Here is a 55,640-nt window from a genome sequence, read left to right on the forward strand (position 1 = left end):
TATAGGTCATGCCGGTGCCGCTGGGGCTGATCACCGCGTCGATGAACAACAGCGTGGCCAGCCATTGCAGCCCGAGGATGATCGCCAGATCGGCGAACGGCGAGCTGAAGTCGATGCCGTGCCAGCCCACATTGGCCAGCATCTCGCGCGGCACCGCGCCGATGAACGCCACCTGCAGCAACACGTACACGATGGTGGCCAGCGCGATCGCGCAGACGATCGCGAACGGGATGCTGCGGCCCGGGTTGCGCGCTTCGCCGGCGAGGTTCACCGGGCTCTGGAAACCGTTGAAGCTGAACACGATGCCGGCGATCGCCACCGCGGTGAGGATCGAGGCGAAATCGGTCTTGTGCAGCTCGCCGTGGATGCCGACGCTGAAGTTTTCCGGATGGAAGCCGCTCATCATCAGCAGCACCGCGGTGAGCGCGGGGATCACCAGCTTGAACAGGGTGATGGCGGTGTTGGAGCGCGCGAACAGCTTCACACTCCAGAAGTTGAACAGGAAGTACACGATCACCAGCGCTGCGGCGATCAGCAGGCCGGTGGTGCTCAGCTCGCCATGGCTGCCAGGAACCTGGTGATAGAGATCCTTCGCCCAATCCCACTTCCACGACGACATGTACTGCGCCGACGCTTCCGCTTCGACCGAGATCACCGAGACGATCGCGATCCAGTTCGCCCACGCCGCGATGAAGCCGACCAGCGAGCCGTGCGAGTAATGCCCGTAGCGCACCATGCCGCCGGATTCGGGAAACATCGCGCCCAACTCGGCGTAGGTCAGCGCGATCGCCATGATGACCACCGCGCCGATGACCCACGCCCAGATCGCCCCCGGTCCTGCGATCTGCGCCGCGCGCCAGGCGCCGAACAACCAGCCCGAGCCGATGATCGAGCCCAGGCCGGTAAGCATCAGGGCGAACGGGCCGACATCGCGGCGGATCGCGCGTTCTTGGGTCATGCGAGGTTCCCGTAGCGGCGCGAAGCGCGCCGGAAAGGGGCCGATGGTTGCAGAATTGACCACTCCGTGCCACCCCGCAAAAGTCACGCCGGCCAGCGGGCCCCTGCGAGTGAAGGCTCAGCGCTGTAAGGGCGGGCACTGCCCGTCAACTCCTGACCCGGGAACGGCGGACGGTGCCCGCCCTACCGCCACGCCTGGCCCACGACGCCGAGCCGGGCCTTCATTCCCCGAACGCCAGGCCGCCTTGCGACTGTGCCGTGGGCGCCGTCCGGGCACGCGAGAACGCGAGCAGCTCGCCCAGCCGCGCACCCTTGTCGCGCCAGTCATGGAACAGCGACTCGCCGACCAGCGCGTAGTGCCACACGCGCCCGCCGCGTTGTTCCGGGTCCAGCGCGTTGATCCGCTCGCACCAGGTGGTCGCCGCCTTCAGCTTGCGCTGCACGTTCGGATGGCTGACCTGTTCCTGCCCCTTGGTCTCGACCAGATAGATCGCGTCTGCCGTGCGGACCAGGAAGTCGGGGATATACAGCGCGGCCATGCCGTCATCCTTGACGTAACGTAGCCGCACGAAATCGTGCCGATTCTCGCTGATCTTGCAGAACGCCTCGACGCTTGCATCGCTTTGCGCCCATTCGATGAAGCCGCGTTCCAGCCCGCCGCTGCGGGTGGGGTAGGGCAGACGTTGGTAGATGCATTTGGTCACTTCCAGTGAGGCGCTCTCACGCACCATCAGCCTGGTCACTTCCGACAGCCGGCGGTGACGCACCTCGGTGTGGCCGGTCACGGAGTGTTCCTCGGCGCGCACCAGTGCCAGGCCGAAGACCTTCACGATGTGGTCGATCACCGGTTGCAGCAGCAACAATCGCCAGCCTTCGTCCTCGAACGGTTCGAAAGATTCGTCGAACAGCCGTTCGCGGATGTAGTCGTCCAGCGCGGTCGCCAGGGCCGCCGTGTTCATCTGCAGGTACGGGCGATCCAGATGCGGCGAAATCCTGTTGCCCTTCGGCAGCGGGTAGTTCAGCGCCTGGCTCACCCGCCGGGTCAGCCGCGACAGCAGTTCGTTGTAGCCGCTGACGTTCATCGCCGCGCCGTCGACGCGGTAGTCGCCGAACAGCGTGCTGCTCTGCAGGTCCTGCGAGGTGAAGGTGTCGCCCTTGCCCAGCAGATCGGCCAGCTTCGTGCGACTCATCGCGCTGAAGGTCGGCAGGGCGGCGATGTCGATTGGCAGGTGGTCGACGCTGTCGTCCGCCTCGCGCAGGATGAACGGAATGGCGAAGTCGTATGCCTCGTAACCTTCGCGCAGTTCGGACGGAATCAGGTCGCCGGTGCTGCTGCCCTCGTCGTCGCCGGTCTCGCCGACCAGCCCTTCGCGCATCAGCTCGTCATAGAAGCTCTGGAACGCCGGATGCTCGACGATGGAGAGAATGTCGATCAGCGAACCCGGCTCCTCGCCGTGGTTGATCCGCTCGCGGTTCTCGCGCTTGATGTCGGCGTATTCCGGGTCGCGCCACATCAGCCGCAGGCCGCGGCCGATGGTCTGCTCCAGCAGGATCTGCGCCTGGCTGGAACGCAGCGGCACGATCACGCAGATATTGTTGACGTCGAAACCCTCGCGCAGCATGAGCACACTGACGATTACCCGCGGCTGCGCGTGCCGGTCCACGTTGAACAGGCGCTGGCGCAGCGGCGCCCACTGCTTCTCGCCCAGCTCGGCCTTCCTGCCGGAATCGACGGTAAGCACGTCGTCGTCATGCAGACCTTCGTCGAGCAGGAACTGCGCCACCAGCGGCGACACCGTGGTGTCCTCGCACACCACCAGCATCTTCGGATGGCGCGTGGCGTCGAGGCGGGCGAAGTCCGCCTCAAGCTTGCGCAATTTCTGCAGGCCGGCACGGAGCATCACACGCTGGCCTTCGGACAGCGCCACATTGCCGTCGGCGTCACGCTCGGCCTTGAACTCCAACGGCAGCGCGCCGAGTTCCTTGCGCTTGTCCAGCACCAGCGACTTCACCAGGCCCAGTCGCATCGCGTCCTTCAGGTCGAAGTCCACCACGATGTGCGGGAAATACAGCTTGGCCTTCTTCCTGCCGCTGCCGACGTCGTTGTACGGCGTGGCGGAGAAATCCATCTGCACGAAACGGCGACCCTTGCCCTCGGCGATGATCGACAGGCTCTTCTGCCACTCGACCTCGGTGGTCTCGCCTTCCTTCTTCAACTCGTGGATGTGGTGTGCCTCGTCGTTGAACACCATCAGGTCGGGCAAGTCGGCGAGGTAGGAGAGCACGTTGCCGCGTGCCCAGCGCCGGTCGAGCACGTCGAGGCTGTTGCCGGTGGCGCGGCCGGGTGTCAGGGGCAGCACGTCGTAGGCGACGCGGGAAGCGTCGGCGATCATGCCGGGCGCGATGGCTTGCTCGTCCTCCTCGATCTCCTCTTCGGCCTCGCTGAGCAGATGCCAGTTGGTGATTGCGATCATGCCGTTGCCGGTGGCCTTCAGGCCGATCTCCTGCTTCTGGCAGACGTTGCCGCGCACGAACTGCGCGATACGCTCGCGCCGCGCCGGCGGCGCGAACAGCTCGGCGTAGCTGGCAATGTCGGAGCTGGCGAAGTCGCGGCTCTTGTCCTCGTTCTCCTTGCCGAGGAACGCATCCAGCAGCCGCTCATACACGATCAGCCCCGGCGCCACGATCAGGAAGCGGCGGGTGAAGCGCGGATCGTCGCGCCCCTCGTCCAGCGCCGCGGTCTTGTTCAACAGCTGCCACACCAGAAGCGCCTGCAGCACCCAGGTCTTGCCGGTGCCGGTAGCCATCTTCAGGCAATACTTCGGATGGCCGTGCTTGCCTTGGGTCACGTCCGCGAGCCGCCTGCCTTCCAGCAGCGCCTCGGCGCAGACCTGCTCGTAGAGGTTCTTCAGGTTCGGGCTGTCCAGCACCTCGTGCGCCGCGATCACATTGAGGATCGCCTGGCGCTGGCCCGGATGGAAATTGTACGTGCGCGACTGGCAGGCATCCTCGCCGAACCACCAGCGCAGCAGTTCGGCGGTCACCGGCGTCACCAGCTCGTAGATATCGGCGATGCCCTGTTCGAGGCCGATGCACAGTTGCTCGGTGCGGCGGGTGAGGGCGGTGGCGAGCGCCAGCGGGCGGTTGGCGTCAGACATGCGCACACTCCCCGGCGTTGCATGGCGTAAACATGTTGTTTATGCTTGGCGGGCCGTCATCAGCCATCCCGACAGGAGTCACCGGATGATCAGGAGCTTCGCCGACAAGGAAACGGAACGGTTGTTCGCGACCGGAACGGCCAGGCGGTTGCCGCGGGACATCTTGCGCCGTGCGCTGACCCGCCTGAGGTACCTCGATATCGCCATCAGTCCCGAAGACCTGCGCCAACCGGCCTCCAACCGACTGGAGCTTCTGAGTGGGGATCGGGCCGGCCAATGGAGCGTCCGCATCAACGACCAATGGCGGTTGTGTTTTCGCTTCGAGGGCGGTCACGCATTTGATGTCGAGATCGTTGATTACCACTGAGGATTCGCAATCATGTCCATTCCAGCCACCGTCAACGGTCTTCCGCCCATCCATCCCGGCGAATTGCTGGAGGAAATCCTGGGCGACCTCGGCATGAGTCAGGCGGCGTTCGCACGCGCCATCGGTGTATCCCCCATGCGCATCTCGCACATCGTCCGGGAACAGCGGCCGGTGACCGCTGAACTGGCGCTGCGTTTCGGGCGTGCCTTCGGGCAGAGTCCGCAGTTCTGGATCAACCTGCAGACCTCCTACGACTTGAAAATCGCCGAACGCGAGCTCGGCAGCAGCCTGAAGAAGGTGCGGCGCCTCGCTGCCTGACTTCTCCCCTTCGGCTGTTGAGAGCCGCCGGAATGGCGAGTGGAGGGATTTCGCGAGCGGGCTCACGCCCGCGCCTCCGCCACCACCTGCACCACCTCGGCCTCGAAGCCGAACACGTCGACCACGCGCACGCATACCCGGCGTTCGCCGGCCTTGCGCGGCACGCTGAACTCGGCGCTGGTGATTACCCGCAGCGGGTCGTCGTCGTTGGCGGTGTTGCCGCGGTAGTCCTGCCACACCGAACGGAACACCTGGCCGTCGTAGTCCGGGTCCACCGCCCAGTACTCGATCAGCGCCAATGGTTCGGCATTGGCCACCTTGAGCAGCTTCTTGCGGTTGTCCTCGTCCAGGTTGATCGCCTCGGGCGAGAGCAGCACGTAGTTGTCCAGGGTGACGTGCAACTGCTCCTCGTCGCCACTGCGCTGGCGGCGCACCGGCTTGATCGTCAGGTACTGCAGGCTGGAGAAACGCACCTGGCCACGCAGCTTCTCGATGCCGCCCTTCTTGCGCAGGCGGTCGAGCAGGTCGGGCGGAATCACCAGCACTTCCAGCCGTGGGTCGTTCAACGCGGTGATGCTCTGGCCGATCGACGGCTCGAAGTTCCAGCCCAGCACCACCACGCGGTCCCAGCCGCCGAGCAGGTGGTCGCGCTGGGCAATCGCCTTGCGCAACGTGGCGTCGCCGGTGAGCTTGTTCGGCGAGTCGACCAGTACCAGGGTCTTCTTGCCGGCGAACACCACTGCGCCGAGATTGCGTAGCGGGTTGTCTTCCGGCTGCAGCGGCAGCGCGCCATACAACGACAGCACGATGCCGGACAGGTCGCCGACGCGGAAACTGCGTCCCATCGCGCTCTTCGCCGCCTCGACCTGGTAGTCGCCGATTGCCTGGTACAGGAACGGCTTGGCGCCCTGGTCGATCAGCCGCTTGCGCATGATCATGCAGGCGGGCTTGCCGAGGTCGGTGGTGATCCAGCGGCGACCGAGCTTTTCGGCGACGGCGGCGGTGGTGCCGGAGCCGCCGTTGAAGTCGGCGACGAGGCCATTCTCGGGGCAAGATGCTTTGACGATACGCTCAATCAGAATTTCAGGCTTTTGCGTGCTGTAGCCAATGCGTTCTGACGAAGTGTTGCCTACGCGCGATACGTCTGACCAGATTGATTGTGGGACAGCGCCATCCTTTTCATCGAGATAGACGATCAATCCATCCATGCGGGGCGTGCCATCTTTCTTAAACGCAATGCGCCCTTGCTCCCACCAAGCCTCGAGCTGCTCCAACGTGTATCCCCAACCACGACCAGCACTGGGCATCGTCCCGCGCCAGTTGAACTTGCCGGAATCGCTGCTCTTTCTCTCAGCAGTCATGTCTTGGCAGGTGTAGAGGCGACCTTTGGAGTCTTTTTTGTAGGGCGGTTTCAAGGTCCACGTGCAACATGATCAGTGAATCGTTCCTGCTTCTGCCTCAGCCAGTCTGAGGTGGTCGTTGTAAACCTCCAGCGGGGTGCGGAATTGATGGCGCTTTCGCGGCCGCGTGTTGAGGCTCAGGGCGATCTGGTCCAGCTCGGCCTGGCTGTAGACGGACAGGTCCGTGCCCTTGGGCAGGTACTGCCGCAACAGACCGTTGGTGTTTTCGTTGCTGCCGCGCTGCCACGGGCTGTGCGGGTCGGCGAAGTACACCTGCACGCCGGTGCGCAAGGTCAGTGCCGCGTGATAACTCATCTCCTTGCCCTGGTCGTACGTCAGCGTCTTGCGCAGCGCTTCGGGGATGCCCTTCAAGGCCTTGCCGAAGCTCTCCAGCGCGTCGGCCGCGCTGGCGCTGCTCATCTTGGCCAGCACCACGAAGCCGCTGGTGCGCTCGACCAGCGTGCCCACCGAGGAACGGTTGCCTGCGCCCTTGATGAGATCGCCCTCCCAGTGACCCGGGATCAGGCGATCGGCAACCTCTGGCGGGCGGACGTGGATGCTCTGCATGTCCGGGATCTGGCCGCGCCGGTCGGTGCCGCGCGTGCGTGGCTTGCGTGTGCTGCGGCCTTGCCGCAAGCATCCGATCAGTTCCTTGCGCAGTTCGCCGCGAGGCACCAGGTACACCGCGGTGTAGATCGTTTCGTGGGACACCCGGTAGCTCGCTGTATCAGGAAACCCTCGCGCCAGTATCCCGGCGATCTGCTCCGGCGACCAGCGCGCCCGCAGCAGCGCTTGTACCGTCTCCCACAGGGCGGGGTCACCCAGTTTCCGTGGTACCCGTGGCTTGGCCCGGCACTGCTCGCGGTGATGTTGTGCCGCCTGCGCCTGGTAGCTATCCGGGGAAGCGCTCGCTCGACGGCACTCGCGACTGATCGTGCTTGGTGCGCGCCCCAGCGATCTTCCCATGGCTCGCAAGCTGTCGCCCGACGCCAGGCGCTGCTGGATCTCCACTCGCTCGTTCAGGGTCAATTCGTTGTACGTTCTCATCGCAACAGCCTATGTCAGATGCGGCATGGTGTTGCACGTGGAGTTTGAGTCGGCCTAGCGTTTCAATTGTTCGGGAGAAAATGGAACGCGGTCAGGATTCCAATAGCTATTTTCAGTCTTGGTGTAGAACAGGATCGTGTCGTGAATTCGCCCCCACTGCCCAGCCTCGTTATGGGAATTCGTGCGCTGCCAGGTGATCTCGTTCCGAAATCTATCTTTTCCAAATATCTCGTCAATCACAACTTTGACGTAATGGCCGACATGCCAATCCAAATGTACGTAGATCGACCCGCTATCGCTCAATAGCTCCCGCATCAGGATCAGCCGCGGTGTGATCATCGCCAGATACGACGCCGTGCCGTCCGACCACGTATCGGAATACGCGAACTGCTCGATCACCGTCGGCTTCTGCTCCAGCTCCACGCCCGGCAGGGACACCTTGGTGCGGTAGTCGGCTTTCGAGTCGAACGGTGGATCGATGTAGATCAGGTCGACCTTGCCGCGCAGGCTGGGGGTGTGTTCGTCGCCGGCCAGCAGCGCGGCCATCGCCAGCAGGTTGTCGCCGTAGATCAGCCGGTTGGTCCAGTCGGCCGTGCCTTCGTCGCCCAGGTGTGCCTGCCGGTTCGCCGCGGCGATCCAGTCGCTGTCGCGCGTGTCTTTCGACGGCAGCACCCACTCGCGTGTCTGCAGGCTGACCCGGTGGCGTCCTTCCAGGCTCTCCAGGATCTTCTCGGCCTGCTGGCGTCCGCGGGCGACGATCTCGGGCAGCTGTTCCAACAGCGACTTGGGCATGGCAACGACCGGCGTAAGGTTTGATCGGCCATGAAAGCAAAATTTTCAATTTATATAAAGCATAACTTTCAGTTGCATGGCGGAGCGGCACCTATGGTCGCAAGCCATGAAGATCGACAAGAAAGCTTTCGCCGACCGTCTCCGGGCTGCCTTGAAGCGCGAGAGGATCGAGGCGAGCGCGTCGGAACTCGCTCGGCTGCTGGAACTGCAGGGCGAGGAAGTGTCCTCGCAGGCCGTGTCGGGATGGCTCAACGGCAAGCATCGTCCGCGTCCGGCCCATCTGGAGGCGCTGGCCAAGATCGTTGGCGTCGAGCCGCACGAACTGGAGTATCGAAAGATTCGACCCAAGGGCGTGCAGGACGTGAACATCGCCTGGCCCGACCACGTGCGTGGTCATGACCGGCTGGCGTTCGAAGACTATCTGCTGCTTTCCGAAGACAAGCGAAAGCTCGTCCGCGACCTGATTGCGGAGCTGGCAAAGGGTACGTCGGGCAAGACGCGCTGAAGCCAGGCAAGGTCGCGCTGTAGGGCAGGCACTGCCTGCGCTACGAAACCGGCCTTACGTGTCTGCCTAGTGGGGAGCATCGCCCGCGAGCGGGCTCCTACAGGGGGCGGCTCAGCATTCGATGACGTTGACTGCGAGGCCGCCGCGCGAGGTTTCCTTGTACTTGTCCTTCATGTCGCGCCCCGTATCGCGCATGGTCTTGATCACCTTGTCCAGCGAGACGCGGTGCTTGCCGTCGCTTTTAAGGGCCATGCGGCTGGCGTTGATGGCCTTGACTGAGCCCATGGCGTTGCGTTCGATGCAGGGGATCTGCACCAGGCCGCTGATCGGGTCGCAGGTGAGGCCGAGGTTGTGTTCCATGCCGATTTCGGCGGCGTTCTCGACCTGCATCACGTTGCCGCCGAGCGCGGCGGTGAGGCCGCCGGCGGCCATCGAGCAGGCTACGCCGACTTCGCCCTGGCAGCCGACTTCGGCGCCGGAGATCGAGGCGTTCTCCTTGTACAGGATGCCGATGGCGGCGGCGGTGAGCAGGTATTCGATGATGCCTTCGTCGTCCGCCTTCGGGCAGAAGCGCAGGTAGTAGTGGCCGACCGCGGGCACGATGCCGGCGGCGCCGTTGGTGGGCGCGGTGACCACGCGGCCGCCGGCGGCGTTTTCCTCGTTCACCGCCAGCGCATAGAGGTTCACCCAGTCGAGGATGGTCAGCGGGTCCTTCAGCGCGGCCTCGGGCTGGTTGCGCAGATCCTCGAGCATCGCCGGAGCGCGGCGCGCTACCTTCAGGCCACCGGGCAGGGTGCCGGGCGAGCGCAGGCCGCGGGTGACGCAGTCCTGCATGGCCTTCCAGATGGTCAGCAGGCCGGCGCGGGTTTCCGCCTCGGGGCGCCACACGCTTTCGTTCGCCATCATCAACTGCGCGATGGTCAGCCCGTGCTGCTTGCAGAGCGCCAGCATCTGGTCGCCGGTGGTGAAGGCATAAGGTTGCTCGGTGGTGTCGGCGACGATGCGATCCTCCGCCGCCTCGTCGGTGTTGACCACGAAGCCGCCGCCGACCGAGTAGTAGTCGCGGCTGGCCAGCTCGTTGCCGTCGGCGTCGTACGCGGAGAAACGCATGCCGTTGGTGTGGAACGGCAGCTTCTGGCGCTTGTTGAAGACCAGGTCGGCCTTTTCGTCGAACGCGATCTCGCGCTTGCCGAGCAGAAGGATGCGGCCGGTGCCGCGGATGCGTTCGAGCGTGGCGGGGATCCGGTCGGGATCGACGGTGTCCGGGTGCTGGCCTTCCAGGCCCAGCAGCACCGCCTTGTCGGTGCCGTGGCCGCGGCCGGTCATCGCCAGCGAGCCGTACAGCTCGGCGCGCACGCGGGCGACGCGGTCGAGCACGCCCTTTTCCTCCAGCCAGCGTTCGGCAAAGCGCGCGGCGGCGCGCATCGGGCCGACCGTGTGCGAGGAGGACGGACCGATGCCGATCTTGAACAGGTCGAATACGCTGACGGCCATGGATGCGCTGCGAGGTGAAGGATTGAACCAGCTATTCTACGCGGCGCCCCGATCCATTCGCAGCAGCATGTCCGACCTCATCCTCTACCAGCGCGATTACTGCCACCTGTGCGACAAGGCCCTCGCCGTGATGGCCGAGGCGCGCGCGCCGGATTTCGACAGCGAGTGGGTGGACGATTCGCCTGAGCTCGAGCAGCGCTACGGCACCCGCGTGCCGGTATTGCGCGATGCACGCGACGGGCGCGAGCTGGATTGGCCGTTCGACGCCGCGGCGGTGCGGCAATTTCTCGCAAAGCTCCCGTAGGAGCCCGCTCGCGGGCGATGCCTTTGCTCGGAGTCGGGAATCGGAGGAGCATCGCCCGCGAGCGGGCTCCTGCGGGGGTGGGTACCCGTCCGGCAAAAGCGATCAGGCGCGGCGCGACTTCAACCGCTTGAGGATTTCCTCGCGCGCCTCGCGCAGGATCGAATCGCGATCCAGGCTGGCGACGACATCGGCGACGGCGCGCTTGGCGCCGGCTTCGCCCCAGGACTTGCCGCCGACCAGGTAGCGTTCGGCGGCGCGGCCGATCAGCACGGTGGCATACCAGCCCAGCGCCCCCTGCGCGGCGGCGGTGACCACCACGGAGAGGCCGGCACTGATGCCCTTCAGTGCGGAAGCGACCAGCTGCATGCCCCAGATCGCGCCCATCAGTGCGGCCAGCTGCGCCGAGATCACCGCCACCAGCCGGCCGGACTCGGCGCGGGTCAGCGGCAGGCCGTAGATGCGCGAGAGCTGCACCACCATCGCCGCGTCCAGCCCGGCGGCGGCGAGCAGGTCGGCCACCGGGATCGGGTTGAGCGCCACGGCGACGCCCTTGGCGATGCAGTAGTTGTGGATCAGTTTCGCCGCCACGGCCTTGCGGGTCTGCGCGATGCGCGCGCTGACCTGGTCAGTGAGGCGGCCGGCGTAGAGGCCGGCATTGATCGCCGAGAGCGCCTTGCCTTCGCGTGCGGCGATCGCCAGCAGGCGTTCGCGCAGCACCGCGACATCCGCCACCCGGGGTTGTTCGTGGACGTGCTCCTCGTCGCGCGCGTCGACTTCCACCACACGCTGCGGGGTCGGGTGCGCGGCGACGGCCAGCACGTCCTCGGTGCGGACGAGGCCGGCGGTGCGCTGGCGCAGGTGGTCGAGCAGGCCGTCGCGTTCGTCGGCGCCGTAGCGATCGGCCTTGTTCAGCGCCAGCAGCAGCGGACGCTGGGTGGCGGCCAGCGTCTTCAGCGCGTCGAGTTCCTCGCGGGTGAGGTCGCCGTCGCAGACGAAGATCACCAGGTCGCTGACCTCGGCGACGTCGAACGCCAGCTTCTCGCGCGCCTCGCCGTCGAGCTCGTTGATGCCGGGCGTGTCGATCAGCACCAGGCCGTCGTGCTGCGCCTCGTCGAGCACGGCGTGTTCGGCGTCCGTGGTGGTGCCGTGCAGGACGCCGACGCGGAACGCCTCGCGCCCGAGCAGGGCGTTGCCCAGCGCCGACTTGCCGGCGGAGACGCGACCGAACACCGCCACGTGCAGCTCGCCGCGTTCGAGCCGGGCCAGCATGCTTTCGATGCGGCGGAATTCGCCGGCCAGCTCGCTGCGTACCGAAGGCGGGATCGCCGGGTCGTCGAGCAGGCTGCGCAGGCTGTCGGCGACGCGGCTGGAACCGTCATCGACGCGCGCGGTGGGTGCGGTCCCGCGCGCCGGTTCGTGCCGGAGCCGGCTGCGCAGGCGCCGCCACCAGGACGCGTCGCTCATCGAGGGGTCTACTTCGCGGCCAACTGCAGGTGCGCGGTGATCTTCACCTCGGCACCGATCACCGAGGTGTCGGCGTACTCGCCCGAGCCCACGCCGAAATCAAGCCGCTGCACCGTGCCGCTCACGTCCAGCGTGGCGCCGCTCCCTTGCGGGGCGAAGTTCACCTGCAGGCTCACCGGCTTGCTCACGCCGCGCAGGGTGAGCGTGCCGTCGGCGACTACCTGGTTGCCGCTCTTGCGGAAGCCGGTGGTGACGAAATGGGCATCGGGATACTTCGCCGCGTCGAAAAACGCCTCGCCGGGCAGCGCCGAATCGCGGTCGCTGTCGCCGGTCTGCACGCTGGCCGTGTGCACGGTCACGTCGAATTTCGATGCGGCCAGGTTGGCCGGGTCGTAGCTGATCGCGGCGCTCCACTGGCCGAAATGGCCCTGGAACGTTTCGCCCTGGAAGGTGCTGTTGAAGCCGAGCGTGCTCGACGCCGGCTGCACGGTGTAGTCCGCCGCGGCGGCCAGGCCGGGCAGGGCGAGGGCAAGCAGAAGAGTGGCGAGGCGTTTCATCGGCGGTCTCCTTCGGGCGGGTTCGCGCGCAGTCGGCCGAACGGAAGCATCCGGCGCAGCACGTTGTCCTGGTCGAGCACATGATGCTTCAGCGCGCCGCCGACGTGGGCCAGCAGCAGCAGGACGAGAAACCAGAACAGGTACTCGTGCACACCGTGCGCGAAGTGGCGCAGCGCGTCGTTCTTCTCCGCCAGCGCCGGCAGGTTGAACTGCTTGAACCATTGCAGCGGCTTGCCGGTAACCGAGTTGAACCACCAGCCGCTGAGCGGGATTGCCAGGATCACCACGTACAGCACGGCATGCATCGCGTGCGCCGCCAGCGCCTGCCAGCGTGGCATCGGTGCGTCCGGCGGGCGGCGATCGAACGCGCGCCACACGATGCGCAACAGCGCCAGCGCCAGCACGGTGAGTCCGATCGACTTGTGCAGCGCCAGCCAGTTGAGCTTGCGCATCGGCGAGCCGGCCAGGTCCATCATCAGGCCGAAGATGCCGTTGCCGATGATCGCCAGCGCGATGATCCAGTGGAAGAACTTGCTGACCGCGCCCCATTGGCGATCGTTGTTGCGCAGGCTCATGGCTGATCCTTTGTCGACGGTTGCTCGCGGGTGGCTTCCAGCTCCAGCCAAACGCTTGCGTGGGCGCCGATGGAGTTGGGGTTGGCGCTGATGCCGAAGTCGTTGCGATCCAGGCTGGCCGTGGCCGAGAAACCGGCTACCTCATGCAGTTCGTAGATGGTCCGGGCGGCGCGGTTGAAAGTGAAGGCCAGGTCCACCGGGCGGGTGACACCGCGCAGGGTCAGCTCGCCGTGCAGCACGCCGTGGTGCTCGTCCTTGCCCGTCACGCCGGTGCTGCGGAAGTGCGCGTAGCGATGCGTCGCGCAGTCGAGCAGCGCCGGCTTGCATACGGCCTTGTTCCAGTCGGCGTCGCCCATGTCCAGGCTGGCCAGGTCGATGTCCAGTTCGGTCGCCGCCGTGCTCCAGTCATCGGGGTCGAAGCGCAACCAGCCACGCGCGATGTGCAGCCGCCCGAACGGCCGCGAGTAGCCGTTGTGGCTGATGCTGAAGACGATCTGGCTGTGCACGGTGTCGTAGCGCCAGGTGTTCTCGGCCGCATGCGCCGCTGCCAGCGGCAACAGCATTGCCGCGAGGCTCCACAGCCAGCGGGTTGGACGCAGACGGAACATGCACCGAAGTCTGGCCGATCGACGGCCCGACTGCCAGCGCCGGGGGCTGAACGGTGGGTTTCCGTGGTTGATTCAATGAGGGAGCGGTTGATCTCGACCTCTGCTCCCTTTTGAGCTTGGGCTTTTGCTCGCCCGCTCCTGCACATACGCGCGGACGGTCACGTTCGCACCAAGGGCAAAACGTTCAGAACGTGCGCTGCACCGAGTAATCGGCCAGCGTGGCCAGTGCGTCGCGATGCGCCGAAGGCGGCAGGGTGGCGAGGGCCTCGCGCGCAGCGCGGGCGTGGCGCAGGGCGCGGTCGCGGGTGCGTTCCAGGGCGCCGGAGTCGCGGATCGAGGCGATGATGCGTTCCAGCGAGTCGAGTCCGCCGTGTTCGATCGCGTGGCGCAGCGACTGCGCCTGTTCCGGGCTCGCCTTTTCCAGCGCATAGATCAGCGGCAAAGTCGGCTTGCCCTCGGCGAGGTCGTCGCCGATGTTCTTGCCCAGGGTGCCGGCGTCGCTGGTGTAGTCGAGCAGGTCGTCGGCGATCTGGAACGCGTAGCCCAGCTCCATGCCGTAGTGGCGCAGCGCGGCCACCTGGTCCTCGGGCAGGCCGCCGAGGATGCCGCCCAGTTCGGTGGCGGCGGCGAACAGCACGGCGGTCTTGCGTTCGATCACGGCGAGATAGGCCGCTTCGCTGACGTCGGCGTTGCCGATGTTGAGCAGTTGCAGCACCTCGCCCTCGGCGATGGTGTTGGTGGTGTCGGCCAGTATGCGCATGATGCGCATGTCGTCCAGTTCCACCATCAGCTGGAACGAGCGCGAGTAGAGGAAGTCGCCGACCAGCACGCTGGCGGCGTTGCCCCACAGCGCGTTGGCGGTCTTGCGCCCGCGGCGCAGGTCGGACTCGTCGACCACGTCGTCGTGCAGCAGGGTGGAGGTGTGGATGAACTCGATGATCGCGGCGAGCTTGATGTGGTGCTCGCCGCGGTAGCCGGCGGCACCGGCGGCCAGCACGTGCAGCATCGGGCGCAGCCGCTTGCCGCCGGAGGCGATGATGTGGTCGGCGATCTGGTTGATCAGCACCACGTCGGACGACAGCCGGCGGCGGATCAGTGCGTCGACGCGCTGCATGTCGGCGGCGGCGAGGTCGCGCACCTGGGCGAAGTCGGCGGGGCGGTTGGCGTCGGCAGGCATCGAATTCATGGGTGCATCGCAGCGGCGTAAGGCGCGATTATAGGGTCTGCAGGAACTTGCGCCGCGACATGTCGCCGCAAACGGCGGCGCGGGACTCGCCCCTATAATGCGGGCCATGCCCGTCCCGATACCTCTTTCCCGGTGAGCAAACTCTCCAGCCTCGAACGACGCAGTGCGTTGACGCTGGCCTGCGTGATCAGCCTGCGCCTGTTCGGGCTGTTCCTGATCATGCCGGTGTTTTCGCTGTACGCGAAAGCGATGCCCGACGCGACCGGCTTCATGATCGGGCTGGCGCTGGGCGTCTACGGCATCGGCCAGGTGCTGCTGCAGATTCCGCTGGGGCTGCTGTCGGACCGGATCGGGCGCAAGCCGGCGATCACCATCGGCTTGATCCTGTTCGCCATCGGCGGACTGATCGCGGCCATGTCGCATACGCTGGCCGGCATCGTGGCTGGCCGCGCGGTGCAGGGCATGGGCGCCGTGGCCGGCGCCGGCATCGCGCTGGCGGCGGATCTCACCGCGGAGGAAAACCGCGGCAAGGCGATGGGCATCATCGGCGTGTCGATCGGGCTGGCGTTCCTGCTGGCGTTGATCCTGGGGCCGCCGCTGGAGGCGGTCGCCGGCTTGCCCGGGCTGTTCGCCGCCACCTCGATCCTGGCGCTGGTTTCGCTGGCGCTGTTGTGGCTGATCGTGCCCACGCCGGCGCGCGCCCAGGCGCCGGCGGCGGCGGGTTTCGGGGCCGTGCTGGCCATGCTGCGCGACGGCCGCATGCTGGTGTTGAACGGCTCGGTGTTCTTCCTGCACGCGCTGCTCACCGCCAGCTTCGTCGGCCTGCCGCTGCTGCTGGCGAACACCTTGCACCTGCCGGTGAACCGGCACTGGGAGCTGTACCTGCCGGTGATGACGGTCGCCGCGTTCGTGATGGGCGCGAGCCTGCACCACATGCGCGAGGTGGCGCAGAGCCTGCGCATCGTGACGGTCTGCGTGGTGGCGATCGGGCTGGCGCTGCTCGGCTTTGCGCTGTCCGGCAGCCACCTGGCCGCGTTCGGCGTGGCTGCGGCGGTGTTCTTCTCCGCCTTCAACCTGCTGGAGGCCGCGCTGCCCAGCCTGGTCTCGCGGCTGGCGCCGGGGCATCTGCGCGGCGCGGCGATGGGCGCGTATTCGACCAGCCAGTTCATCGGCGCCTTCGTCGGCGGCGCGCTCGGCGGCATTGCACTGGGGCGACTTGGCCCGGACGGCGTGTTTGCGTGTGCCGCGGCGTTCACCCTGTTGTGGTTGCCGCTGGTGATCGTCGGCTCGCGCCGGATCGGTCGCCAGGCCGCCGGCGAAGCCCAGCCGGCATAGGGCGGGCACTGCCCGCCGTTTGTCGGGACCGCGAAGGGCCGGCGGGCCGTGCCCGCGGTGCGCGATGGGCCTGCGCCAGGGTTTGCATTGGCCGATCGGCGGACCAATGATGGAGTCTCGGCGGCTTCGCTGCATCGAGTACTGCTCCGATGGCTCACGAAATCATCGCGCTGATGGCGCAGTACGGCGTGCTGCTGGTGTTCCTCAACGTGCTGGTGACCCAGTTGGGCGCGCCGCTGCCGGCCGTGCCCACGCTGGTGGTGGCCGGTTCGCTGGCGGCCGCCGGCGGGCCGCTGGCGCTGGCCGGCACGATGGCCGCGGTGGTGGCGGGCTGTCTGCTCGGCGATTCGTTCTGGTACGTCGCCGGCCGGCGCTACGGTGCCGGGGTGATGCGCCTGCTGTGCCGCATCTCGCTATCGCCGGACTCCTGCGTGCAACGCTCGGAACTGCGTTTCCAGCGCTGGCGCGGGCAGGTGTTGCTGGTCGCCAAGTTCGTGCCGGGGCTGTCGACCGTGGGGTCGTCGCTGGTGGGCGCGATGAGGCTGCGCTGGCCTCTGTTCGTGCTGTTCGACGGGCTGGGGTCGCTGCTGTGGGCCGCGCTGTGGACCGGGCTGGGCTACACCTTTGCCGCGAGCGTCGACCGCGTGCTGTCCGCTGTCGCCAGCGCCGGCACGCTGGCGATCCAGCTGCTGCTGGCGCTGCTGGTCCTGTACGTGCTGGCGCGCTGGTGGCAACGGCGCCGGCTGCTGCACACATTGCGGATGGCGCGCATCACGGTCGACGAGTTGCACCAGGCGATGCGTACCGAGCGCGCCCCGGTGGTGGTCGACGTGCGGCCCGAGGCCTCGCGCCAGCTCGACACCCGCGTCGTGCCCGGCGCGCTGCTGGTCGATGCGCAAGGCATCGATCGCACCGTCCACGACATCCCGCTCGACCGCGAGCTGGTGCTCTACTGCAACTGCCCGAACGAGGTATCCGCCGCGCGCGCGGCAAAGGTACTGATCGCCCAGGGTTACCGCCGGGTGCGGCCGCTGCTCGGCGGACTGGAGGCATGGGACGCCGCCGGCTACGGCGTCGAACGGCTGCCGGGCGCCGGTGATCCGGGCGACCCGCAGGTGGCGGGCACGACGCTGGCCTGAGGCGTCGCCCGCTGCGCACGGCGGCCCGGGGATGACCGGACCTTTTGGCATCCGGAGCTTGGCCGACCGGACCCTTGTTGATGGCGATGGCCCCACGTGCGAAAGACTTGATCCTGCTCAAGTGGCACTTGCCCCGTGGTGGCTCAATGGCATTCCCGCCACAGACAACGAGGTGTGCCATGAACGACCTGAGCCTGAGGGACAGCGTGCTTGAAGAACTGGACTTCGAGCCGAGCGTCGATGCGTCGAACATTGCGGTCATGGCCAAGGACGGCGTAGTGACGTTGACCGGGCATGTTTCGAGCTACACCCAGAAGATCGCCGCCGAACGCGCGGCCTGGCGCGTCAACGGAGTCAAGGCGATCGCCCAGAACATCCATGTCGAACTTCCGGGCGACAAGAAACTCAGCGACGACGACATCGCCAAGCGTGCCCTCGACATCCTGGCCTGGGATGACTTGACGCTTTCCGACCGCATCCACATCAAGGTCTCCGCTGGCTGGGTGACCCTGAGCGGCGAGGTGCCCTGGAATTACCAGCGGCAAGCGGCCGAGGCTGACGTGCGCAAGCTTTCCGGCGTGACGGGTGTCTCCAACAACATCATGGTTGTTCCGCGCGTGCAGGCGGGCGACGTGCGCAAGAACATCGTCGACGCGCTCAAGCGACATGCGGAAGTGGAGGCCGGGCGGATCAAGGTGGACGTCAATGCCGACGGTGCCGTGGCCATCGAGGGCCGCGTGGACGACTGGGAGGAACGCCAGGCCGTCGAACGGGCGGCCTGGTCGGCGCCTGGCGTGCGCACGGTGGAGAACCGGGTCCGCATCGTCTAGGCTTCGACCCCACAGGCTTCGACCCCATAAGCTTCGACCCCATAAGCTTCGACCCCAAGGGGGGGGCGCGTCGGCGCCCCCTTTTCTTGCTCAGTTCTTCAGGAATACCGGCAGATGGGCCTGGGTCAGCACGATGCTCGTGGACGTGCCCAGGCTTCGTTGTCCCAGCCGCCGGCATCCGCGCGCGCCCATCACGATCAGGTCCGCCCGGGTAGCGTTGGCATAAGCGAGCAACTGTTCGCCGGCCATCTCGTCGGTGCCGTCGATGGTTTCCACGGTACCCACGCGCACGCCGCGCGCGCACAGGTGCGAGAGCGCGTCGGTGTGCTGCGCCTGCGTCGACCCCGCGGCGGGTTGCGACAAGGACACCACCTGCGCCGATTGCAGCAAGGGCAGCGCGGCGTGCAGTGCGCGGCTGGATGTGGGGGAGCCGTCCCAGGCCACCATGACATGTACCGGGAGGCCCTGGGCGACGTTGGCGTGCGGCACCACGATGCAAGGGGTGCCGGAGAGCAGGACGTCGCAGATCACGCGTTCCTGCGGGTCGCCGGACGAGGCATTGCCCTGCAACACGATCAGGTCGTGCCAGTTGCCGGCCATGGCCAGGGCATCGGATGCCGGTCCCAAGGCAACTTGCCAGCGGGCGTCCGCCACCCCCCACCGTGCCGCCCATGCCGCGAAGTCGCGGCCGGCCAGCACCGCCTGCTGCAGTTCGTCGTGCACGTAGGCGGCCATTTCCGCGGCCAGCCGCGGAGGGGCGGGAATGGGCGTGCCGGGCGGCGTGACAAACAGGCCCGTCAGCGATGCCTGGATCGCAGCCGCCAGCTGCGCGGCATAGCGAACGTTGCCGTGCCAGGAAAAATAATCTGGGCTGTGGGCCAGGATGTCACGCACGGGAGCGCCCTTCTGTCAAACCGGATTCGTACGGGTGCAGCGTGCCGCACCCCGTGGGCGCGGTTTTGACCTGGATCACTCCGGCGCAGGGACGGGCGCACTCGCCGTCCAGTTGACCTGCATCACATGCCGTGTTTGCCGATCGCCTAGTGTCTTGGCGACGCGGCCCCACCGGGGTAGCGCCACGCCCTGGGGGCAGCCATGTACGACATCCTCGTCAACACCATCGACTTCGAGAGCTGGTCACGCGGCGCACAGTACGGCACGCGCCTGGCGGCGCTGATGCAGGCTTCGGTCACCGGTGCGTACGTCTATCCGTCGCCGCTCTACGCGTCGCCCAGTTTCGGCTCGCCGGAACTCGTCGAGGCGGTGCTGGAGACCGCCCGCGCTCTCGAGGCCAGCGCGCTGGCCGCCGAGCTCCCCTTCGTCAGCTGGGCCAATCGCATGGGCATCAAGCATGCTGCCTGGGTGGTGGGGCAGGGCAACCTGGTCGATGCGATGGCGCGGATCGCGTGCTGGCACGACCTGCTCGTGCGGGAGCACCACCCGGACCGCACCTGGGCGACGCCCTCGGATCTGGCTTCGGTGATCATGGCGGTGGGGCTGCCGTGCATCGTGGTGCCGCCGCGCGAACTGATCGGCAGGCTGAAACAGGGCAAGGTCTACGTGCCCGAAACCGCGGCGGCGGCGTTGGACGCGTTCTTCTCGCCGACCAACCTGGCAGCCCTGCGCGAGCTGGCGCTGGAAACCATCGCCAGCCATGTCGAGAACGACTTGCGCGAGTCGATGCTGGCGCGCGGCAGCGCAATGCCGGTGCGTCGCCGTGTGCTGGCGGCGATCGACGGGCAGGCGCAAAGCGAGTACCTGGTGCGGGTGGCGCGGCGCATCGCCGAGCGGCGCGGCGCCCGATGGGCCGCGGCCTTCGTGGATACCGGCAGCGTCGACCCCGCGCGTGCCGAGCGCGTGGAGGCGGCGATGCGGCTGGCGCGGCGACTGGGCGGCGAGGCGGTGCTGCTGCGTGGCCACAACGTAGCCGACGAGTTGCTGGCGCTGGCCGACCGCGACGGCGTGGGCCAGCTCATTCTCGGCCGTACCCGCGAACGATGGGTGGCACGCATTTTCGGCCGTTCCTTGACCCAGCAGCTGTTGCGTCGTGGCGCGCACCTGGAGCTGGCGATCATCGCCACTCCGGCCGAGCGTAGCCGCGCGCGCCGTGGCGTGCGCCTGCGCCGTACGCCGCAGGCGCGCGGCGAATACCTGTTCGCGGCGCTGGCCACGCTTTCGGCGCTGGGTCTGGCGGCGCTGGCCCGGCACTACCTGTCGGTGGCCAACCTGTCGCTGATCTTCCTCACCGCCGTGCTGGTGGTGGCGGCGCGCACGCGCATGGCGGTGGCGGTGTTCGCCGCCACGCTCTGTTTCCTCGGCTACAACTTCTTCTTCGCGCCGCCGCTGTATACGCTGGCAATCGCCAATGCCGACGACGTGCTGGCTGTGTGCCTGTTCTTCCTGGTGGCGCTGGTATGCAGCCGGCTGGCCACGCGGCTTGCCAGTCAGGTGGTCTCGCTGCGCGCGGCGCAGGCGCGCGGCCGGGTGCTGCTGGATCTGGGCCAGCGGCTGGCCACCAGCACCGATGCGGACGGCATCCGCGATGCCGGCGCGCGAGCGCTGGCGCGCGCGTTGGAGGTGCAGGCCGCGATCCTGGCACGCGACCCGGCGGGACAGTTGCAGGTCGCCGCCACAGCGCCGCAGCCGTTCGGGCTTTCCGTGCAGGACCTGGCCGCTGCGGACTGGTGCGAACGGCACGCCGAGTCGGCGGGGCGCTACACCGGCACGCTCAACGGCGCGGCTTGCTGGCTGCTGCCGCTGGGCGCGGAGGATCACCCACTGGGGGTGGCTGCGCTGCGCTTCGGCGAGGGCGAGCGAGAGCCCGATCCGGATCGCCGCAGCCTGGCGCTGGCGATGGCCCAGGACATCGGCCAGGCGCTGGAGCGTGCGCGGCTGTCCGATGAGCTGGAAGGCGCACGCGTGCAAGGCGAGACTGAGCGGTTGCGCAGCGCGCTGCTGTCGTCCGTCTCGCACGACCTGCGTTCGCCGCTGGCCTCGATGATCGGCGCGGCAGGCACCCTGTCCAGCTATGGCGACAAGCTGCCGCCGGCCGAGCGCCGCGACCTGCTGCAGGCGATCCTCGGCGAGGGCCAGCGGCTCGATCGCTACATCCAGAACCTGCTCGACATGACCCGCCTCGGCCACGGCACGCTCAAGCTCAAGCGCGACTGGAACGACAGCGCCGAGATCGTCGCGGCCGCCGTGACCCGGTTGCGCAAGCTGTTCCCCGAGTTGCGCGTGGAGACGCACCTGCCGGCTGAGACAGTGCTGCTGCATGTGCATCCGGCGCTGATCGAGCAGGCGTTGTTCAACGTCCTGGAAAATGCTGCGCGCTTCTCGCCGCCGGGCAAAGCGGTGCGCGTGGACGTGCGCAGCAGCGGCGATCGCCTGCTGATCGATGTCGCCGACCGCGGCCCGGGTATCCCGGAAGACGAGAGGGCGCGCATCTTCGACATGTTCTACTCGGTGTCGCGCGGCGACTGCGCGCCGCAGGGCAGCGGGATGGGCCTGGCCATCTGCCGCGGCATGATCGGGGCCCATGGCGGCAGCGTGGAGGCCTTGCCCGGTGACGGCATCGGCACCACCATCCGCATCAGTCTGCCCCTGCCGCCACCCCCTGCTGGTGACGAATGACGTCCTTCGCATGACTTCAGCTGCTCCACGCATCCTGGTGGTCGACGACGAGGCACAGATCCGCCGCTTCCTCGACATCGGCCTGCGCGCCGAAGGCTACGACGTGCTGCTGGCGGCCACGGGTGCCGAAGGATTGGCGCTGTTCGCGACGCAATCGCCGGATCTGGTCGTCCTGGACATCGGCTTGCCCGATATGGATGGCCACGCCGTGCTGGTGGAGTTGCGCCGCTGGAGCCAGCTTCCGGTGCTGATGTTGTCCGTGCGCGACGCCGAGCGCGAGAAAGTGCGCGCGCTCGACCAGGGCGCCAACGACTACGTGACCAAGCCGTTCGGCATCCAGGAGCTGATGGCGCGCTTGCGCGCCCTGCTGCGCAACCGGCCCGGCGATCCGGGCATGCCGCCGCGCTACGACGACGGCCGCCTCGGCATCGACCTGGCCCGCCGCGAAGTGAGCCTGGATGGCGTGCCGCTGGCACTGACGCGCAAGGAGTACGCCGTGCTCGAACTGCTGCTGCGCCATGTCGGGCGGGTGGTGACCCAGCAGCAACTGCTGCGTGAGCTCTGGGGACCGACCCATGTGCAGGACACCCACTACCTGCGAATTGTGCTCGGCAAGCTGCGGCAGAAGCTGGGCGACGACCCGGCCGCGCCGCGCTGGCTCAAGACCGAGCCGGGCGTGGGCTACCGTTTCCCGGCGGACTGAGCTGCCCGGCGCTTGGCGCCTACGCGGACAGCGGACGGAGCCGACTCGCCGTTAAGCTATTTCGCGGTCTGCGCTCGGCCCTTCCCGCAGTTATGATAGCCAGCCAGGTTCACCACTCCGGCTGCAACCCATCGCAGACTTGCCGCCGGCTCAACGAGGACACTCCTATGGCACGTGGCGTCAACAAAGTCATCCTGATCGGCAACCTGGGCTCGGACCCCGAGGTACGCAGCACCGGCAGCGGCACTACCGTATGCAGCTTCAGCCTGGCCACCTCCGAGTCGTGGACCGACAAGCAGAGCGGCGAAAAGCAGGAACGCACCGAGTGGCACCGCATCAAGATCTTCGGCCGCCTCGGCGAGATCGCCGGCGAGTACCTGAAAAAGGGCCGCCAAGTCTATATTGAAGGCTCCATCCGCACCGACAAGTTCACCGGCAAGGATGGCGTGGAAAAGTATTTCACCGACATCATCGCCAACGAGATGCAGATGCTCGGCAGCAATGAGGGCGGCGGCGGTGGCGGCGGCTACCAGCGCGAACGTCCGCAGGGCGGCCAGCGCCAGGGCGGCGGCAACTACGGCGGCCAGTCCCGCGGCAACGACGATCGCGGCTCCTCGCGCCCGTCCTCGCCGGCCCCGGCCGACAACGGCTTCACGGACGACGAGATTCCGTTCTAGCGAACGCCCGCCGAGGCGGTTGCCCCCGACAGCCCGCCCTCCGGCGGGCTGTTCTCGTCAGGGCCCGCCTTTTTCCTCGCTGCGCAGGCGCGCGACGGCCGACGCGGCATTCACCTGCAGCGTGCCGTCGGAAACCCGGCTGCTCTGCAGCAGCAGGTCATGCACCGAACGCGCGTCCAGTCCGGGCGCCATCGACAGCAGCAAGGCGGCGATGCCGCTCACGTGCGCGGCGGCCATGGACGACCCGGAGGTGAAGTCGTAGCCGCCGTCCGGCTGGGTGGTGAGGATGTCGTTGCCCGGGGCGCTCAGCACGCCGGGTGGCGCCCGCGACGCATTGCTGGTGCGCACGACGATGACGCCCGGCGCGCTGTCGGGAAAGCCGCCGACGTTTCCGTCCGGCGGCATCGCCGCGATCACGATGCGGCCCTGCTCCAGCAGCCGTGCAAGCAGTTCATTGAGCAGCGGGTCGGCCGGGCCACCCAGGCTCAGGTTGATGATGCGCGTATCGGTGTCGATGATCGCGGCCAGTGCCTTGGCCAGGGTGAAGGTGTTGCAGCGTGCGCCGGCGTGGGACGCCGGCGGATACCAGCACGCCTTGTAGACACTGAGGAAGGCCTTGGGTGCGATCCCCACGATGCCCTGCCGGTTGTTGGCGTCGGCGGCGATGATGCCGGCCACTTCGGTACCGTGGTTGTCGCGGTCGAACGCCGTGCGGTTCGCGTCGACCAGGTTGCGCGTGTCGCGGATGCGTCCGTGCAGGTCGGGATGCGCCAGGTCGGCACCCGTGTCGACGATCGCGACCTCGACCCCGGCGCCCTGGCTGAGGTTGTGCGCGAGCGCGGCATCGGTTTCGACAAAGCCGCGCTGCAGGCCGGCATAGGGATCGTTGTAGCGCGGCGCATCCCGCGGCGGCGGGTTGGCGTAGACGGAATAGTCCTGCAGCGGCTCGACAAGCCGCACCCGGGCGTCGGCGGCCAGGGCCTTGAGCAGGGCGTCGCGGGGCATGCCGGCCGGCGGCGTCAGCACGATGCAGTACAGGTCCAGCGCCTTGACCGGCCAGCCGGCCACCTCCTGCCATCCGTAGGTTTTCTTCAGCGCGGCGAGTGTCGACGCCGCCCGCTGGCCGATGCCGTAATTTCCCGACGAGACATAACCGAGCACACTGGAACCGGCATGCGTGGCGGGGGGCACCAGCGGGTTGGCGACGGCCAGCACGATATCGCGCCGGCTGTCCATGGAAGACACGCCGGCGACGGCTGGGCGCCCGGCGCGAACCGGGTCGTCGCCGGCTGGCGCGGGCCGCAAGTGTGCGCAGGCACTCAGCGCCATCGCGGCGGCGAGGGCGAGGATGCCGACCTTCATGGCGTGCTGGTGACGGGCTCGGCCAGGCGGATGCCGTGGGCGGCGCGCAGTTGCTGCAGCACGTGTTGCTCGGTCGAGGTGGAGTCCTGCGGCACGACCGTGTAGGCACCGACGTCGTTGGGGCCACCCACCACTTGCAAGCCGATGGCGTGCAGCAGTGCGTCCCAGTCGGCCAGTTTCATGCTGGCGTCGGGCACGACGCGGATCGAACCCGTGGGGGCGGGTTGGGCCGTTTCGCTGAGGGTGCGATAGCGTGGGAGGCTGCCTTCCGACCACAGCTTCATGCCCAGCACGCCGATGCCGAGCGCCTGGACCAGCACCGCGGCGACCAGGGCGCGAGTCAGCCAGCCGGCCGTCCGCGAACGGCCGGGGGCTTCCTGCGGCGCCGGCGCATCGAGGCGGCCCAGCAAGTGTTTCAGCCCCACGTTGGCGTCGAGAGGCACATCGGAGGGCAGCGACATCGCCAGCTGCAGCCGGCTCTGCCGCGCAAACTCGGCGCGACACTCCTCGCAGTGCACGAGGTGGCTCATCAGCGCCTGGCCCTGCTCGCGCGGGGCACTGCCCTGCAGCACCCAGGGCATGGCTTCCCAGGCCTGGGCGCAGTCCCGATCGGGATTCGTCTGGAATGTCATGGCACGTTCTCCTCGCGCATCGGCGAGTCTCCAGCCAGAGAGGGAAGGACGTTGCGCAGCTTCACGCGCGCATGGAACAGCCGCGCCTTCACCGTGCCGACCGGACATTGCATGATCGCGGCAACGTCATCCAGCGAGTGTCCCACGCCGTAGACCAGCTCGATCACCACTCGCTGATCCACCGAGAGGTGGACGAGGCCCTTGCCCAGCCAGTCGCGCAATTCGCGGTCCTCATCCGGGTTGTGGGCCGGAACGCGGCTTTCCGGCACGGCATCCTCGGCGACGGGTTCGTCGCCATGCTGGCGCAGTGCCTTCAACCCGCAGCGGTAGGCGATGCCCATGATCCAGGTCGAAACGCGCGAATCGCCGTGGAAGTTGCCTGCTTTCTGCCAGGCGATCCAGAAGCAGTCGTTGATGACCTCTTCGATGATGTCGGGACGCCGGGTCAGGCGGGACAGGAAGCGGCACAACCTGCCGTGGTAGCCGCGATACAGCACCGCCAGTGCGGCGCGGTCGCCCGTCGACATGCGCTGGAGCAGCATGCGGTCGGTGGCATCAGCGTCGGTATCAGCATCGTTCATGGCTTCGCCGGAGGTGGTCGGAACGCGGTCGGTCGGTGCATGCGTGCCGTTTCGGCCGCAAAAGGTTGCCGGTGCATCAGAACGATCGCGAGATCGTGGCCATCCAGGGCTGCGCTTTCACGTATCCGGTCGATTGCCACGATCCCAGGTCGGTCACGACACGATCGAGCTCCAGCCGCCATGGCCCGTTGACCCACATCAGGCCGATCTGGCCATAGCGGTAGAAGCCGTCGCGATCGTAGCTCCGGTAATGCCCATGACGGCGGTAGCGCGCCGGCGGGACGTGGGCGACACCGGCGCCCGCGGAGAGGAAGGCATGCTCCGTCAACGGCCAATGGAAATCGAGGTCGGCGGCAACACGCGTCCGCCGGTCGCCGGGGCCGATGAAGCGGCTGGCCGACAGGCCAAACGCCAGGGTGTCCCGGTACAGCCAGTGGACCCCGACTTCGCCGCGGTCATGGACGGACGAGCGGGTGCTCCCGGCGTAGCGGTAGTAGAGCAGACCGGCCTGCACCTGCCAGTCGGCGGAGAGCGACCAGTGGCGCGCTCCCTGGAGCAGGGTCTGGGCGATGCGCCCCGGCGAACGGGCTTCGGCACTCCCGGACAGGCCCACCGACCAGCCGGTCGACGAGGTCCACGAGGCGGCCGCCTGGACGACGGGCGTGGCCGGCGTGATCGCCAGCCCACGGTCGACCAGCTGCGAGCTGAGCGCGACCGTGCCGGTGGCCCCTGGCGCCGACTGGGCGTGCAGCAGCGCGGGATGGCAGGCGGCCACCGCCAGCGCAAGCCAGGCCAGCCCGGTGCGGGCGAGGTGCCCGCCGCGGCGGCCGAACCCGGTGCGGCATCGGTGCAACGCGATGCTTGCGTGTCGTGGGCAACCTGCGGCCATGGGATCTATCTGGTGTCCAGGTGCATCGCTGCCGTGCGGTGGACGTGCGCAGCGACGATGCGCAGCGTCGGAAAACCTGGCCGGGAGGCCATCGGGCCACATCGCTTCATTGTTCGACTGACCGGGCATGGCTGCCTTGCATGGCCTGCTCGCGCCACGAAAGGCGCGCGCCCGTTATAGCCGATCCGCACGGTGAAGAGAGGGCCCGTCGGCGGAGTCGGTCCTGAAGGCCCGCCCGCCCGGCAGCGCGGGCCCCGCGTGCCGGCGTCCGTGCACGTCTTCAGAATGCCGCGCTCGCGGAAATCGTGAACGCGCCGAGGTCCGCCGCACCGGTCTTCGGTGCCCCGGGCGGCGCGCCGAAGACGTTCGTGCGGGCCCCGTTGAACCGGCTGAAACGGAACCAGGTGGCGTAGATCCTGAAGTTGGCCAGCGAGCTGAAGGACTCCTTGCCGAATGGCACCCAGAACACGCTGACCAGGTTGCTGGTGCTGTCGGGGCTGCCGTAGGGCACATAGCGGGCGGGGTCGCGCGAGCCGGTGCTCACCATGTGGGACACGGCGATGCCGTAGCTTTGCCTGAAGGTGTAGATGGCGGTTGCGATCTGGTCGCGGGCGGAGCCCTGCGGCAAGGCGAGCAGACCCGGCACGACGGGACTGGGCGGCGTACTGCCGTAATCGCGCTTCTCGAAGATGTTCACGTAGCTGAGCTGCAGGATGTTCTGCCGGTTGCCCAGGTACTGGTAGCTCAGGTCGTAACCCAGGTCGGTCACGTCGTCGGCCAGCCCTTGCCGCGGCCGCTGGCGTCTGGTCGACAGACCCACTACGCCGGCCGAGACGAACTGGGTCTTGAACTCCTTCATGTAGGCGAAGCGGAAGTATCCCGTGTCGCTCAACTTGCCCGGATCGCCGCCGGTCGAATAGCCCAGGCGATCCTGCACCGAGGGCTGCATCGAGTTGTACGTGCCGACCTCGCCGTACCAGTTCGAGTCGAACAGTGCGTAGACCGTGGCGCCGATGACGCGGTTGGCCGGTGCCGCGGGGCTGGAAAGGTTGAGCAAGGTGCCGGTGACGCCCGGCGGGCCCAGGTTCGATGCCGCAGGAAGGACGGCCAGCGGGTCGTTGAAGCCGGGACTGTTGTTGACGCTCACGCCGAGGGTCAGGTCCTTGCCGATGAACTTGAGCGTCCTGGCGACGAAGCGCAGGTCGAGGTTGCGCAGCCGGGTGTTGTATTTGCCGTCGCCGACGTTGTCGGCCTCGATCTTGACGAAGCCGCCCACGTGGTCGGTGAGTCGTCCGGCCAGGTAGAGGTCCGCCTCGCTCAGCCGGGTCTGGCTGTCGCCGCGCAGCGGGTTGGTGTGCGCCAGCGTGACCTGCGCGGCCAGCGGCAGGGCGCCGCTGATGTTCGCCTCGGTATAGCCACCGAGCTTGAAGCGCATGCCGGCCGGCGTCAGCGCCGGTCCGTTGTCGCCGCCGCCGTACGCACTGGAGTGGCAGACCGCGCAGACGTAACCGGTCTGGCGCGCAAACGCGGGAACGGCCTGGGCAGCGCCGCTGGCGAGCAACAGCAGCAGCGCGAGGCCATACCACGGGTATCGGGTTCCGGATCGGCGAATCGCGGGTCGGTGCGGGAAAGGCAGCATGGGGTTTCCTTCGTCTTGAACGGATGCGGCAGCCGCTGAGCGGCCGTGAGCCCGTCGGCGATGCCGCCCGGCCGTGCCGGTGCGTCGCCGCAAGATGCGGGTAAGTGCCGCACGGGCCGCGAAAGGTTGTGCCGGCCCTTCGCGCGCTTCGACGCAACCTTCGGCCGGCCAGGCGGCACTCAGCCATGTAAGTCGCCATCCCATGATTTGCAGCCGGATCCGACCCATGGAAATCCAACGCGTCCCCTTGCTCAAGCATGGCGACCACCGCGGCATGCTCGTCGCGCTGGAACAGGGCGGCAACGTGCCTTTCGCGATCCGGCGCGTGTACTACATCTTCGCCACGAAGGACGGCGTGCACCGCGGTCGGCACGCGCACCGTCACCTCACCCAGCTGGCGGTGGCGGTGCGCGGTTCGGTGACCTTCCTGCTGGATGACGGCAGCGGCGCGGTCGAGGTCGTGCTCGATGATCCTGCCCAGGGCCTGCTGCTCGGCAACATGGTGTGGCGCGAGCTCTACGATTTCAGCGACGACTGCGTGCTGATGGTGCTGGCCGATCACCTGTTCGATCCGGACGATTACATCACCGACTACGCCGACTTCATGCGTGAGGTCAGCGGCACCATGCAACTGGCGGACATGACAGCATGCCAAGGCCGCTAGTCCTGGTCGGCGCCGGCGAGTTCGCGCAGATCGCCTGCGAGTACTTCGAACACGACAGCGACCACGACGTGGTGGCCTTCAGTGTCGAGCGCGACTACCTGGTGCAGCCGACGCTGGCGGGGCGTCCGGTGGTCGCCTTCGAAACACTCGAAGCGGATTACCCGCCGGCCGATGTGGACGTGTTCGTCGCCGTCCCGTCCAGCCAGCTCAACCGCTTGCGCACGCGCCTTTACCGGGAGGCGAAGCGTCGCGGGTACCGGCTTGCCACCTATGTCAGCACGCGTGCCTTCGTGTGGCGCAATGCCGAGGTGGGCGAGAACAGCTTCATCTTCGAGGGCAACGTGATCCAGCCGTTCGTGCGTGTCGGCAGCAATTGCATCCTGTGGAGCGGCAACCACGTAGGGCATCGCACGGTGGTGCGCGACAACGTGTTCATCGCCTCGCACGCGGTCATTTCCGGTTACTGCGAAATCGGCGAGAGCAGCTTCGTCGGGGTGAACACCACCTTCAACGACCACGTCAAGGTGGCACCTGACAACGTGATCGGCGCCGGCGCGCTGGTGACGCGCGATACCGAGCCGGGCCGGATCTACGTCGGCTCGCCTGCGCGCGCCGTGCCGGACAAGTCCAGCTTCGACGTGAAGCTCTGAATGCGCATGTTCGAGTGGAGCAAAAAGGGGCTGGTGTTCGAGACCGCGCGGCATGGCGTGGGCGGCTGGATGCGCCACTCGGCGCTCACGCCCACGCCGTATCGCCTCGACGAGGAGTGCATCCGCGTCTACGCGGGCTTTCGCGATGGTGACGGCGTCAGCCGCATCGGCTATGTCGACGTGCGGGCGGATGATCCGGCGACGATCGTGCGCGTCAGCGCCGAGCCGGTGCTCGACATCGGCCGGGGCGGCTGCTTCGACGACAACGGCATGATCCTCGGCGACGTGGTCGACGGACCGGGCGGCCTGCACCTGTTCTACGTCGGCTTCCAGCATGTGGCCAAGGCCAAGTTCCTGGCCTTCACCGGCCTGGCGCTGTCGACCGACGGCGGCGAACATTTTCGACGCGTGCAGGAAACGCCGATCCTCGATCGCGCGCCCGGTCGCAGCACCATCGGTGCGGTGCATTCGGCGCTCCACGAGGGTGGTCGCTGGCGGCTGTGGTACGCCGTGGGCGACGACTGGGAAATCATCGGCGGCCAGCCGTTTCCGCGCTACCACATCCGCTGTGCACAGACCGATGATCTGCGCGTCATGCCGCGCGAGGACCAGGTCTGCCTGCTGCCGCGCGGCAGCGAGTACCGGATCGGGCGGCCGCGCGTGTACCGCTTCGACGGCAAGTACGTCATGTACTTCACCCGCGGCAATCTCGGCGGCGAATACTTTCCCGGCATGGCGTGCAGCGACGATGGCGTCCACTGGGAGCGCCGCGACGAGTCGCTGGGCCTGACACTTTCCGCCAGCGGCTGGGATGCGCGAACCCTCTGCTACCCCGCGCTTGTCCGCCAGCGCGACAAGCTGCTGATGTTCTACAACGGCAACGACATGGGCGTGGACGGCTTCGGCGTGGCCGAAGCCCCCGCGTCGCACCTCGACGGTGGCGCCGATGCTCGCGGTTAGGCCTTACGCGGCTGCCGATGCCGGCGCCTGGGATGCCGTGGTCGAACACTCGCGCAACGGCAATCTGCTGCATCGGCGCGGCTACATGGATTACCACGCCGACCGCTTCATCGACGCCTCGCTGATGATCGAGCGCCGCGGAGAGGCCGCGGCGGTGTTTCCGGCGAGCAGGCTGGGCAACGTGGTGACCAGCCATGGCGGGCTCACCTATGCCGGCCTGATCAGCAGCCACGCCCTGCGCGCCGAATCGACGCTCGCCGTGTTCGAGCAGATGGCCGGCTGGTATCGCGCGCATGGCGTGCAGCGCATCGTCTACAAGGCGGTGCCGCACGTATTCCACGCGTATCCGGCGGAGGAGGATCTGTACGCCCTGCAGCGCATGGGTGCGCGCCTGGTGCGCCGCGACCTGTCGTCCGTCATCGCGCTGCAGGAGCCGTTCCGCTTCACCGAGCCGCGGCGCCGCGCGATCAGGAAGGCTGGGCGGGCAGGCATCGAGCTGCACGTGGACACCGATCCGACATCGTTCCACGCGCTGCTGTCGGACGTGCTGCGAAAGCATCAGGTGACGCCGACCCACAGCCTGGCGGAACTGCGCCTGCTGCAGGCGCGCTTTCCGCGCCGGATCGTGCTGCACGAGGCGCACAGGCAGGGTGTGCTGCTGGCCGGTGCCCTCGTCTACGATTTCGGCCGCGTGGTGCATACCCAGTACCTGGCCGCCTCCGAGGAGGGGCGGCAGCTCGATGCGCTCAGCTTCCTGCTCGCCGCGCTGATCGGCAGCACGTATGCGGGCCGGCAGTATTTCTCCTTCGGGGTATCCACCGAGCAGGCCGGGACGGTGCTCAACAGCGGGTTGGTCGCGCAGAAGGAATACTTCGGCGCGCGCGGGATCGCGCACGATTTCTACGAGTGGCCGCTGTGATGGGCTCCGTCGTGATGAAGAACGGACCGGCAGGCGCTGCCTCGGGCGACGTCCCGTTCCTGAACCTCGGTGAGGTCAATGCGCGGTACGCCGACGAGTTGAAGGCTGCGGCGGCGCGCGTCATCGATTCGGGCTGGTATGTGCTGGGCGACGAACTGAAGGCCTTCGAGCGGGAGTTCGCCGCCTGGTGCGGTGCACGCCATGCCGTGGGCACGGGCAACGGGCTGGATGCGCTGTCGCTGATCCTGCGCGGCTACAGGGAGCTCGGTGTCCTCGCCGAGGGCGACGAGGTCATCGTGCCGGGCAACACGTTCATCGCCAGCTTCCTGGCGATCAGCGAGAACCGCCTGGTGCCGGTGCCGGTGGAACCCGGCGCGGCGACATTCAACCTCGATCCGGCCTGCGTGGCGGCGGCGATCGGGCCGCGCACGCGCGCGATCATGGCGGTGCATCTGTATGGCCAGCTGGCCGACATGCCGGCGCTGCGGGCGCTGGCCCGGCGGCACGGCTTGCTGCTGATCGAGGACGCGGCACAGGCGCATGGCGCCGCACGTGACGGGCGCAAAGCCGGTGCGTTCGGCGACGCGGCCGCCTTCAGCTTCTTCCCGGCCAAGAATCTCGGCGCGCTGGGCGACGGCGGCGCGGTGGTGACCGACGACGACGCGCTGGCGCAGCGCATCGCGGCGCTGCGCAACTACGGCTCCGACGTGAAATACCACCATCTGTTCCAGGGTGTGAACTCGCGCCTGGACGAAATGCAGGCGGCGCTGCTGCGGGTAAAGCTGAGGTATCTCGATGCGGACCTGGCATGGCGTCGCCGGGTGGCGCGTCGCTATCGCGATGGCATCCGCCATCCGCAGATCCGGCTGCCGGACGTGGCCCGCGAGGAGCAGCACGCCTGGCATCTGTTCGTGGTGCGCTGCGCACGGCGCGATGCGCTGCAGCGGCATCTGCACGTCCACGGTATCCAGACCCAGGTGCACTATCCGGTGCCGGCGCATCGGCAGCCGGCGTATCCCGCGCTGCGGGATTGCCGCCTGCCGCGGACCGAACGACTGTGCGATGAGGTGCTGAGCCTGCCGCTGGGGCCGACCTTGCGCGATGGCGACGTGGAGCGGGTGATCGAGGCCTGCAACGCGTTCGGGCGTGGCGCATGAACATCGCCCGCACCGGTTTCTACACGAGCATCGCCACCGCCGCGCGGCTGCTTGCCGGGCTGGTGGCGATCAAGCTGGTGGCGTGGTTCGCCGGGCCCGAGGGCGTGGGCAAGCTCGGCCAGTTCATGAGCCTGATGTCGCTGCTGGCGGTGCTGGCCGGCGGCGGCATCAGCTCGGCCGTCGTCAAGTACGTCGCCGAGTACCGCGACGATCCGCAGCGGCTGTCGCGCCTGCTGTCCGCCGCGCTGTGGTACGCGTTCCTTGCCTCCTGCCTGATGGGCGGTCTTGCCCTGTTGCTGAGCCGGCAGCTCGCGCTGTGGCTGCTGGACGATGCGGGCTATGCCGGCCTGATCCGCGTGCTCGCCGTCGCGCAGCTCGGCATTGCGCTGCTCAACTACATTCTCGCGGTGGTCAACGGCTTCATGGACGTGCGCCGGCTGGCCTTCATCCAGGTGAGCGGATCGGTGATCGGCATCGTGATGATGGTCTGGCTGGCGCGCTGGCTGCATCTGTACGGCGCGCTGCTGGCGCTGGTGCTGAGCCAGGTGCTGTGGCTGGTCGTCGGCGTGCCGGCGTGGTGGCGCAGCTCGTACTTCCGCCGCGGCATGCTGCGGCTGCGCTACGACCGTGAAATGACCTTGCGGCTGGCGACGTTCTCGGTGATGACTCTCACTTCCGCGCTGCTGCCGCCGCTGGTCAACATCGCCATTCGGGACCACCTCGCGCTGCAGTTCGGCTGGAGCCAAGTCGGCTACTGGCAGGCGGTGGGCAAGGTGTCGGATGCCTATCTGCTGTTTCTCACCGCGGCGATCAATATCTACTACCTGCCCAAGCTGGCATCCACGCATGGGCGCGAGGCGCTGCTGGCCGAGCTGCGCACCGCCTGCCGCTACGTCCTGCCGGCGGTGGTGGTGCTGGCGGCCATGGTGTACCTGCTGCGCGAGTGGGTGACCTGGCTGCTGTTCACGCCGGATTTCGCCGCCGCCAACGCGCTGTATGGCCCGCAGCTGGTCGGCGACGTCATCAAGATCGCCTCCTTCGTCCTTTCCTACCTGATGTTGGCCAAGGCGATGACGAAACTGTTCGTCATCTCCGAATGCGTGTTCGCGGCCAGCTATCTCGCGCTGGTCTGGGTGCTGGCGGCGCGCTTCGGCGTGGTCGGGGCGATCTACGCGTTCGCGGCGAACTATGTGCTGTATCTGGTCTTCAACCTGCTGGTGGCCCGGCGTTACCTGGGAGGGCTGCGATGATGAGCGACGACGTGCCGCTGGTATCCGTGCTGATACCGGCGTTCAACCACGAGCGTTTCGTGCAGCGCTGCCTGGACAGCGTGCTGCAGGACCCGTATCCGGCCAAGGAGCTCATCGTCATCGACGACGGCTCCACCGATGGCACCGCCGAGCGGATCGCCGACTGGGTCGCGACGCACTGCATGGATATCCCGATCGAGTACGTGCGGCGGGAGAACCGCGGCATCGCGGCGACGCTGAACGAGCTGGCGGCGCGCGCGAGCGGCGAGTTCCTGCGCCCCGGCGCGAGCGATGACTACCTGCTGCCCGGCGGGCTCGATGCGCAGGTGCGCTACCTGCTGGCGCATCCGGACAAGGGCGCAGTGATCGGCGATTCGATCGTCGTCGACCAGGACGACAACAAGCTGCATGACAGCGGCATGGGCCTGCTGCACGGCGGCAGCAAGACGCTGTACCGGTCCGACGACGGCATCCGCCGCGCCATCATCAGCCACTGGGCGATCGGCGGGCCGGTGGCGCTGATGCGGCGGAGCGCGCTGGACACCGTCGACCGCTGGAGCGAGGGCCTGCGCATCGAGGACTGGGACATGTTCCTGCGCCTGGCGGCCCGCGATGCGCTCGGCTTCATCGACGTCGGCGTGTGCGCCTACCGCATCCACGGCACCAACCTGAGCCGGACGCGGCACACCGCCACACGGATCGGCAACCTCGCCGAGTCGCGCCAGGTCGCGCTGCGCCGGGCGTGCCTGTTCGACGAGCCGTACCGGACCCTGCTGCGGGCGCAGGCGCACTACATCGGCGCCAAGATCGCGTTCCTGCAGGGTCAGCCGTGGTCGCTGGCGCGGCATCTGCTCGCCTGGTCCTGGTTGCGGTTGCTGTCGAGGCTGCGGCCTTCATCCAGGCACCGCGGCGCGGAGGCGACATGAAACGGTTGCCGTGTCTGCCCTCGGCGTATCTCGCACTGCCGCTGCTGCTGGCGTGCGCGCTGACCCTGCTGACCTACGATCTTCCCGTCGACTACCTGTCGGGCCTGTTGCTGCTGGCGGTGGTCGCCGCGGCGATCCTGCTGTTCGATGTCCAGGCGGGGATCAGGATTCCGTCGCCCGCGCGGTTTCGCGCGCGCAGCTACGTCGGCACCCGCGATGCGTTCGTCGCGCTGGCCTTCGCGGGCGTCGTCGCGTTGTTCTGCGTGCTCGACCTGGCGCTGTTCCCGATACCGCTGTTCAACAATCCCTCGTCCTATGCCGCGATGGGGGACGGGCGCGAACATGTCCGGCACGTGTCGGACATCTGCTGGGTACTGCCGCCGATCGGGCTGCTGTGCGCCAGGAGCCGGTGGTTGCGCACCACGCTCGTCGCCATCGGTTTCCTGTTTCCGATCCTGGTGATCGACCGCAACCGGGTGTTCGCGACGGTGTTCTCGTTCGCGCTGGTGATCCTGCTGCGCCGGGACGAGGCCAGGCCCTTGCCGTGGAGGGCCGTCGGCCTGCTCGGCGTTGCCGGCGTCAGTGTCTTCTCGGTACTCGGCATGTTGCGGTCCGGGACGCTGGCTTACATCACCCTGCCGTTCAGCGCGATGTATCGCGCGGTGCCGGAAGGCGTCAAGTGGCTGCTGCTCTACGCCAGCGCCGGGCCGTACAACTTCAGCGCGATCCTGGCCAAGGGCTACGTCAACACCAGCTTCCTCACCCATCAGGTCGTTCCGCTGAGCGGGTCCGTCGCGACGGCCGGCACCGGCATTCCGCTGGACGCGCCGACCATCAACGTGGGCACGGAGTTCTTTCCGTTCCTGATGGCGTGGGGTCCGGTCGGCGCGGTGGCTGCCATCGTCGTGCTCTACGCGATGCTGCGCTGGAGCGTGCAGCGCCTGCGGGCCTCGGTATCGCTGTTCGCGCTGCTGATCTTCCTGCGCGTGTCCTACGTTTGCGTGATGGCGCCGTTCGCGCCGCAGGCCTACACCTGGACGAACGCCGGCTTCATCGGCCTGTGCCTGCTCATGCAGGCGTTCGCGGCCTGGCTGCCGAATCGGCGAGCGGCAGCGTCGGGCACCGCGCGAATCGCGTCTCCCCCTTCCACCCAGTGAGTGCCCAACCATGGAACAAGACGAAATCTATCTGATCGACCTCTGGCGGATCTTCACCCGCGGATGGATCTGGTTCGCGGGCGTGCTGATCCTGGTCCTGGTCTGCACCTATGTCTTCGCGCACACGGTGAAGCGCCAGTGGGAGGCGACTGCGTGGATCCAGATCGGGCAGGTCGGGCAAGTGCTGTCGGGCCAGGACCCCAAGGTGGAGCCACTGCTGCGCGTGATCGAACGGCTGGAACTGGTGCCGTTCGAGAACGAGGTCCTGCAAGGCGCCGGCTACGCGCGCGATTCGTCGGTGGCAAAGCTCTATCGCAGCAGCCTGAAGCTGGAGCCGCTGCCCTATGCCGGCCCGTTGATCCGCCTGCGGGTGCGCGCCTATTCCCGCGAGCAGGCCGCCGAGCTGGCCACGGCGACGGTGGCCCGGTTGGGTGCGATCCACCAGCGCCTGGAAGAGGTGCCGCTGAAGGCGGCGCGTGAGCGCCTGGCCCGCAACGAGGTCGAACTGCGGACCGCCGAGGCCGACCGGGACCGTTATCGGCAGGCGGCCGTGCCGGGCAGCAAGGACGCCCAGGGCCCGGTGCTCGCCAGCCTGCTGCTGGCGAACAAGAACGAGGAGATCCGCGGCTTGCGGCAAGTGAGGATGGATCTCATGGAACGCCTCGGCCCGACCTACACCTACCAGACCTCGATGGTGTGGCCGGTCTACGTGCCCGACAGGCAGGCGTTTCCGAATCCCGAGCTGACCTGGGGCATCGGCCTGCTGCTGGGTCTGTTCCTCGGCGCATGCGCGGCCGTGGCGAAGGCCGGCCGACGACGGATCGCCTGAACGTTTGCCGGTGCGTTCAACCAAAACGGCATCTGCATGCACTCACCGGTCAGGCCCGTGACGTGTCGCGGGCGACCCTGGCTGCACCCGAAGGTGTCGTGCTGAAGGAAAACCGGCGTCATGGCGGGACGGAGTTCGTTCGATATGCGTGGAGTGCACAAGCAGGAATCCGGGCACCGCGCCACGCCCGCCGGCAGCGTCCGCCGTCCCCCGCGGCGCGCGCCGCTGGACGAGGCGCAGCTGCTCGACACGCAGCGCGCGTTCGACAGCGTGGCCGCCGACTACGACGGGCCGCGCGGCAACAACGAACTGATCCAGCGCATGCGCACGACCTTGTGGGATGTCGTGCACAGCGAGGTGCAACCCGGCGCCCGCCTGCTCGACCTGGGCTGCGGCACCGGCATCGACGCACTCGAGTTCGCCCGGCGCGGCTTTCGCGTCGTCGCCACCGACTGGTCGCCGCTGATGGTCGAGCGCACGCGGGCGCGCGCGGCGGGTGCGGCCATGCAGTCGCGCGTCACCGTCGCCCACCTCGGCGTGCAGCAACTCGATCGGCTCGACGGCGAGTTCGACGGCATCTATTCCAACTTCGGCCCGCTGAACTGCGCGCCGGATCTCGCTGCCGTCGCCGCCGAATGCGCGCGCCTGCTGCGCCCGGGCGGCAGCCTCGTCTTCTCGGTGATGGGCCGGATCTGTCCGTGGGAGCTGGGCCACTACGCGTTGCGCGGCCGCTTTCGGCGGGCCGGCGTGCGCGCCGCGCGCGGCGCGACGGCGGTGGGCATGAACCACCACACGATCTGGACCTGCTACTACCTGCCGCGCGAGTTCTACCGCGCCTTCGCCGAGCACTTTTCGCTGGCGGGCTATCGCGCGCTGAGCCTGTTCATGCCGCCGCCCTACCTGGTGGATTGCTACCGTCGTCGGCGCCGCTGGTATGAACGGCTGGGCCGGCTTGACGACCGCCTCGGCGCGCTGCCGTTGCTGCGCGACATGGGCGACCATTTCCTGATCGTGATGCGGCGGCGCTGAGCGCATGGACTTCCTGCAGGCCGCGATGGACGTCAGCTTGTGCCGGGCCGTTTCGGTCACCGCGGAGGCCAGCTCGCGCGTGCCGCTGCCGATCCGCGCCGGACGGATCGGTTCCTCGCTGGCCGCGCGGGCGTACCGGATCGACCTGCGCGACCACCTGGTCTTTCCCGGGCTGATCAACGCGCACGATCATCTGCACGTCAACGCCGTGCCGCCGCTGCAAGCCCGCGCGCCGTTTCCCAACAGTTATGCGTGGATCGCCGCCTTCCGGACGCATTTCGGGGAGCCGGCGGTGATCGCCGCGCTGCAGGTGCCGAAGGCCTTGCGGCTGCGCCACGGCGCGCTGAAGAACCTGCTTGCCGGCACCACCTGCGTGGCGCATCACGACCCCTGGCATGCGGCGCTCGACGAGCCGGATTTCCCGGTTGCGGTGCTGCGCGACTACGGCTGGAGCTATGCGCTGGGCTGGCCCGATTACGGCCCGCCGATCCGGCAGAGTTTCGCCGCCACGCCCGCCGACCGGCCCTGGCTGATCCACCTGGCCGAAGGCACCGACGCGATCGCGCAGGCGGAACTGGCCCGGCTCGACGCGATGGGCTGCCTGGCGGCGAACAGCGTGCTGGTCCACGGGGTCGGCCTGAGCGAGCGGGACATCGATCGGGTGATTGAGCGCGGCGCGGCGGTGGTCTGGTGTCCGACCAGCAATCGCAACCTGCTCGGGCGCTCGCTGGACCCGCGGCGCCTGTGCGCGGCGGGCCGGCTTGCCCTGGGCAGCGACTCGCGGCTCAGCGGTGCCCGCGACCTGCTCGATGAAATGCGCGGCATCGCCGCGCGCGGCGAGCTGAGCCCGAGCCAGCTGCTCGGCCTGGCCACCAGCCAGGCCGCGCGCATCCTGCGGCTGTCTGCGGTCGGCAGCCTGGCGCCGGGCGCGCCGGCGGACCTGGTGATCGTCGAGGATCGCGGCGGCGACGAACGCTGTGGCCTGGTCGGCATCTCGCGCAGCGAGATCCGGGCAGTGGTGCGCCACGGCGTGCCGCGCATCGCCGATCCGGATTTCGCCGAATGGTTCGACGTCGCCGGCATGGACGCCGTACCGGTGACGCTGGACGGCAGACCGAAACTGCTGGCCAGGCCGCTGGCCGAAGCGGCGCTGGTGGCGCTCGAACCCGGCCTCGAACTGGTAGCCGCGCACCACGCGCGCGATCTCGTCATGGAGGCCGGCTAGCCATGCTGCCGCGTTTGCCGATGTTGATGCCGGCCGAGGCGTATGCCTTGTGGGCATCCAGTTATCCCGCCCGCGCCCACAACCCGGTGATGCAGGCGGAGGAGCGCGCCATGCTCGCGCTGATGCCGGACCTGCTGCAGGGAGCGGCCGTGCTCGATGTCGGCTGCGGCAGCGGACGCTACATGCTGCACGCGCTGCGACGTGGCGCGGCGCGCGTGATCGGCGTGGATCTGTCGGCGCCGATGCTCGCGCGCGCCGGCACCGAGCTGGCCCGGTGGCAGGCCGCCGCGGACATCGACCTGGTGCAAGGCAGCCTCGAAGCCCTGCCGATACCCGATGCGCGGGCCAACCTGACGCTCTGCGGCCTGGTCGTCGGCCATCTCGACAATCTGCAGCGATCGCTCGCCGAGCTGCGCCGGGTGACCCGGCCCGGCGGCACGCTGTTGTGCAGCGACGTGCATCCGATCGGGCATGCGCTGGGCTGGCTGCGCGATTTCAAGTCGGACGGCCGGCACTACGCCGTGCAGCACACGCAGCACCTGTACAGCCACTGGCACGCGGCCTGCGCCGCGCTCGGGCTGCGCATCGAACAGGTACTGGAACCGATGCTCGACCCGGCCGGCATCCCCGCCGATGCGCGCTTCGACCGCACCGCGCTGGAGGTTCCCGTGGCGCTGGTGTTCCGGCTGCGGCGCGAGCCATGACTTCCCCGAATTCGCAGGCTTCTGCCATGACCCATGCCTCACGCACCTTGCTGATCAATCCGACCATCACCTCGCGGCGCAGCGCGCGCTTTCCGCTGTCCCTGCTGCACCTGTCGGCGGCGCTGGAGCGCAGCGGCCACGACAGCCGGATCATCGACGGCAATGTCGACCGCGATTTCGTCAGCGACACCTTGCGCGCGATGGAACAGAACGCCTTCGACGCGGTCGGCGTCAGCGTCATGGGCGGCCCGCAACTGGCGCCGGCAATCGCCGTGTCCGGTGCGATCCGCGCACGCTTCCCGGCGGTGCCGATCATCTGGGGCGGCTATTTCCCCACGCTCAACCCCGACGCCGCGTTGGCTGCGCCCTACGTCGACTACGCGGTGCGCGGGCAGGCCGAGGAAACCCTGCCCGAGCTGATTGCCGCGCTGGACGGCAAGGCCGACGCGAAGCTGGCGACCATCGGCGGGCTGTCGTGGAAGCGCGGCGGCGCGGTCGTGCACAACCCGAATCGCCGTTTCACCCTGGCCGACCACGGCATGGTGCTGCCCTACGACAAGCTCGGCGACCCGCGGCGCTACCTGGCGCGCACCTACCTCGGCCGCCGCACCGTCGCGCACCAGGCGTCGATCGGTTGCCGGTTCCGCTGCACCTTCTGCGGCGTGGCCGCGATGTTCGGCGGCACCACCGTGTTGCCGGCGCCGCAGCAGCTCGAGCGCGACCTGGGCTATCTCAAGCATGAGCTGGGCGCGGATTCGGTGCAGTACTTCGACAACAATTTTTTCGACCGCGAGCGGGACATGCTGCCGCTGCTCGAAGTGATGGCCAGGTTCGAGATGCCCTGGTGGTGCTTCGCCCGCGCCGACGCGCTGCTCAACCTGTCGGAGGAGGCGTGGAGGCTGGTGCGCAAGAGCCGCTTGCGGATGGCGTACATCGGTGCGGAATCACCGAACGGCCAGATGCTCAAGGAGATCCGCAAGGGCACGCGGCCGGACCAGACCATGGCGGTGGTCGAGTTGTGCCGCCGGCACGGCGTGATCCCCGAGTTGTCCTTCATGGTCGCACCGCCGGAGAACACCGAGGAGGAGACCGAGCACACCTTCGAGTTCATCCGCGCATTGAAGCGGATCAATCCGCAGTCCGAGATCGTCATCTACGTCTACACGCCGCTGCCGGAGAACAGCCGGCACGAGCAGGACCGCGCGAGGCGGCCGGGCAAGCCGCTGCTGGACCTCCATGGCGCGCCGGTGGTGTTCCCGACGACGGCGGAGGAATGGGCGCAGCCGCGCTGGGTCGACTACACCTGCCACGCGGACGCGCCCTGGCTCGACGACCGGCTGCGCCGGCGCATCCGGGATTTCGTCACCGTGTTGCGCTGCCGCTTTCCTACCGTGCAGGACCTGCGCTCGCCGCCGTGGGCCAAGCGCAGCCTGAGCGCGATGGCGCTCTGGCGCTATCGCTACGGCAGGTACGATCGGCCGTGGGAACTGGAGCTGGCCAACCGCCTGGTGCGCCTGCGCATGCCGCAGGTGTCGGGCCTCTAGCGCGGTGCGCGCCGTGCACGTCGCGCAGCTCAATTTCCTGCCCGCGCCGGCGGGACTCGCGCCGGCCGAGGTGCTGGAACGGTGGCACTCGCTGGCGGACATCGCCGAGGCGGCCGCCAGCGCCGGCACCCGCGTGTCGGTGATCCAGGCGGCGGCGCGCGAGGAGCGGATCACGCGTGGCGGCATCGACTACCACTTCGTCGACATCCGCGGACTGGAAACGGCGACCAACCGGGGCCGCCGCTTCGCCAGCCTGCTCGGCGACATCCGGGCCGACGTGCTGCACGGGCACGGCCTGGGTTTTGCCGAGGACGCCTTCGCGATCGCGCAGTGCCTGCCGCAGCTGCCGATCATCCTGCAGGACCACGCCGACCGGGCCCCGCGCTGGTGGCGCCGCCGGCGCTGGCGGCGCTGGTATGCGGCCGCCACGGGGGTTGCCTTCACCGCGCGCGAGCAGGCGCAGGCGTTCGCCGTCGCCGGCATGTTCGGGCCGCGCATGCGGGTGTTCGCGATACCGGAATCCAGCAGCCGCTTCACGCCTGGCGACCGCGCCGCGGCCCGCGTCGAAACCGGCCTTCACGGCGAGCCCTGCGTGCTGTGGGTCGGCCACTTGAACCGCAACAAGGACCCGCTGACCGTGCTCGATGGCGTGGCGCGAGCGGCGATGCGCTTGCCCGGCCTGCAACTGTGGTGCGTGTTCGGCCATGCGCCGCTGCTGGAGGACGTGCGCCAGCGCATCGTTGGCGATCCGCGGCTCGCCGGCCGCGTGCATCTGCTGGGCAAGGTGACGCATGCGCAGGTCGAGCAGCTGATGCAGGCGGCCGACGTGTTCGTCTCGGGCAGCCATGCCGAAGGCAGCGGCTACGCCCTGCTGGAGGCGCTGGCCTGCGGCGTCGTGCCGGTGGTCACCGACATCCCGTCGTTCCGCGCGCTGACCGATGGCGGCCGCATCGGCAAGCTGTGGCCTTGCGGCGACGCGGCGGGGCTCGCCGCGGCCCTGCTCGACGTCGGGTCGAGCCGGATGCCGCCGGCACGGGTGCGCGCGCATTTCGACGCCGCGCTGTCGTTCGCCGCCGTGGGCCGGCAATGGGCCGAGGCGTACGCGCAAGTGCGCGAGGACCGGCGCCGGGGCGCGTCGTGAAACTCGCGCTGGTGGTGCCAGGCGGGGTGGATCGCGGCGGCGAGTTCCGCGTGATCCCCGCCTTGCTGGCGCTGATCGAACGACTGGCGTGCACGCATGAGGTGCATGTCTTCGCGCTGCAACAGGAAGCGGTGGCCGGTCGCTGGGAACTCGCCGGCGCCACCGTGCACAACATCGGCACCGGCTGGACGCGCCTGCGCGCGATCGCGGCGGTCCGCGCCGAGCATCGCCGCGCGCCGTTCGGCCTGGTCCACGCGATCTTCTCAGGCTCGTGCAGCCTGGTTGCCGTCGCCGCGGCGAAATGGCTGCGGCTGCCCAGCCTGGTGCATGTCGCCGGCGGCGAGCTGGTTGCGTTGCACGCGATCGGCTACGGCGGGCGCCGAAAGTGGAAGGGCAGGCTGCGCGAGGCGTGCGTGCTGCGCGCCGCCGATGTCGTCACCGCGGCCAGCGCGCCGATCATCGACGCATTGCGGGTGCTCGGCATCGAGGCGCAACGTGTGCCGCTCGGCGTCGACCTGCGAGCCTGGCCGCCGCTCGCGCCGCGTGCGCGCAGCGTCGGCCCGGCGCGGCTGATCCATGTGGCCAGCCTCAACCGGGTGAAGGATCAGCCGACCCTGCTGCGTGCCCTGGCCAAGCTGCGCGAGGACGGCCCGGCTTTCCGCATGGCCATCGTCGGCGTGGATACCTTGCGTGGCGAGACGCAGCGGCTGGCGCGCCAGCTCGGGCTGCAACACTGCGTGGATTTTCTCGGCTTCAAGACGCAACGCGAATTGCGTCCGTGGCTGGAAGCGGCCGACCTGCTGGTGATGTCGTCGCAGCATGAAGCCGGCCCGCTGGTGTTGCTGGAGGCCGCGGTGGCCGGCGTGCCGGCGGTGGGCACGGCGGTCGGACACTTCGTGGAGTGGTCGCCCGCGGCGGCGTGCAGCGTGCCTGTCGGTGACGCGGGCGCGCTGGCCGATGGCATCCGGCAGCTGCTTGCCGACGAACCACGGCGGCAGCGCATGGCCGCGGCCGCGCAGTGCCTGGCGCTGGCGGAGGACGCCGACTGCACCGCGCGCCTGTTCGAAGTGCTGTACCGGCGCGTCCGTGGACACGGATCACGCGGGCTTGCGTGCGAGGTAAAGGCGGAACCGTGAAGGCTCGCGGCGGCCGCGAAGTTTCGCCATGAGCGGGCGCATTGCCCAGCGCGGGCCGTACCACGGGCGATGCACCTCCCACCGGATCGACTGCGCATCCGCCAGACGGCGCAGCCGCTCGTCGGTGAGGTAGCCCAGGCTGGCGATGGCATCCGCCGCGATGCCGTGGCGGCGCAGGAACACCTCGCGACGCTCGGTGAGCATGCGCTGGCCGCTTTCATCGCGGGCGTACCACGGCGTGTCGGCGATGATCACCGTGCCGCCGACTTTCACGCAGCGCAGTGCTTCGCGCAGGCAGGCCTCGCCGTCTTCGGCGTAGTGGAACGAGGCGTTGAACACGGCCGTGTCGAACTGCGCGTCGGCGAACGGCAGGCGGCGCATCTCGGCCTGGAAGCGCGGGAACAGCGCCGGCAGCCGCGCCCGGTAGTGCCGGGCCGCGCCCAGCCCGTCGCGGTCATGGGCAAGCAGGTCGACCGCCACCGGCCGGTAGCCGGCCAGGGCCAGGCGATAGCTCATCCAGCCGTTGCCGGCGCCGAGATCGAGCACGCGATTGCCTTCCAGCAGATGCCGCACGATGTAGTCGTAGCTGCGCGCGCGCATCCGCCATTGGTCGCGATCCGTTCCGCCGGTGTCGCGGTAGGGCAGGGCGAGGTAGAACGCCTCGCTTTCGCTGCCACGGCCCTCCGCCATCCTGATCCGCTCGTAATCCGCGATGAAGCGTGCCAGGTGCGCGGCCGATTCCGGCGGCAGCGCACGGGCGATGCCGTTCTCGACGGCGATGACGAAGCCGCATGCCGGGCAAGCCAGCATGTCGATCGAGGTCCTGCAGCGGGGGCAGTGCAGGCGCAGCTCCGCCAGCGCCGCCGCGTCCGCGGCATGGCGGGCGGGCGAGGCGTCCATCGCTGGCTGCGTTCGCGGCATCGGCGGCTGCTACGGTGCGTGGAGCGGTGGTTCCAGCGCCGCGCGCACCGCGAACATGGTGTCCATCCGCGGCACCGGCCGGGTGAGCCAGGCGAGGATGCGCCGCCGCTGCGACAGGCCGGCCCAGGCCGGGCCCTGCTGCAGCCACAGCTGCGTGCGCACCATGTCGGCCCGTTCGCGGCTGGCTTCCGGCGTGGGCCTGATCCGTTGGCGGAGGCAGCGCGCGAGTTCGCCGAGGGAGCGCGACCACTCCATGCCGTGAAGCGCATGCAGCCACAGCTCCGAAGAGGAAACGCGGGTCAGCGTCTGGCGGCGCGAGACCATCCGCAACAGCGGATGGCAGTCGACGGCGAGTCGCGCAAGCGCATCTGGCGGAACCACATCGCCGTAGTAGCGCGCAGCCAGCAGCAGCGGCGGCAGCGCATACCAGGGCGCGTCGGCGTGCTCGTCCCACAGCACGTCCCAGTCGCGCGCGGACAGGCGCGCCGACAGCAGCGCGATGTCGTGCAGATGGAGCAGGCGCAGGCTGCGGTTGCAGAGATTGCCCGCGGCGTGCAGCAGCAGGTGGTTCATCAGCGCGCCGGGCGACGGGTAGGGGTTCAGCCCGGGTTGCGGCTGCGGCGGACGGATGCGCACGGTGATGTCGACCGCAGTGACCGGCAGCCGCTCCTGGATGCGCGTGTGCAGCTCGATGTTGACCGGCGTGTCGCGGTGCTCGCCCAGGCCGGCAAAGGGCGCGCCGGTCGCCGGCTTGAACACCCGGTGCTTCCACGCGGCGAACGACTCCACGTAGCCGAGTTCCTGCAGCAGCCCGATCGCCGGCGCGACATCGTCTTCGCGAACCAGCAGGTCGATGTCGGCCATCGGCCGCTCGCCGGCCGCGTAGATGCCCAGCGCGTGCAGGGCGCAACCCTTCAGCGCGACGATGGCGATGCCGCTGGCACGGGCGCCGACATCGATGCCCTGCAGCAGCGTCTCGATGCGCCGATGGCGATGCTCGACATGCGCGCGCTGCTCTGCCAGGAACGCCTGCCATGGCGGGTGCCGCCACGCGGAGAGACTGCACAGCAGTGGCGACACGCCGTGCACGGCAGCGGCGGCGGCGGCCAGCTGCCATTCGAGATCGCTCCACGGCGGCGTGGCGCCGCCGGGCCGCGCCAGCTCTGCGGCAAGCGTCTCGGTGGTGCGGCGCAGGCCGGCCCTAACGACGTTGAGCGGTGGCAGCATGGGGCAGCAGCCGGATGTCGATTCGCGGGGCCTGGGACGGCGAGGGCGTGGCGTCGTCGCAACGATGCGCCCGTTCGGACGCGACCAGCGCGTCCCATTTGGCGTCCAGTGCCGCGCTCGCCTGCCGGTGATGCTCCAGCGAGTCGATTGCCTTCAATTGCTGCAGCGTGACCTGCTCGTGCAGCAGGTCGCGTACGCTGCGGTAGAAATCCGAGTCGTAGGCGCCGTGGAACATCATGGCCAGGTCGCCGCTGTCCCGCCAATGCGTCTTGTCGCCAAGCTGGGCCTTGACCTTGTCGTAGAACCTGGTTCCCGGCAGCGGATAGGAGACGCTCACGCCGATGTCGTCGGGCGCGGCCTGTGCCACCAGCTCGCGGGTGGCCAGCAAGTCGTCCAGCTGCTCGCCCAGATAACCGAGCTGGATGAAGAAGCCCACGCGGATGCCACGCTGGCCCAGCCGCACCCGCGCCGCAATCAGGTCGGCGACCCGGGTGCCCTTGGACATGCTGTCCAGCACGCGTTGGCTGCCGCTTTCCGCGCCCAGCCACGCCTCCGCGCAGCCGGCCTGTTCAAGCGCGTCGGTCATGCGCTCGCTCATCAGGTCGGCACGGGTCTGGATGGTGAACGGAACCGATCCGCCGGCGGCGCGAAGGCGAGCCCCGAACTGCGCGACCCAGTCGACATGGAAGCCGAAGATGTCGTCCGCCATCCAGATGTGGTCGGGTTTGAACGCCTGCTTCAGGTGGATCATTTCCGCCGCCACGTCGTCGGCGCTGCGCTGCTTGTAGTGGTTGCCCCAGATCGGCTTGGCGCACCAGTTGCAGCGGAACGGGCAGCCGCGCGACGCGGCCATGTTGAGGCTGAAGTAGCCGTGCCGCTCGTGCCACAGGTTCCGGTAGCGTTCGACGTCCACCAGGTCCCAGGCGGGGTGGCCGATCAGCCGGGGATCCGGCGGCATCGCGCCCATGCGTCGCGCCTGGGTCGTGCCGTCCACCCGCGTCGCGATGCCGGCGACGCCGTCGAGCCAGGGGCGGTCGTCGATGGCCGGGTCGCGCGCCAGCCGCCCGGTCAGTTCGAGCAGCGCCGCAATCCCTTCGCCCATCAACACGGCGTCCGCGCCGGCGTCGAGAAACGGGTCCGGCTGGTCGGAGGCGTCGGAACCGGCGACGATCACGCGGGCCCCGCGCGCACGCGCCTGGGCGATCATCCGGCACGCCGCCTCGCGCATGCGGCCCAGGCACATCTTGGTCAGGTAATTGAAGTTGTCCTCGTAGAGAACCACGACGTCCGGTTGCGCGGCACGCACGGCGCCTTCGTAATCCTCGACGCCATCGGCGAGCATCGCGTCGAACAGCGTGACCTGGTGACCCATCTGCCGGAGGAGTGCGGCAATCTGGATCGTGGCGAGCGGGGGATAGGGCTTGCCGCGTTCCCATTGCTTGGGGTCGTACCTCAGGAAATAGGAGTGACCGACCTGGATCTTCAGCATCGCGAAAGGGCCTCGAACGTCGCCGCGGAATTCAGCATCGACGGCGGAGGAACCGGCCCCGTCGTCGATGCTGCCGGCAGGTGAGTGCCGCGGCGTGCGGCTTCGGTTGCCCTGCGGGGCGAAGCTGGTTGGCGTGCAACCTTTCCGCGGCGACTGCGCACTCAGCAGCAGACCACCGCCATCGGATTCGCCGCACCGTGCAACTCCCCCCGCGCCGGGCAACTCGTTCGATGGCGATGGCATCGACTTTCCATGGCGCTGATGCCGGCGCCGACCCGTTCGGCGAGCGATCGGTCGGTCGCCGTGTCGTGCGCCGGCGGATACTCGGCGGGCGTTTCTGTTTCGGCAGCGCCAGCGAGGCACTGCTGCATCTGGTCGAGGCCGCTTATGGCGGCCTGCCGCGGCACCGCGTGTCGATGGCGATACCCGAGTTCCGCATCGAGTTGCGCCTGTCGCCGCCGCGGGCTTCGCCGCCCGCGGGCGAGCCGCCGCCGGTGCAGATGCAGTCGGGCGCGGGGGTGATCTGCGGCGTGATGGACGCGTCGAACTACGTCGTGCTGGCGCCCGCGCAGCAGCGTGCCCTGGTGGCGGCATCCGTCGACATGCTGGAGCGGCCCTACCATCTTCGCTACGAACTCATCGAGTTCGCCGTTTTCACGTTGGCCACGCGCGGGCAGGGACTGGTTCCGCTGCACGGTGCCTGCGTGGGGTGGCAGGGCCGGGGCATTTTGCTGCTGGGAGCCAGCGGCTCGGGCAAGTCGACGCTGGCCCTGCAGGCCTTGCTGCAGGGTCTGGATTTTCTCGCCGAGGACGCGGTGTTCGTGGCGCCGCAAGACATGCTCGCCACCGGCGTGGCCAACTACCTGCACGTGCAGGCCGATGCACTGCGCTTCGTCGAGGACGCCGGCGCCCGGCGCTGGATCGGCGAGGCGCCGGTCATCTGCCGCCGCAGCGGGGTGCAGAAGTTCGAGGCCGACCTGCGGCTCGGGCCCGGCCGGCTCGCCACGGCTCCGCTGCAGCTGGTCGGTGCCGTGCTGGTTTGCGGCGAGCCTGCCGCCGACCGCGCCGCGGTGCTGCGTGCCGTGCCGGCGGCGGAGGTCGCCGCGCGATTGGCCGCCACCCAGCCGTATGCGTCCGGGCAGCCGGGCTGGGCCCGCTTCGAACAGAAGATGGCGGCGCTGGGCGTGCATGAGCTGCGCCGCACCGACCATCCGCGGGATGGCGTGGCGGCGTTGCGCCGATTGCTGGGCGACGGGTGACCGCCTTGCGCCACCGACCGCCGACGCGGCGGCGAGTAAGCTGGGGTTTCCCCGGGCTCACGTTCCACCTCCGGCAGACCACGAACCCCTCACGAGGACTACGACCATGAAGATGCATTTCGCGGGATCGATGGCAGTGGCCGCGCTGTTCGCGCTGGCTTCGGCGACGGCGACCGCCGCCGCGCTCGCCCCCGGCACCATCGCGCCGACCTTCACCGCCCAGGCCAGCCAGGCCGGCAAGCAGTTCACCTTCTCGCTGGCCGACGCGCTGAAGAAGGGGCCGGTGGTGGTGTATTTCTATCCCTCGGCCTATACCAGCGGCTGCGACCTCGAAGCGCACACGTTTGCGGTCAACCGGGACAAGTTCGATGCCGCCGGTGCGACCATCATCGGCGTGTCGGCCGACAGCATCGACCGGCTCGACGTGTTCTCGGCCGACCCGGACTACTGCGCCGGCAAGTTCCCGGTCGCGTCGGATGCCGAGGTCAAGGTCGCGCTTTCCTACGGCCTGGAGGCGATGAAGGCACGCCCGGGCATGAAGGACGTGCGTGGCATGGCCATCGACCACGCCTTCATCCCGCGCACGACCTTCGTCATCGCCGGCGACGGCAAGATCGTCGCCACGCTTTCCTCGGAGGCCGATCATCTGCGCCCCGACGAGCACGTGAAAGAGGCACTGGCCATCGTGCAGAAACTGCACGCTGGCAAGGCGCCGTAAGCGGAACCCCGGCGCGCAGGTAATGACGTGCGCGCCGACCTGACCGGGTGACGATGCAACCGTGTGCGTGCCGGAGGGCACTCACCGCCATCGCGGTCGCCCGCGGTGACGAGGCGCTGCCGTCGATCGTGACGGAGCGTCTCCGCACCGCGGCGCGCTCGCGGGCCATCCACCCGGATCAGCAGCGATGCCTGACGAACCCTCGGCGCCCGGCCGCACGCTCGACCTGCTGCGTTCGCTCGCCCGCACGCTCACGGCGGATGACGTCGCGGAGATCGTCGCCTATGTCGTGCTGTCGCTGGCGGCGGCACTGGCCGGCAGTCTCGCCGCGGTGCTGCTGGTGCCGCTGGTGCAGCCGGGGCATCCCCTGCAACTGGCGGGCGGCATGTTCGACGCCGGTGGTGGCGTCGAGAGGCGGGCCACCGCGTTTGCGGCGGCCACCGCGGTTTTCGCCGTGCTGCGCTGGCTGGTCGCGTGGCTCGGTGCGCGGCTGACCAGCCGTTATGGCGTGGCCCGGCGGCGTCTGGTGCACGCGCGGCTGGTGGATGCGCCGCTCGCCTCGCTGGCCGACTCGACCTCCGCCGAAATCGCGAACGTCCTGACCTACAACGTCGAGTTCCTCACCCAGGGCTTCGCCGCGCTGCTGCAGTTGCTGGTCGCCGGGGTCACCACGGTGGTCAGCCTGGCCTTCGCGTTCTGGGTGTCGCCGCCGCTGATGCTGGCGGCACCCCTGCTGGTCGGTTTCGCGCTGGTCGCGTCGCGCAGCTTCGGCCGCGAACAGTCGCAGGTCGGCCGTCGCTATGTCGCCGACATGACGCGGCTGTTCTGGCTGAGCGAGGATTTTCCGCGGCGCCTGCGCCACATCCGTTCGTTCGAGCGCGCGGATGCGGAGAAGGAGAGTTACGGCGCCATTTCCGCGGCGCTGGGCCATGGCTACCGGCGCCAGCTGGAGCTGGTGGCGGCCGGCCGGCTGGTGCTCGAACTGCTGGCGGCGGTCGTGATCGCCGCCGTCTTCGTGCTCGCCTGGCGCTGGCACGGCGTCGACCAGTCGTCGCTGATCGCGGTGTGCCTGCTGCTCGGGCGTCTGTTGCCCTACCTGGTATCGACGCGGCAGTGCTTCCAGCAATTGCGCTCGGCCGTGCCGGCCTTCGCGCTGTGGCAGCGCTACATGAACCTGGACGCGGTGCGTGCGCCGTCGGCGCCGTCGCCGGCCACGCCGTGGGGCCGGAGCGCGCTGCACGTCGAGCGGATGCAGCTGGCGCCGCCGCTTGCCGGCATCGACGTCCGTCAGCTGAGTCTGCGGCCGGGTGAACTGACCCTGGTCTGCGGCGACTCCGGCATCGGCAAGAGCAGTCTGGTCGACGTGCTGGCCGGCATGGGCATGCCCGGCGCTTTTGCCGCGCGCGTGGATGGACGCGCCATCGACTTCGGCGAATACCGGGAACTCGTGCGGCATGGCGCCTATGTCAGCCAGAGCGTGCGGCCGTGGCAGCACTCGGTGCGCGAATGCCTGCGCTGGGCCGCGCCCGAGGCCGATGACGCGGCGATGCAAGCCGCGCTGCGGGACGTCGGCCTCGGCCCGCGACTGGCCGCTTCGCCGCAAGGGCTGGACACCGCGCTGCACGACGCATCGAGCCGGCTCTCCGGCGGCGAACTGCAGCGGCTGCTGCTGGCCCAGGTGATCCTGCGCCAGCCCTTCCTGGCCGTGCTCGACGAGGCGACCAGCGCGCTCGATGCGGCGTCAGAAATCCACGTGCTTGCCGCCATGAAACGCCGGCTGCCGCAGACGATCCTCGTCGTGGTGTCGCACCGGGCCAGCGTGGCGGAGCTTGCCGACCAGCGCCTGGCCATCGACGCCGATCTCGTCGCGACGATCGCCGCCAGGGCCGATCCGTACGGCGCCGTGCCGCAAAAGCACGGCGGGCATGGGCGCACGCGGGACAGTCTGGTCTGAACTATCGACCGACGCTTTGCCATCGACCCACGCCCGCGGCGACCTTTCGTGATCAGTCCCAGCCGCTGATCTTCCTGCCGGCGCCGCCCTCGTAGTGGGCGAGCTGCGGGATCAACCGCGCGCGCCTAGGTTAGCTGCCAGAGGGAAAACTGTCCCTGACACCAGGGTTGCAACACCATTGTTGCACCATTGTTGCAGGGCAAAAGCTTCATGCGCTCGGGTTGATGGGAAGTCTCCTACGGAATTGTTAGGCACCACTTGCTTGAGGCCCAGGTAATGCGGGTGGCGCGGGTGGGAGCTGTATTCCGTCAAAGCGGAACAGGATTGGAAGGAACTCCGGGCCGTTGAACACCGTTATAGGGCGCGCCCAGTGCAGAGAAATAATGCGCTCACCAGTGTTTGGAACATCGGTAACCTTTGTCTCTCCAATAGCGGTATAGATAAACAGCCAATCGCCGGGCTGCACGCTTCCGTGGCCAAACCAAAGCATATTGTCACGGATTGGAATAGCAGAGCCGTTATGCCCTCTGATTCCTAGCATCAGTCCGTAGTCACCAAGGTTAACTTCTTGCAATACGCGGATTACGATGCGTTCAAGATTTGGAATTCCATGGTCATACACGCCAAAGAGTTGGAGTTCCTCAATAGTGAAAGTGCTCATTCCGGCGATGCCCCCCGCGCTGGAATTACAACGAAGAGCAGAAGTCCGGCCGCGAGCAGTCCGATCAAAACAGCCGCGTTGGTCAGATTATTTTTGAAGAGGTCGATGGCTACCCCAAGGAGCGCGGTACCGACGAATGTGCAGATACTTTTTGTGCGCGATGAGCTATGAGCTTGACTGAGCCTCTCTTTGAGTTGTGCAATTTCAATCCGCAATGATGTCATTGTCTCAGCGGTCGATCTGGCCTCTGCATTTCTTTCGGAAATCGTCTGGTGGGCAGCGGCAAGCTGATTGCTTGTATCCCTCATTGAGGCTGCCAAAAGTCTTGCGGCCACATCGCCTCCCAGGTTGCGGGAGTGAGTCGCGAGAAGTCCATCTATCGCATCTGGAACTGTTGCAACTTGCATTGGTGGTGCGATTGCTGTCGGAACAAGCGCAGATCCTTGACTCTGCGTTCCATCTACGCCTGTTGAAATTGCTTTGGGTATCTCGCTCATGCGGAATCTCTGTTGTGGTGCCTAACGTAGCTGTAGAAAAACCCCCTCGCAGCCTATCATCCGTCCAGCGCGCAAAAAAGCGGCAACCGAACGAAAAAAGGTGTCGGAACGAAAAAAGGTGTCGAAAAAAGGTGTCAGGGACAATTCACGGCCAGGGACAATTCATGGCCAGCTGCCAGAGGGAAGCTGTCCCCGACACCAAGGTTCCGCTCACGGCATCGCGAAACTGTTGTTGGCGCGATCGCTGTCAGGCAGCGCCAGCGCCGGGTCGAGCGTGGCTGATTTCAGCTTGCGTGTGCCGTCGACGTGGATCGTATAACTGCGGTGCTGCATCCAGGTTTCCCAGGGCACGCGCACGTCCTGCTTGCTGCCGTCGTCGTAGACGAGTCGCAGCGTGGCGGGCAGCACCAGTTGGTCGAGGTTGGCCACCGTGATGTCGACGCCCTTGTGGTAGTCGCCGTCGGTGTAGGCGGCGTTCTGCACGGCCATGTCGAACTGCCAGTTGTGCTCGTACCAGCCGCGCCAGAACCAGCCCAGGTCTTCGCCGGTGTCGCTTTCCATGAAGCGGAAGAAGTCGGACGGACTGGGGTGTTTGTAGGACCAGGTGGCGATGTAGCGACGGAAGGCGGGGTCGAAGCGTTCCGGGCCGATGATCTGCTCGCGCAGCAGCACCAGGCCGAAGGCGGCCTTGAAGTAGGTGATCGGGTGGCGGTATCTCTCCGGGATCGCATCGGCCAGGGCCATCGGCGGCGGCGCGTCGGGGTCCTTCAGGATGGCGGCGATCTGCTCGGCCGGGGTGCCCTTGCCGGGGGCGTATTCGCTGTCGCGCTTGGGCGCGTACTTGCCGCCGTCGAAGGCCTCGGCCTCGTACACGTCGACGAAGGTGTTGAAGCCTTCGTCCATCCACGCATCGCGCCGCTCGTTGCTGCCCACCACCATCGGGAACCAGGTGTGGCCGATTTCGTGCGCGATCAGCATGCGCAGGCCGGCGCCGGCGGCCTTCTTGTGGTCGAAGGTGATGCCCGGATATTCCATGCCGCCGGCGGTGCCGGCTTCGTTGATGGCGACGGGGTACGGATACGGGTAGTAGGTGCGCGAGAAGAACTCGACCGATTTCTTCAGGTTCTGCGTGGCCACGCCCCAGGCCTTGTCGCCGGCGCTTTCCACCGGGTAGGCCGACATCGCCAACGCGGTCTTGCCGTCGGGCAGGTTGATGCGCGCGGCGTCCCAGATGTACGCCCTGGACGCGCCGAAGGCCACGTCGCGGGTGTTCTTCATCGCGAAGTGCCAGGTCAGCGTGCCGCCGCGCTTCGGGCGGCTGGCCGGGTCGTCGACTTCGGCGGCGCTGCGGATCATCACGGTGGCGTCGCTGTGGCGGGCCTGGTCGAGGCGCTTGCGCTCGGTGGCGGTCAGCACGTCCTGCGGGTTGAGCAGTTCGCCCGAGCCGACCACCAGCATGTCCGAGGGCACGGTTACGCGATAGTCGAAGTCGCCGTATTCGAGGTAGAACTCGCTGTTGAGGTAGGGCTGGGTGTCCCAGCCGCGCAGGTCGTCGTAGACGGCCATGCGCGGATACCACTGCGCCATCTCGAAGATGTCGCCTTGCCTGTTCGCGTTGACGTCGGTGCGCCCGCCGAACTCGCCGGGCACGGTGTAATCCCAGGCGATGTGCAGCTTGAGCTGGCCGCCGTGGCCTTTCAGTGCGGTGGGCAGGGTGACCTGCATGCGGGTGTCGCTGACGACCCAGTGCGCCTTCTGCTTGCGGCCGCCGGCGTCTTCCACCTCGACCGAGCGGATGTGCTCGCCGCTGGTGAATTCGGTGGGGAACTTGCCGCCGCCGAACGCGCCGCGGGCGTCCTTGCGGTAGCGGTTCTGTTCGATCTGCAGCCACAGCACGTCCAGCGTGTCGGGGCTGTGGTTGGTGTAGCTGATCACTTCGCTGCCGCTGAGCTTGCGCGTCGACGGATCCAGCGTCGCCTCGATGCGGTAGTCGGCGCGGTTCTGCCAGAACGCCGGGCCGGGCTTGCCGCTGGCATCGCGCATGGCGTTGGCCGCTTGCGGATAGGTAAACGGGGCGAAGGTCTGCAGCGGGTCGTAGGCGGCAGGCGCGGCGGTGTCGGCGGCGAAGGCAGGCAGTGCCAGCAGGGCGGCGAGCGTCGCGGCGAGGGTGCAGGTGAATTTGTTCATGCGCTGCCTTGGGGAGGGGACGTGGTGTGTTCGCTGCGACGATGCAGCGCCAGCAGTTCGTGGCAGGCGCCCATCGTGTGGTAATCGGTCTTGCCGGCCGGGCTTTTCTCGTCGCTGATCTTGCGGTTGTCGGGGGTGAGGATGCGGTACCAGGCGCCATGCCGGTGATCCACGAAATGCTCCCACGCGTAGGTCCACAGGCGCCTGTACCAGTCGTCATAGACGGCCTCGCCGGTACGCGCGTGCAGCAGGGCGGCGGCGGCCAGCGACTCGGCCTGCACCCAGAAATATTTTTCGTCGTCGCAGATGCTGCCATCCGGCGCGAAGCCGTAGCAGATGCCACCGTGTTCGTCGTCCCAGGCGTGGGCCAGGGCGCGGTCGAACAGTTCCTTCGCGCGCGGCAGCAGCCAGTCCTGCGGCGTGCCGCGCGCAGCCAGCAGCGGCTCCATGATCAGCAGCAGCTTGGCCCATTCGGTCTGGTGGCCGGGCTGGAAGCCCCACGGCTTGAACAGGTTCTTCGGGTCGTCGCGGTTGAATTCGCGGTCGATGTTCCAGTGGCGATCGTAGTGTTCCCATACCAGGCCATCGGCCTTGGCGGCCTGGTCGCGGGTCATGCGGTCGGCGAGGGTGAACGCGCGGTCGAGGTAGCGCGGTTCGTGGGTGGCCTGGTACGCGGCGATCATCGCCTCGCACATGTGCATGTTGGCGTTCTGGCCGCGGTAGTTGCTGAAATGCCAGTCGGCATCGGCTTCGTCGCGATACAGCCGCGCGTCGGCCTCCCAGTAGCGCTGCTCGAGCAGATCCCAGGTCTCGTCCATCCAGCCGCGGGCCTCCTCGATGCCGGCCTTCAGCGCGGTGGCATAGGCCAGCAAGACGAAGGCGACGCCGTAGGCCTGGTTGGAACTGTCCTCCGGCCGGCCGTCGCGGATGGTCCAGTGGTAACCGCCGTTGGCGGGGTTGCGATGGACCTCGCGCAGGTAGCGCAGGCCGTGCCGCGTGGCCTCCAGGTATTCGGGGTTGCCGAAGGCCAGCCATGCCATCGCGTAGTTGAAGACGAAGCGCGTGCTGCTGACCAGGTGGCGATGACTGCGGTCGTAGATCGTGCCGTCGTCCTTGAAGTAGTGGAAGAAGCCGCCTTCCGGATCGATCGCGCGCGGATGGTAGAACGCCATCGTCTGCGCGATGTGGCTGCGCAGGAAGTCAGGCGAGCGGAAATCGGGTGCGGCAGTCATGCCTGCTTCTCCATGAAGTCGAGCACCTCGGCGCCACTGGGCATCGCGGCGA

53 protein-coding genes and 1 pseudogene (2 of these 54 only partly in view) are annotated in these 55,640 nt (G+C 68.1%); 28 read left to right on the plus strand and 26 right to left on the minus strand.

Translation table 11 applies throughout. From position 1 onward, the window contains the following. Together ACVCMB_RS15875 and ACVCMB_RS15880 are read right to left on the minus strand one after the other, a co-directional pair. Nucleotides 1-958, minus strand: the 5' portion of a protein-coding gene (locus ACVCMB_RS15875) for an APC family permease (RefSeq protein ID WP_447105659.1). Its footprint begins 707 nt before the window's first position; only the first 958 of its 1,665 coding nucleotides appear in the window; it begins with the start codon at nt 956-958; the stop codon falls past the left edge of the window. Nucleotides 959-1,178: 220 nt separating this feature from the next. Beyond that, nucleotides 1,179-4,115, minus strand: a complete 2,937-nt coding sequence (locus ACVCMB_RS15880; RefSeq protein ID WP_395116626.1) for a DEAD/DEAH box helicase family protein — start codon at nt 4,113-4,115, stop codon at nt 1,179-1,181. 85 nt (nt 4,116-4,200) lie between these two features. Between ACVCMB_RS15880 and ACVCMB_RS15885 the strand changes: the two genes are divergently transcribed. Further along, a complete protein-coding gene (locus ACVCMB_RS15885) occupies nt 4,201-4,482 on the plus strand; it encodes a type II toxin-antitoxin system RelE/ParE family toxin (protein WP_447105660.1) in 282 nt (93 codons plus the stop codon). Between the two features lie 12 nt (nt 4,483-4,494). Then, nucleotides 4,495-4,800 carry a HigA family addiction module antitoxin gene (locus ACVCMB_RS15890; protein ID WP_395116630.1) on the plus strand — a complete coding sequence of 102 codons (306 nt, stop codon included), beginning with the start codon at nt 4,495-4,497 and terminating at the stop codon, nt 4,798-4,800. Nucleotides 4,801-4,862: 62 nt separating this feature from the next. Here ACVCMB_RS15890 and ACVCMB_RS15895 read toward each other — a convergent pair whose 3' ends face one another. From ACVCMB_RS15895 to ACVCMB_RS15910, 4 genes and pseudogenes are all read right to left on the minus strand, one after another. Further along, on the minus strand, nt 4,863-5,738 hold the full coding sequence (locus tag ACVCMB_RS15895; protein WP_447107223.1) for a hypothetical protein: 876 nt from the start codon (nt 5,736-5,738) through the stop codon (nt 4,863-4,865). 6 nt (nt 5,739-5,744) lie between these two features. Then, nucleotides 5,745-6,161, minus strand: a pseudogene (locus tag ACVCMB_RS15900) (DNA methyltransferase); the annotation flags it as partial. A gap of 72 nt (nt 6,162-6,233) precedes the next feature. Next, entirely contained in the window at nt 6,234-7,247 is a 1,014-nt protein-coding gene (locus ACVCMB_RS15905; RefSeq protein WP_447105661.1) for an IS30 family transposase, read from the minus strand. A 54-nt stretch (nt 7,248-7,301) separates the two neighbouring features. After that, on the minus strand, nt 7,302-8,039 hold the full coding sequence (locus ACVCMB_RS15910) for a DNA methyltransferase (RefSeq protein WP_447105662.1): 738 nt from the start codon (nt 8,037-8,039) through the stop codon (nt 7,302-7,304). A gap of 106 nt (nt 8,040-8,145) precedes the next feature. Between ACVCMB_RS15910 and ACVCMB_RS15915 the strand changes: the two genes are divergently transcribed. Further along, entirely contained in the window at nt 8,146-8,544 is a 399-nt protein-coding gene (locus ACVCMB_RS15915; protein WP_395116634.1) for a helix-turn-helix domain-containing protein, read from the plus strand. A gap of 111 nt (nt 8,545-8,655) precedes the next feature. On the opposite strand, the gene ACVCMB_RS15920 is transcribed toward ACVCMB_RS15915, so the two are convergent. Then, nucleotides 8,656-10,038, minus strand: coding sequence for an L-serine ammonia-lyase (locus ACVCMB_RS15920; protein WP_447105663.1), 1,383 nt, complete (start codon nt 10,036-10,038; stop codon nt 8,656-8,658). 67 nt (nt 10,039-10,105) lie between these two features. Between ACVCMB_RS15920 and ACVCMB_RS15925 the strand changes: the two genes are divergently transcribed. Then, on the plus strand, nt 10,106-10,342 hold the full coding sequence (locus ACVCMB_RS15925) for a glutaredoxin family protein (RefSeq protein ID WP_447105664.1): 237 nt from the start codon (nt 10,106-10,108) through the stop codon (nt 10,340-10,342). A gap of 102 nt (nt 10,343-10,444) precedes the next feature. Here ACVCMB_RS15925 and ACVCMB_RS15930 read toward each other — a convergent pair whose 3' ends face one another. The 5 genes from ACVCMB_RS15930 to ACVCMB_RS15950 form a co-directional block, all read right to left on the minus strand. After that, a complete protein-coding gene (locus tag ACVCMB_RS15930) occupies nt 10,445-11,806 on the minus strand; it encodes a DUF697 domain-containing protein (protein WP_447105665.1) in 1,362 nt (453 codons plus the stop codon). A gap of 8 nt (nt 11,807-11,814) precedes the next feature. After that, nucleotides 11,815-12,363, minus strand: coding sequence for a YceI family protein (locus tag ACVCMB_RS15935; RefSeq protein WP_447105666.1), 549 nt, complete (start codon nt 12,361-12,363; stop codon nt 11,815-11,817). Next, a complete protein-coding gene (locus ACVCMB_RS15940; protein ID WP_447105667.1) occupies nt 12,360-12,938 on the minus strand; it encodes a cytochrome b in 579 nt (192 codons plus the stop codon). The genes ACVCMB_RS15935 and ACVCMB_RS15940 overlap by 4 nt, the downstream gene beginning before the upstream one ends. Further along, nucleotides 12,935-13,546: a YceI family protein gene (locus ACVCMB_RS15945; protein WP_447105668.1), complete on the minus strand. Its 612-nt coding sequence runs from the start codon at nt 13,544-13,546 to the stop codon at nt 12,935-12,937. Before ACVCMB_RS15945 ends, ACVCMB_RS15940 begins: the two co-directional genes overlap by 4 nt. A 184-nt stretch (nt 13,547-13,730) precedes the next feature. Next, nucleotides 13,731-14,732, minus strand: coding sequence for a polyprenyl synthetase family protein (locus tag ACVCMB_RS15950; RefSeq protein ID WP_447105669.1), 1,002 nt, complete (start codon nt 14,730-14,732; stop codon nt 13,731-13,733). 132 nt (nt 14,733-14,864) lie between these two features. Between ACVCMB_RS15950 and ACVCMB_RS15955 the strand changes: the two genes are divergently transcribed. From ACVCMB_RS15955 to ACVCMB_RS15965, 3 genes are all read left to right on the plus strand, one after another. Further along, the gene (locus ACVCMB_RS15955) at nt 14,865-16,067 is read left to right on the plus strand and encodes an MFS transporter (RefSeq protein WP_447105670.1); all 1,203 of its coding nucleotides are present in this window, start codon (nt 14,865-14,867) and stop codon (nt 16,065-16,067) included. A gap of 149 nt (nt 16,068-16,216) precedes the next feature. Further along, nucleotides 16,217-17,206: a DedA family protein/thiosulfate sulfurtransferase GlpE gene (locus tag ACVCMB_RS15960; RefSeq protein ID WP_395116654.1), complete on the plus strand. Its 990-nt coding sequence runs from the start codon at nt 16,217-16,219 to the stop codon at nt 17,204-17,206. 179 nt (nt 17,207-17,385) lie between these two features. Next, entirely contained in the window at nt 17,386-18,036 is a 651-nt protein-coding gene (locus tag ACVCMB_RS15965) for a BON domain-containing protein (RefSeq protein ID WP_395116656.1), read from the plus strand. Nucleotides 18,037-18,126: 90 nt separating this feature from the next. Here ACVCMB_RS15965 and ACVCMB_RS15970 read toward each other — a convergent pair whose 3' ends face one another. After that, nucleotides 18,127-18,930 (minus strand): universal stress protein, encoded by an 804-nt coding sequence (locus ACVCMB_RS15970; RefSeq protein ID WP_395116658.1) that lies wholly within the window; start codon nt 18,928-18,930, stop codon nt 18,127-18,129. A gap of 201 nt (nt 18,931-19,131) precedes the next feature. On the opposite strand from ACVCMB_RS15970, the gene ACVCMB_RS15975 reads away from it, so the two are divergent. From ACVCMB_RS15975 to ssb, 3 genes are all read left to right on the plus strand, one after another. After that, complete coding sequence (locus ACVCMB_RS15975; RefSeq protein ID WP_447105671.1) at nt 19,132-21,669, plus strand: ATP-binding protein; 2,538 nt, start codon at nt 19,132-19,134, stop codon at nt 21,667-21,669. Nucleotides 21,670-21,679: 10 nt separating this feature from the next. Next, complete coding sequence (locus ACVCMB_RS15980) at nt 21,680-22,372, plus strand: response regulator (protein ID WP_447105672.1); 693 nt, start codon at nt 21,680-21,682, stop codon at nt 22,370-22,372. 167 nt (nt 22,373-22,539) lie between these two features. Further along, complete coding sequence (gene ssb, locus ACVCMB_RS15985; RefSeq protein WP_447100862.1) at nt 22,540-23,049, plus strand: single-stranded DNA-binding protein; 510 nt, start codon at nt 22,540-22,542, stop codon at nt 23,047-23,049. A gap of 57 nt (nt 23,050-23,106) precedes the next feature. Here ssb and ACVCMB_RS15990 read toward each other — a convergent pair whose 3' ends face one another. The 5 genes from ACVCMB_RS15990 to ACVCMB_RS16010 form a co-directional block, all read right to left on the minus strand. Continuing rightward, nucleotides 23,107-24,411, minus strand: a complete 1,305-nt coding sequence (locus tag ACVCMB_RS15990; protein ID WP_395116685.1) for a S8 family serine peptidase — start codon at nt 24,409-24,411, stop codon at nt 23,107-23,109. Next, nucleotides 24,408-25,043, minus strand: a complete 636-nt coding sequence (locus tag ACVCMB_RS15995; RefSeq protein ID WP_395116687.1) for a zf-HC2 domain-containing protein — start codon at nt 25,041-25,043, stop codon at nt 24,408-24,410. Before ACVCMB_RS15995 ends, ACVCMB_RS15990 begins: the two co-directional genes overlap by 4 nt. Then, nucleotides 25,040-25,624, minus strand: coding sequence for an RNA polymerase sigma factor (locus ACVCMB_RS16000; protein WP_395116689.1), 585 nt, complete (start codon nt 25,622-25,624; stop codon nt 25,040-25,042). The genes ACVCMB_RS15995 and ACVCMB_RS16000 overlap by 4 nt, the downstream gene beginning before the upstream one ends. Nucleotides 25,625-25,700: 76 nt before the next feature. Beyond that, complete coding sequence (locus ACVCMB_RS16005) at nt 25,701-26,477, minus strand: hypothetical protein (protein WP_447105673.1); 777 nt, start codon at nt 26,475-26,477, stop codon at nt 25,701-25,703. A gap of 316 nt (nt 26,478-26,793) precedes the next feature. Continuing rightward, on the minus strand, nt 26,794-28,152 hold the full coding sequence (locus ACVCMB_RS16010) for a cytochrome C (protein WP_447105674.1): 1,359 nt from the start codon (nt 28,150-28,152) through the stop codon (nt 26,794-26,796). A gap of 226 nt (nt 28,153-28,378) precedes the next feature. On the opposite strand from ACVCMB_RS16010, the gene ACVCMB_RS16015 reads away from it, so the two are divergent. From ACVCMB_RS16015 to ACVCMB_RS16085, 15 genes are all read left to right on the plus strand, one after another. After that, the gene (locus ACVCMB_RS16015; protein WP_395116695.1) at nt 28,379-28,816 is read left to right on the plus strand and encodes a sugar 3,4-ketoisomerase; all 438 of its coding nucleotides are present in this window, start codon (nt 28,379-28,381) and stop codon (nt 28,814-28,816) included. Next, a complete protein-coding gene (locus ACVCMB_RS16020; protein WP_395116697.1) occupies nt 28,801-29,466 on the plus strand; it encodes an acetyltransferase in 666 nt (221 codons plus the stop codon). The genes ACVCMB_RS16015 and ACVCMB_RS16020 overlap by 16 nt, the downstream gene beginning before the upstream one ends. A gap of 6 nt (nt 29,467-29,472) precedes the next feature. Next, nucleotides 29,473-30,426, plus strand: coding sequence for a hypothetical protein (locus ACVCMB_RS16025; RefSeq protein WP_447107189.1), 954 nt, complete (start codon nt 29,473-29,475; stop codon nt 30,424-30,426). Further along, nucleotides 30,413-31,345: a GNAT family N-acetyltransferase gene (locus ACVCMB_RS16030; protein ID WP_447105675.1), complete on the plus strand. Its 933-nt coding sequence runs from the start codon at nt 30,413-30,415 to the stop codon at nt 31,343-31,345. Before ACVCMB_RS16025 ends, ACVCMB_RS16030 begins: the two co-directional genes overlap by 14 nt. Then, a complete protein-coding gene (locus ACVCMB_RS16035) occupies nt 31,345-32,502 on the plus strand; it encodes a DegT/DnrJ/EryC1/StrS family aminotransferase (RefSeq protein ID WP_447105676.1) in 1,158 nt (385 codons plus the stop codon). Before ACVCMB_RS16030 ends, ACVCMB_RS16035 begins: the two co-directional genes overlap by 1 nt. Then, nucleotides 32,499-33,752, plus strand: coding sequence for an O-antigen translocase (locus ACVCMB_RS16040; RefSeq protein ID WP_447105677.1), 1,254 nt, complete (start codon nt 32,499-32,501; stop codon nt 33,750-33,752). The genes ACVCMB_RS16035 and ACVCMB_RS16040 overlap by 4 nt, the downstream gene beginning before the upstream one ends. Further along, entirely contained in the window at nt 33,749-34,678 is a 930-nt protein-coding gene (locus ACVCMB_RS16045) for a glycosyltransferase (RefSeq protein ID WP_447105678.1), read from the plus strand. The genes ACVCMB_RS16040 and ACVCMB_RS16045 overlap by 4 nt, the downstream gene beginning before the upstream one ends. Next, entirely contained in the window at nt 34,675-35,835 is a 1,161-nt protein-coding gene (locus ACVCMB_RS16050; RefSeq protein WP_447105679.1) for a hypothetical protein, read from the plus strand. Before ACVCMB_RS16045 ends, ACVCMB_RS16050 begins: the two co-directional genes overlap by 4 nt. 10 nt (nt 35,836-35,845) lie before the next feature. Continuing rightward, entirely contained in the window at nt 35,846-36,664 is an 819-nt protein-coding gene (locus ACVCMB_RS16055; protein WP_447100851.1) for a Wzz/FepE/Etk N-terminal domain-containing protein, read from the plus strand. Nucleotides 36,665-36,808: 144 nt separating this feature from the next. Beyond that, nucleotides 36,809-37,693, plus strand: coding sequence for a class I SAM-dependent methyltransferase (locus ACVCMB_RS16060; RefSeq protein ID WP_447105680.1), 885 nt, complete (start codon nt 36,809-36,811; stop codon nt 37,691-37,693). Between the two features lie 4 nt (nt 37,694-37,697). Next, entirely contained in the window at nt 37,698-38,918 is a 1,221-nt protein-coding gene (locus ACVCMB_RS16065; RefSeq protein ID WP_447105681.1) for an amidohydrolase family protein, read from the plus strand. Nucleotides 38,919-38,920: 2 nt separating this feature from the next. Continuing rightward, nucleotides 38,921-39,622, plus strand: a complete 702-nt coding sequence (locus tag ACVCMB_RS16070; protein ID WP_447105682.1) for a class I SAM-dependent methyltransferase — start codon at nt 38,921-38,923, stop codon at nt 39,620-39,622. A 26-nt stretch (nt 39,623-39,648) separates the two neighbouring features. Further along, nucleotides 39,649-41,166, plus strand: coding sequence for a B12-binding domain-containing radical SAM protein (locus ACVCMB_RS16075; protein WP_447105683.1), 1,518 nt, complete (start codon nt 39,649-39,651; stop codon nt 41,164-41,166). A gap of 4 nt (nt 41,167-41,170) precedes the next feature. Then, nucleotides 41,171-42,307, plus strand: a complete 1,137-nt coding sequence (locus ACVCMB_RS16080; protein WP_447105684.1) for a glycosyltransferase family 4 protein — start codon at nt 41,171-41,173, stop codon at nt 42,305-42,307. Continuing rightward, nucleotides 42,304-43,443: a glycosyltransferase family 4 protein gene (locus ACVCMB_RS16085; RefSeq protein ID WP_447105685.1), complete on the plus strand. Its 1,140-nt coding sequence runs from the start codon at nt 42,304-42,306 to the stop codon at nt 43,441-43,443. Before ACVCMB_RS16080 ends, ACVCMB_RS16085 begins: the two co-directional genes overlap by 4 nt. On the opposite strand, the gene ACVCMB_RS16090 is transcribed toward ACVCMB_RS16085, so the two are convergent. Genes ACVCMB_RS16090 through ACVCMB_RS16100 form a run of 3 tightly spaced genes read right to left on the minus strand, consistent with a single transcriptional unit; the run spans nt 43,405 to nt 47,080 of the window. Next, entirely contained in the window at nt 43,405-44,343 is a 939-nt protein-coding gene (locus tag ACVCMB_RS16090; RefSeq protein ID WP_447105686.1) for a methyltransferase domain-containing protein, read from the minus strand. The genes ACVCMB_RS16085 and ACVCMB_RS16090 overlap by 39 nt on opposite strands. A gap of 30 nt (nt 44,344-44,373) precedes the next feature. After that, nucleotides 44,374-45,591 carry a nucleotidyltransferase family protein gene (locus ACVCMB_RS16095; protein ID WP_447105687.1) on the minus strand — a complete coding sequence of 406 codons (1,218 nt, stop codon included), beginning with the start codon at nt 45,589-45,591 and terminating at the stop codon, nt 44,374-44,376. After that, complete coding sequence (locus ACVCMB_RS16100) at nt 45,566-47,080, minus strand: B12-binding domain-containing radical SAM protein (RefSeq protein WP_447105688.1); 1,515 nt, start codon at nt 47,078-47,080, stop codon at nt 45,566-45,568. The genes ACVCMB_RS16095 and ACVCMB_RS16100 overlap by 26 nt, the downstream gene beginning before the upstream one ends. A 236-nt stretch (nt 47,081-47,316) precedes the next feature. Here ACVCMB_RS16100 and ACVCMB_RS16105 point away from each other — a divergent pair, with 236 nt between their 5' ends. From ACVCMB_RS16105 to ACVCMB_RS16115, 3 genes are all read left to right on the plus strand, one after another. Continuing rightward, the gene (locus ACVCMB_RS16105) at nt 47,317-48,339 is read left to right on the plus strand and encodes a serine kinase (RefSeq protein WP_447105689.1); all 1,023 of its coding nucleotides are present in this window, start codon (nt 47,317-47,319) and stop codon (nt 48,337-48,339) included. Between the two features lie 106 nt (nt 48,340-48,445). Further along, nucleotides 48,446-49,057: a peroxiredoxin gene (locus tag ACVCMB_RS16110; protein ID WP_447100842.1), complete on the plus strand. Its 612-nt coding sequence runs from the start codon at nt 48,446-48,448 to the stop codon at nt 49,055-49,057. Between the two features lie 187 nt (nt 49,058-49,244). Continuing rightward, nucleotides 49,245-51,011: an ATP-binding cassette domain-containing protein gene (locus ACVCMB_RS16115; protein ID WP_447105690.1), complete on the plus strand. Its 1,767-nt coding sequence runs from the start codon at nt 49,245-49,247 to the stop codon at nt 51,009-51,011. Nucleotides 51,012-51,258: 247 nt separating this feature from the next. Here ACVCMB_RS16115 and ACVCMB_RS16120 read toward each other — a convergent pair whose 3' ends face one another. The 5 genes from ACVCMB_RS16120 to ACVCMB_RS16140 all read right to left on the minus strand — a co-directional run. After that, on the minus strand, nt 51,259-51,672 hold the full coding sequence (locus ACVCMB_RS16120; protein WP_447105691.1) for a hypothetical protein: 414 nt from the start codon (nt 51,670-51,672) through the stop codon (nt 51,259-51,261). Next, nucleotides 51,669-52,169: a hypothetical protein gene (locus ACVCMB_RS16125; RefSeq protein ID WP_447105692.1), complete on the minus strand. Its 501-nt coding sequence runs from the start codon at nt 52,167-52,169 to the stop codon at nt 51,669-51,671. Before ACVCMB_RS16125 ends, ACVCMB_RS16120 begins: the two co-directional genes overlap by 4 nt. 210 nt (nt 52,170-52,379) lie before the next feature. Further along, entirely contained in the window at nt 52,380-54,356 is a 1,977-nt protein-coding gene (locus ACVCMB_RS16130; RefSeq protein ID WP_447105693.1) for a M1 family metallopeptidase, read from the minus strand. Then, nucleotides 54,353-55,588, minus strand: coding sequence for an AGE family epimerase/isomerase (locus ACVCMB_RS16135; protein WP_447105694.1), 1,236 nt, complete (start codon nt 55,586-55,588; stop codon nt 54,353-54,355). Before ACVCMB_RS16135 ends, ACVCMB_RS16130 begins: the two co-directional genes overlap by 4 nt. Continuing rightward, nucleotides 55,585-55,640, minus strand: partial view of a carbohydrate kinase family protein gene (locus tag ACVCMB_RS16140; RefSeq protein ID WP_447105695.1) — the final stretch only. It continues 940 nt past the right edge of the window; the window shows 56 of its 996 coding nt (coding positions 941-996); its start codon lies beyond the right edge, outside the window; its stop codon occupies nt 55,585-55,587. Before ACVCMB_RS16140 ends, ACVCMB_RS16135 begins: the two co-directional genes overlap by 4 nt.

It is taken from the genome of Rhodanobacter sp. UC4443_H10, from assembly GCF_052978325.1.

Coding starts and splice junctions, on each gene's coding strand:
- ACVCMB_RS15880 (WP_395116626.1), bottom strand. CDS start 4,115: ATGTCTGACGCCAACCGCCCGCTGGCGCTCGCCACCGCCCTCACCCGC.
- ACVCMB_RS15885 (WP_447105660.1), top strand. CDS start 4,201: ATGATCAGGAGCTTCGCCGACAAGGAAACGGAACGGTTGTTCGCGACC.
- ACVCMB_RS15890 (WP_395116630.1), top strand. CDS start 4,495: ATGTCCATTCCAGCCACCGTCAACGGTCTTCCGCCCATCCATCCCGGC.
- ACVCMB_RS15895 (WP_447107223.1), bottom strand. CDS start 5,738: ATGATCATGCGCAAGCGGCTGATCGACCAGGGCGCCAAGCCGTTCCTG.
- ACVCMB_RS15905 (WP_447105661.1), bottom strand. CDS start 7,247: ATGAGAACGTACAACGAATTGACCCTGAACGAGCGAGTGGAGATCCAG.
- ACVCMB_RS15910 (WP_447105662.1), bottom strand. CDS start 8,039: ATGCCCAAGTCGCTGTTGGAACAGCTGCCCGAGATCGTCGCCCGCGGA.
- ACVCMB_RS15915 (WP_395116634.1), top strand. CDS start 8,146: ATGAAGATCGACAAGAAAGCTTTCGCCGACCGTCTCCGGGCTGCCTTG.
- ACVCMB_RS15920 (WP_447105663.1), bottom strand. CDS start 10,038: ATGGCCGTCAGCGTATTCGACCTGTTCAAGATCGGCATCGGTCCGTCC.
- ACVCMB_RS15925 (WP_447105664.1), top strand. CDS start 10,106: ATGTCCGACCTCATCCTCTACCAGCGCGATTACTGCCACCTGTGCGAC.
- ACVCMB_RS15930 (WP_447105665.1), bottom strand. CDS start 11,806: ATGAGCGACGCGTCCTGGTGGCGGCGCCTGCGCAGCCGGCTCCGGCAC.
- ACVCMB_RS15935 (WP_447105666.1), bottom strand. CDS start 12,363: ATGAAACGCCTCGCCACTCTTCTGCTTGCCCTCGCCCTGCCCGGCCTG.
- ACVCMB_RS15940 (WP_447105667.1), bottom strand. CDS start 12,938: ATGAGCCTGCGCAACAACGATCGCCAATGGGGCGCGGTCAGCAAGTTC.
- ACVCMB_RS15945 (WP_447105668.1), bottom strand. CDS start 13,546: ATGTTCCGTCTGCGTCCAACCCGCTGGCTGTGGAGCCTCGCGGCAATG.
- ACVCMB_RS15950 (WP_447105669.1), bottom strand. CDS start 14,732: ATGAATTCGATGCCTGCCGACGCCAACCGCCCCGCCGACTTCGCCCAG.
- ACVCMB_RS15960 (WP_395116654.1), top strand. CDS start 16,217: ATGGCTCACGAAATCATCGCGCTGATGGCGCAGTACGGCGTGCTGCTG.
- ACVCMB_RS15965 (WP_395116656.1), top strand. CDS start 17,386: ATGAACGACCTGAGCCTGAGGGACAGCGTGCTTGAAGAACTGGACTTC.
- ACVCMB_RS15975 (WP_447105671.1), top strand. CDS start 19,132: ATGTACGACATCCTCGTCAACACCATCGACTTCGAGAGCTGGTCACGC.
- ACVCMB_RS15980 (WP_447105672.1), top strand. CDS start 21,680: ATGACTTCAGCTGCTCCACGCATCCTGGTGGTCGACGACGAGGCACAG.
- ssb (WP_447100862.1), top strand. CDS start 22,540: ATGGCACGTGGCGTCAACAAAGTCATCCTGATCGGCAACCTGGGCTCG.
- ACVCMB_RS15990 (WP_395116685.1), bottom strand. CDS start 24,411: ATGAAGGTCGGCATCCTCGCCCTCGCCGCCGCGATGGCGCTGAGTGCC.
- ACVCMB_RS15995 (WP_395116687.1), bottom strand. CDS start 25,043: ATGACATTCCAGACGAATCCCGATCGGGACTGCGCCCAGGCCTGGGAA.
- ACVCMB_RS16000 (WP_395116689.1), bottom strand. CDS start 25,624: ATGAACGATGCTGATACCGACGCTGATGCCACCGACCGCATGCTGCTC.
- ACVCMB_RS16010 (WP_447105674.1), bottom strand. CDS start 28,152: ATGCTGCCTTTCCCGCACCGACCCGCGATTCGCCGATCCGGAACCCGA.
- ACVCMB_RS16015 (WP_395116695.1), top strand. CDS start 28,379: ATGGAAATCCAACGCGTCCCCTTGCTCAAGCATGGCGACCACCGCGGC.
- ACVCMB_RS16020 (WP_395116697.1), top strand. CDS start 28,801: ATGCCAAGGCCGCTAGTCCTGGTCGGCGCCGGCGAGTTCGCGCAGATC.
- ACVCMB_RS16025 (WP_447107189.1), top strand. CDS start 29,473: ATGTTCGAGTGGAGCAAAAAGGGGCTGGTGTTCGAGACCGCGCGGCAT.
- ACVCMB_RS16030 (WP_447105675.1), top strand. CDS start 30,413: ATGCTCGCGGTTAGGCCTTACGCGGCTGCCGATGCCGGCGCCTGGGAT.
- ACVCMB_RS16035 (WP_447105676.1), top strand. CDS start 31,345: ATGGGCTCCGTCGTGATGAAGAACGGACCGGCAGGCGCTGCCTCGGGC.
- ACVCMB_RS16040 (WP_447105677.1), top strand. CDS start 32,499: ATGAACATCGCCCGCACCGGTTTCTACACGAGCATCGCCACCGCCGCG.
- ACVCMB_RS16045 (WP_447105678.1), top strand. CDS start 33,749: ATGATGAGCGACGACGTGCCGCTGGTATCCGTGCTGATACCGGCGTTC.
- ACVCMB_RS16050 (WP_447105679.1), top strand. CDS start 34,675: ATGAAACGGTTGCCGTGTCTGCCCTCGGCGTATCTCGCACTGCCGCTG.
- ACVCMB_RS16055 (WP_447100851.1), top strand. CDS start 35,846: ATGGAACAAGACGAAATCTATCTGATCGACCTCTGGCGGATCTTCACC.
- ACVCMB_RS16060 (WP_447105680.1), top strand. CDS start 36,809: ATGCGTGGAGTGCACAAGCAGGAATCCGGGCACCGCGCCACGCCCGCC.
- ACVCMB_RS16065 (WP_447105681.1), top strand. CDS start 37,698: ATGGACTTCCTGCAGGCCGCGATGGACGTCAGCTTGTGCCGGGCCGTT.
- ACVCMB_RS16070 (WP_447105682.1), top strand. CDS start 38,921: ATGCTGCCGCGTTTGCCGATGTTGATGCCGGCCGAGGCGTATGCCTTG.
- ACVCMB_RS16075 (WP_447105683.1), top strand. CDS start 39,649: ATGACCCATGCCTCACGCACCTTGCTGATCAATCCGACCATCACCTCG.
- ACVCMB_RS16090 (WP_447105686.1), bottom strand. CDS start 44,343: ATGGACGCCTCGCCCGCCCGCCATGCCGCGGACGCGGCGGCGCTGGCG.
- ACVCMB_RS16095 (WP_447105687.1), bottom strand. CDS start 45,591: ATGCTGCCACCGCTCAACGTCGTTAGGGCCGGCCTGCGCCGCACCACC.
- ACVCMB_RS16100 (WP_447105688.1), bottom strand. CDS start 47,080: ATGCTGAAGATCCAGGTCGGTCACTCCTATTTCCTGAGGTACGACCCC.
- ACVCMB_RS16105 (WP_447105689.1), top strand. CDS start 47,317: ATGGCATCGACTTTCCATGGCGCTGATGCCGGCGCCGACCCGTTCGGC.
- ACVCMB_RS16110 (WP_447100842.1), top strand. CDS start 48,446: ATGAAGATGCATTTCGCGGGATCGATGGCAGTGGCCGCGCTGTTCGCG.
- ACVCMB_RS16115 (WP_447105690.1), top strand. CDS start 49,245: ATGCCTGACGAACCCTCGGCGCCCGGCCGCACGCTCGACCTGCTGCGT.
- ACVCMB_RS16120 (WP_447105691.1), bottom strand. CDS start 51,672: ATGAGCACTTTCACTATTGAGGAACTCCAACTCTTTGGCGTGTATGAC.
- ACVCMB_RS16125 (WP_447105692.1), bottom strand. CDS start 52,169: ATGAGCGAGATACCCAAAGCAATTTCAACAGGCGTAGATGGAACGCAG.
- ACVCMB_RS16130 (WP_447105693.1), bottom strand. CDS start 54,356: ATGAACAAATTCACCTGCACCCTCGCCGCGACGCTCGCCGCCCTGCTG.
- ACVCMB_RS16135 (WP_447105694.1), bottom strand. CDS start 55,588: ATGACTGCCGCACCCGATTTCCGCTCGCCTGACTTCCTGCGCAGCCAC.